The following is a 55684-nucleotide window of genomic DNA, read 5'->3' on the forward strand; positions in this document are numbered from 1 at the left end:
CGCCGTCGACCTGGACGTTCACGCCACCCTGCACCGGGTCATCGTCGAGTGGCGTGCCACCGCCCGCATCCTGGCCGACCCGGCGCTGACCGCACAACTCACCACCCCGCTGCCAGAGGAGGACCACGGCGAGGTGACTGCGCCATGAGCCCCAAGCGCGGCGACGCCGTAGCCCCGCCACCCTAAGGACACCGATACCTGAGCGCGATCTCCGCGCCGCCGGCGAGCCGTTCCCACAGCCAGCCGAGTGCCTCCTCGGGCTTCCCCTGGCGCTCCATCAGCCGCGTCGCCTCCCGGAGCGCGGTGGCGCTGGGCTCCCAGTTCGAGGTATCCGCCCCCGGTGAGGTCGGCTGCTTCTCGGTGAGGCGTCCCGGCTCGTTCAGGAGGCCGTGACCTGGGGAACGGCTTCGCAGAGCGCCCAGTCGGCGCTGATCGCCCCGGCGGCCTTGAGCAGCAGCGGGAGATACTCGTCCGTCAGCTTCTCCATGGACGTCTCGGCGGCGTGGGCGTTGACGTTGAGCGCCGCGACGACGTTGCCGAGCCCGTCGCGCAGCGGAGCGGCGACGGACCGGATGCCAAGGGCGAGTTGCTCGTCCGTCAGCGCCCAGCCCTTGGCCCGCACCCCGCGCAGCACCGCGTCGCGCTCCTCGGTGGCGGGCCGCCAGCGGGGCTCGATGCCCGACCGGCTCGGCTCGGCCAGCACCCGCTCGACCTCGGCGGGCGGCAGACCGGCCAGCAGCACCTTGCCCAGCGACGTCTGCAGGGCCGGGAAGCGGGTGCCGATCTGCACCGACAGGGTGACGATCTTGGGGACCGCCACCCGGGCGACGTACACGATGTCGGATCCGTCGAGCTGCGCGATCGACGAGGACTCGTGCGTCTGGGCGACGAGCCGCTCCATGTGCGGCCTGGCCACGTCCCACAGCCCCATCGAGCGCACGTAGGAGACGCCCAGCTCAAGCACGCGCGGGGTGAGCGCGAACCCGCCCTGCTCGGCCCTGGCGTAGCCGAGCTCCTGCAGGGTCAGCAAGATGCGGCGGGCCGTCGGCCGGGCCAGCCCCGCGGCGGTGGCCACCTCGGTCAGCGACATCACCGGGCGCCTCGGCTGGAACACCCTGATCACGTCGAGACCGCGGGCTAGCGCCTCGATGAAGTCAGGCCCCGTGTCAGCACGTGCCATGAACGCCTCGTCTGGTGCACATCACGGATCCGACTCTAGACCGACCGCGCTCACTGACTGTGCGTCGCTTCGCTGCGATAGTCGGTGTACGTGTAGGGGTTGTCGAGAATCTTCGTTGCAGGGATGTCAGGGTTCATCCCCTTCGCCCAGGCTTCCTCGCCCATCGTCGACCGCAGGTGGTCGACGGTCCGCTCGACCTCGCGGCGGGCCGCGGCGAGGTCGATTCCGATCAGTCGGTGCCGGTGCTTGACCACCCGGCCGTTGACGATCACCGTGTGCACGTCGCCGCGCTGGGCCTGGAACGCGACGTGACCGAAGGGGTGGAGCAGCGGGAACGACACGGGCGAGTGGTCGTTCTTGATCAGGACGAGGTCGGCCTTCTTCCCGGCCTCGATGCCGCCCAGGTCGTGGTCGCGGCCGAGGGCCCGCGCTCCGCCCCGCGTGGCCCAGTCGACGACCTGGTCGGAACGCAGGCTGCAGTGCGTGACGGTGTCGCCCTCGGCCTGCGCCCGCAGGTGCTCACGGGAGCGGTCGGCACCGAGCGTGGTGCGCATCGCGGAGAACAGATCGCCGCTCCACCAGACGCTGGTGTCCATGGAGAGGGAGACCGGGATGCCGTGCTCGCGGATGGCCCAGGTGGGCGGGTAGCCCTGGCCGGCGCTCTGCTCGCTCTCGGTCGAGACGGAGATGGAGCCGCCGGTCGCGGCGATGCGGTGGTAGGAGTCGGCCGACAGCGACGCGGCGTGCACGTACACCGTCTCGGGGGTCATGAAGCCGTGGTCGTGCATGAGCTTGATGCCGTCGTCGCTGGTGGCACCCCAGACGCCGGCGTGGGTGGTGACCGCGACGCCCAGCTCACGGGCCACCTCGAACGCGGGCTTCTCGGGGAAGGCCGGGTCGCCGAGGACGTCGAAGGCGAGTTGGAACCCGAGCATGTCGTCACCGGTGATCCGCCGGCGGACGAAGTCGCGGAACTCGGGCGCGGCGGTCCACTCGGCGGGCGGCTGCTGGATGTTGCCGTAGGCGAGGACGAACCGGCCGGGCACCGACTGCAGCGCGTCGGCGGCCGCGTCGGCGTGGTCGACGGTCCGCAGGCCGTGCGACCAGTCGACGACGGTGGTGGCTCCGGCGTCGATGGCCTCGATCGCGGCCAGTACGTTGCCCGCGTGCACGTCCTCGGGGCGGAACAGTTTGCCGTGTTCCAGGTAGTACCAGACGAAGTACTGCGTCAGCGTCCAGTCGGCCCCGTAGCCGCGCATGGCCGTCTGCCACATGTGCCGGTGGGTGTCGATCATGCCGGGCATCACGATGCCGTCGGTCGCGTCGATCTCGGCGGTGCCCTCCGGCACCTCCAGATCGGGCCCCACGGCGGCGATCCGGTCGTCTATGACGAGGACGTCGGTGCGGGTGAGCACCTGGCGCCCGTCGTCCATCGGCAGCACCGTGCCGCCACGCAGCACCACGGGCCGTCCCGGCTGGAACTCGCTCGGCTCGCTCATCGATGGGGCTCCTAACCCTGTGTGCCGACCGATGACACGACCCTGAACCGATCTTGCGAACGATTGTCCGTCATGCGGTCATCTCTGTTCGCCGTAACTCTGATGACCGCTGGTCCAGCTGTCAAGCACTTGACGTTGGGCCGGTGGGTGCCCAGAATCGCTTCAGCGGACAGATGTCCGTTGAGCGGAGCAGAGGACTGGAGCTGGATGACTGACAACGCCGTCCCCGGGGGGCCGCTGTCCGGCGTGCTGGTGGCCGACTTCTCCCGCGTCCTGGCGGGCCCGTACGCCACGATGCTGCTGGCGGACATGGGCGCCCAGGTCGTCAAAGTGGAGGGGCCGAAGGGCGACGACACCCGCTCCTGGACACCGCCGGTGCGCGGCGACGTGTCGACCTACTATCTCGGGATCAACCGTGGGAAGCGGTCCATCGCGCTCGACCTGCGCGACGAGGCGGACGCCCGGGTGGCCCGGGAGCTGGCCCGCCGCGCCGACGTGCTGATCGAGAACTTCAAACCCGGCGGGCTGGCCAAGTACGGGCTGGACTTCGAGACCGTACGGGCCGGCAACTCCGGCGTCGTGTACGCCTCGATCAGCGGGTTCGGCTCGGGAGCGGGCCGGCACGTCCCCGGCTACGACCTGATGGTGCAGGCCATGTCCGGCCTGATGAGCCTCACCGGCGAGCCGGACGGGCCGCCGTACCGGGCCGGCATCTCGGTGTTCGACGTGATGGCGGGCAACCACGCCGTCATCGGCATCCTGGCCGCGCTGCGGCACCGCGACGCGACCGGGCGAGGGCAGCACGTCGAGGTCAACCTGCTGTCGTCGGCCCTCACCGGGCTGGTCAACCACAGCTCCGCGTACGTGTCCGGCGGTGTCGTCCCCTACCGGATGGGCAACGCGCACCCGAGCGTCTTCCCGTACGAGCCGCTGCCCACCGCCGACAACGACATCATCGTCGCCGCGGCCAACGACGGCCAGTTCCGTAAGCTCTGCGAGGTGCTCGGCATCCCGGAGATCGCGGACGACCCGCGCTTCGCCCGCAATGCCGGCCGTACCGCGCGCCGCGACGAGCTGCGCCCGATCCTGGTCGAGCAGCTCACCAAGCGGGGCGCGGTCGAGTGGTTCGAGCTGCTGGTCGAGGCGGGGGTGCCGAGCGGGCCGATCAACACCATCGACGGCGGCTTCGCGATGGCCGAACGGTTCGGGCTGGACCCGATCGTCGAGGTCGGCGAGGGTGAGCGGGCGATACCGACGACCCGGCATCCGATCCGGTTCTCCGAGACGCCGGTCGGCTACGCGTTGCCGCCGCCCGAGCTCGACGAGCACGGCGCCGAGCTGCGCGCCTGGCTGACCGCCCCTCGGGAGGACGACGATGGCTGACCAGACGGGACAGGCGGACCAGACGGCCCGGGGCGACCAGGCGAGCCGACCTGAACCGGGAGGACGGGCAGGGCGGCCCGATTACCCCACCGCGCTCGGCGCGTCGTCGCTGGAGACGATCACGCTGCTCGGCCACGACCTGGCCGAGGACGTCATGGGCGAGGTCGGGTTCGGCGAGCTGGCCTTCTGGCTGGCGACCCAGCGGCGGCCCACGCCGGGAGAGACCCGGGTGTTCGAGGCCGTGCTGGCCGCGCTCGCCGATCACGGCTTCACGCCCACCGCGATCGTGACCCGGCTGACCTACCTGTCGGCGCCCGACTCGATCCAGGGCGCGCTCGCCGCCGGGCTGCTCGGCGGCGGGTCGCGCTTCCTGGGCGTCACCGAGGACTGCGGCCGGTTCCTGCACGACGTGCTGGCCTCGTGCGACCCGCTGCCGGCCGACGACGACGGCTGGGACGCCCTGGCCCTGCGCACCGTACGCGCCCAGCGGGAGGCGAAAAGGTTCGTGCCGGGGCTCGGCCACCACGTGCACAAGCAGGGCGATCCACGCACCGCGCGGCTGTTCCGGATCGCCGCCGAGGAGGGCCTGTACGGGCCGCACCTGTCGCTGTTCGCCGCGATCGGCCGGGTCCACCCCGAGGTGCTGGGCAAGAAGCTGCCGCTGAACGGGGCCGGTGTCTGCGGCGCGGCCCTCGCCGATCTCGGCCTGCCGCTGGAGCTGCTGCGCGGCTTCGCCCTGCTGGCCAGGACCGCCGGACTGATCGGGCAGCTCGCCGAGGAGCTGCGCCGCCCGGTGGCCAACGAAATCTTCCTGTCGGTGGACCTGAACAACCGGTCCGTCGCCCCCGAGCCGTACCCCCCTGGAGGTTCGCATGGCTGAACTGGTCGCGGTGATCGCGTCCACTCACCACCCCTTCTACTACCGCGCCAGCACCGCCACCGGGGAGGACCGCCCTCCGTTCGCGGACGAGTGGGTGCGCAAGGTGGAGGCGTTCCGGGAGACCCTGACCAGGGCCCGCCCCGACGTGCTGGTCATGGTCGGCTCCGACCACTTCCACCAGCTGTGGCTGGACAACATGCCGCAGTTCCTGGTCGGCAAGGCCCCCTTCTACGACGCGAACTTCTACAACGAGGAACGCGAGTTCGGCCTGCCCAAAATGCTGTTCACGGGTCAGGAGGACCTGTCCTCGCACGTGCTGCGCGAGGGGCTCGACGCGGGCTTCGACCTGGCGTTCTCCAACGAGCTGCGGATCGACCACTCGATCACCTGCCCGATCATCACCCTGCGCCCGCAGAACGACCTGCCGATCGTGCCCGTCTACACCAACATCTTCGCCCCGCCCCTGCCGCGGCCGAAACGGTTCGTGCAGCTCGGGCAGACCATCCGGGAGCTCGTCGAGTCGTGGCCGGAGGACAAGCGGGTCGCGGTCATCGGCACCGGGCACCTGTCGCTGGAGCTCGGCGGGCCGCGCCAGTTCGGCCCGCACGGGCCCGACCCCGAGTTCGACCGCAAGGCCGTCGAGTGGATCTCGACCGGCGACATCGAGGGCTGCCTGGCCGAGGTCACCCTCGACAGCCTCCACCTGCCGGGCAACGCCACGCACGGCTTCATGGACTTCATGCTGATGATGGGCGTCGCGGGCGAGGGCCGTAAGGCCGACTACGTCGACACCTACGATCTGTTCCACACCATGGAGGCCTACTTCACCTGGTATCCGAACGGAGGGCAGGCATGAGCAAGTACCTGCTGAACAAGTTCCTGTTCACCGTCGACCGCGATCCGGAGCTGGTGGAGCGCTACCGGGAGGAGCCGCGGGCCACGGTGGAGATGTGGGAGGCCGACTACGCCAACCGCATCCTCGGCTGCCACGAGGGCGAGTCGTCCACCTGGCTGCGCTTCGACGACGTGGAGCGCGAGGCGCTGGCCGCGCACGACTATCCGCGGCTGTTCGAGCTCGGCGCGCATCCGTTCCTCACGCTGACGCTGTTCATCGCCATGTTCGAGCGCGACCACGAGCCGCTGGGGTTCCAGACCGAGTACGCCCGGCGGCTCTCCCACATGAGCCTGCCCTATCCCGACATCGCGACCTGAGTCGTGCGCGCACTGGAGATCCGGCGTCCCGGCCGGCCGCCCGTGGTGACCGAGCGGCCCGCCCCGGCGCCCGGCGCGGGCGAGGCCCTGGTCGAGGTCCTCGCCGCCCCCATCACCCCGCTGGACGTGCTCTGCGCGAGCGGCACGTCCTACTTCGGCACGCCGTCGACTCCGTACGTGCCCGGGGTGCAGGGGGTCGGCGCGGCCGGCGGTCGCCTGGTGTGGTTCCCCACCTCGGCCGGGATGGCTCCGGGTGACGGGAGCATGGCGGAGGTCGTCCGGGTGCCCGAGGCCGACCTCGTCGAGCTGCCCGAAGGCGCCGACCCGGTCGCCGTCGCCGCGCTCGGCCTGTCGGCGGTCGCCGCGCACCTGGCGCTCACCTGGCGTGGCGAGCTGGCGGCCGGCGAGCAGGTGATCGTGCTGGGCGCGGGAGGCGTGGTGGGGCAGGCGGCCGTCCAACTGGCCCGCATCGCCGGGGCGCGCCGGGTCGTCGCGGCCGCGCGCTCGGCGTCGGGGCGGGAACGGGCGAAGCAGGCCGGGGCCGACGCCGTCGTCGCGCTCGACACCGACGACGTGGCCGAGCTCGCGGCCCGGTTCGAGGCGGTCACCGATGGACCGGCCGACCTGGTCCTCGACCCGCTGTTCGGCCCGCCGGCGGCGGCCGCCGCGCGCACGCTGCGGACGGGCGGCCGGTTGGTCAACCTCGGCGGCTCGGCCTCGGAGACGTGCCCGATCGACTCGGCCACGCTGCGCAGCCGGTCGCTGCGGCTGCTCGGCTACACCAACAACGAGCTGACCTCCGGGCAGCGCGCCGCGGCGGTGGCGACGGTGGCCGGGCACGCCGCCCGGGGGCGGCTGACCGTCGCCCACGAGGTGGTGCCGCTCGACGCCGCCGGGCCGGCGTGGACGCGCCAGGCCGACGGCACCGCGAGCGGCCGGATCGTCCTCACCCTGCGCTGACTCGTGACACCTGGCCGGAGATCGGAGATCTCTTCAGAACAACGCGACGGCCCGAGTGCCGATCTTGAAGGATGCACGGGGACGCGGTCCGTCGTCCACCGGAACCTTGCGGCCCCGCACCGTGACCGCGATCACGCGGCCGCGCGGGAGCACCGCCGTCAGAACCTCGACCATGCCGGAGATACCGGCCGACGCCCGCGGCCCGAGCCAAGAGGTCTGCTCGCCGTAGGGGACGTCGGTGATCACGATGTCGGGTGCCCGCTGGTCCAGTGTCCGCTGGAGCAGGTCGGGGCCGAACACATCGGCCTGCCACAGTGCGTGCGGCACATCGCCTCCCGACGCGTCCAGCTCGGTGGCGAGCCGGCGAGCGGCGTGCGCCGCGGAGGCGTACGACGGCTTGTCGAAGCGTGCGGCGCGCACGTCGAGTTCGGCGGCGCGGGCCGCCAGACCGGCCCCGCTCAGCAGGCCGAGATTGCGTCCGGCCAGGCGCAGCGCGTGGGGGTCGAGCTCGGAGGCCAGCACTGAGGCGATCTGGCGTCGGTGCAGCAACGCCAGCACGGTCAGTAGGTATCCGCCGCCACAGCACGGGTCCCAGACCACGGCGGGCCGGTCGCCGCCGCGCAGGGCCAGCGCGCGCTGGAAGATCTCGCTGGCCAGCCGGACCGGGAACGCGGGGAACCCTGGGGCCGAGTGCAGCACCGCGCCGCTGGCCAGGTGCTCATAGTTGTCCCGGACGACCGCGTGACGATAGCTCATCGAGCCCCGCTCGTCCCGCGACCGCGTTGGCGGGCGGCCTCGTACAACACCACGGTCGCCGCGTTGGCGGCGTTCAGTGAGCTGGCCGAGCCGACGATCGGGATGCGCGCCATCATGTCGCAGCTTTCCCGCCATCCCGCGCTCAACCCGGTGGTCTCGTTCCCGATGACCAGCAGGGTGGGACCGGTGAGATCCAGGTCGGCGATGTCGGTGGCGCCGTTCTCGTCGGTGCCCACCACCGTCAGCGCCAAGCCCCGGCCGCGTAGCTCCGAGACCCAGGCCAGCACCTCCCGGTGGGAGGGAGCCCGGACCACCGGCAGCGCCAGCAACGATCCGGTGGAGGCCCGCACCGATCGGGGATCGTACGGGTCGGCGGCGTGCCCGGTGACGATCAGACCGGCGCCGCCGAACGCGTCCAGCGACCGCGCCATCGTCCCGATGTTGCCGGGGCTGTTCGGCCGGTCGAACACCGCGCCCAGAAACGACGGCCCCACCGCGATCCGGGCCGGCTCATCGTCCGGCAGTTCGAGGACCGCCACCAGCTCGGGCACGTCCTCGTCCTTGCCGCCCAGCTCTCGCAGCAGGTCGGTGGCCATGGCCACCCGCTCGCCACCAGCAGCCTTCAGCATCTGAGCCGCCCACTGGGACAGCGGCCGATCGGCGTCGTAGATCAGCGCACGCACCGGCCAGCCGAGCTCGACGGCCAGGCTGATCGGGCGCACCCCCTGAACGAGGAACTCCCCGGCCCGCTGCCGCTTGGTGCGGTTCCCCAGCAGCGCCTGCCACTGCTGAAACCGTGCGTTGGCACGTAAGATACGCAGCTCCCGCGCCACAGACCGCCCCCGGCTTACCGTTTCCATAGAGTAGTTCTACAAGAATGACATGCCTGGCGAGCGTGGCCGGCGGAAGGCTAGATCAGGCCCAGCGCCAGCATCGCGTCGCCGACCCGGCGGAAGCCGTCGATGTTGGCGCCCGCCACGTAGTTGCCGGGCATGCCGTACTCGTCGGCGGTCTCCAGGCAGCGGCCGTGGATGTCGCGCATGATCTCCTGGAGCCGGAGCTCGGAGAACTCGAAGGTCCAGGAGTCGCGGCTGGCGTTCTGCTGCATCTCCAGGGCGCTGGTCGCGACGCCGCCGGCGTTGGCGGCCTTGCCCGGCCCGAAGGCGACCCCTGCCTCCAGGAACACCTTGATGCCCTCGGGCGTGGTCGGCATGTTGGCGCCCTCGCCGACCGCCAGGCAGCCGCCCTCGACCAGCGCGGCGGCGTCGCGGCCAGTGATCTCGTTCTGCGTGGCGGACGGCATGGCCACCTCGCAGGGCACCTCCCACACGCTGCGGCCCGGCACGAACACGACGTGGTCGCCGCGGCGGGCGGCGTAGGCGTCGAGCCGGCCGCGCTCGACCTGCTTGATCTGCTTGAGCAGCGGCAGGTCGATGCCCTTCTCGTCGATCACGTAGCCGGAGGAGTCGGAGCAGGCGACCACCAGGCCGCCGAGCTGCTCGACCTTCTCGATGCTGTAGACGGCGACGTTGCCGGAGCCGGAGACCACGACCCGCTTGCCCTCGAAGGACGTGCCGCGTGCCTTCAGCATCTCCTCGACGAAGAAGGCGCAGCCGTAGCCGGTGGCCTCGGTGCGGACCTGGGCGCCGCCGTAGACGAGGCCCTTGCCGGTGATCACGCCGGACTCGTAGCGGTTGGTGATGCGTTTGTACTGGCCGAACAGGAAGCCGACCTCGCGCCCGCCGACGCCGATGTCACCCGCGGGCACGTCGGTGTGTTCGCCGATGTGGCGGTAGAGCTCGGTCATGAAGCTCTGGCAGAAGCGCATGACCTCGCGCTCGGACCGGCCCTTCGGGTCGAAGTCGGAGCCGCCCTTGCCGCCGCCGATGGGCAGGCCGGTCAGGCTGTTCTTGAAGATCTGCTCGAAGCCGAGGAACTTCACGATGCCCAGGTAGACGGACGGGTGGAAGCGCAGCCCGCCCTTGAACGGCCCGAGCGCGCTGTTGAACTCGACGCGGAAGCCACGGTTGATGTGGACCTCGCCCCGGTCGTCCTCCCACGGCACCCGGAAGATGATCTGGCGCTCGGGCTCGCAGATGCGCTCGATGATCTTGGATTCCGCGTATTCGGGGTGCTTGCCCAGGACCGGGCCGATGCTCTCCAGCACCTCGCGCACCGCCTGATGGAACTCGATCTCACCGGGGTTGCGGCGCAGGACGTTGTCATAGATCGATGACAGTTTCTCGTGCAGCACAGGTTCTCCCAGCTCATTCCCGGATTCATCTCACTGTAGGGGGTGCTCGGAACCGCTCCGATCCGGGGCCACCCTCATGATCGGCTCGGGACGTCCCGAGGCTCAGAAGCGGCAGGCGTGTCCCGCCTCGGCCGCGGCCGCCGGACTGCCCGGCCAGTACTCGATGGCCCCGCCCGCGTGGTCCAGGCGGATCGTCAGCATCGTGCGCCGGCGGGCGGGTTCGGGCAGGCGAGGGTCCTCGCGCATGCAGATGGGGGCCTCGGCACCGGCCTCGCCGCAGAGCCGCCCGGCCAGCTCCGGCAGGCCACCGTCCGGGACGCCACCGGCGAGCGCCTTGTCCAGGTGCTCGTAGCGGGGCAGCGAGGTGCTGGTCGGCTGCCTGACGTCGGCGTCGCGGAACTCGGCGCCGAGCAGGTGGTTGGTCCGGATCAGCCAGCCGTCCGCCCGCACCGGGATCACGACCGCGCCGGCCGGGGTGAGCTCGATCGAGACCGCCTCGGCGGCCGGGGCGACGGCGGTCACGGTGATCGCGGTCGAGGCGCTGACCCTGGCCGAGCGGGCGATGTCGACGGCTTCGCGCACGGTGCCGGCCTCGTCGAGGACGCGGCGGGCGATCGCGTGCACGGGCACGCCGTCCCCGGAGCCGTCGGCGCGGTGGTGCAGGAAGTTGAAGTTCGCGCCCAGCCCGGCGCTGTTGAGGCCGATCTTCGCCAGCATGCCCGGCTCGGTGAACGTCTTGACCCAGCGTCCGGGTGTGGGCGAGTAGCGCCACAGCACGGCGTCGGGCACCAGGCGGGGGTGCCAGTCCCAGGTCTGGAAGGCGACCGGACCGCCTTCGGCCCCGGCCCGCACCACCGTGGAGCACTCACCACTGCCCTGGGGCGGCGCGACGGCGAGGATCTCGGTGCGCGAGTTGAGCAGCCCCAGCTCGACGACCGTGATCCCGGCTCCGGCGGCGATCGACTCCAGCTCGTCGCCCAGCGCCGGATGCCAGGCGAAGAGGGCCTGACAGGACTTCTCGGCGACGACGGCGCAGGTCTCGGGGGCGATGCCGAGCTGGAGGTAGTGGCGCCGGTAGGCGGTGATCGCCGCGTGGATCCGCGACGCCCACACCCGCCCGAACTCCCGGCCGCGCTCCGGCGAGCCACGCCCCCCGCTGTCGTGCTCGTGCAGCCTCACAGCCGTCCTCTCTCGACGCGTTCAGTCCGCCGGGGGGGCCGTGGGCGGCCCACGACGTGCTCTCGTCGTGGCCACGGGCCCAATATCTCACGGGCCCTAACCGAGGGCGTGGTCGAGGTTGAAGGCCGCGCTGATCAGCGCGAGGTGGGTGATGGCCTGCGGGAAGTTGCCGAGCTGCTCGCCGGTGTGGCCGATCTCCTCGGCGTACAGGCCCAGATGGTTGGCGTACGTCAGCATCTTCTCGAAGGCCAGGCGGGCCTCGTCGACGCGGCCGGCGCGGGCCAGGGCCTCGACGTACCAGAACGAGCAGATCGAGAACGTGCCCTCCGGGCCCCGCAGCCCGTCGGGGCTGATCTCCGGGTCGTAGCGGTAGACCAGCGAGTCGGAGACCAGCCCGTCGCCGAGCGCGTCGAGGGTGGACAGCCACTTGGGATCCGTCGGCGAGACGAACTTGGCCAGCGGCATCATCAGGATGGAGGCGTCCAGCACGTCCTCGTCGAACTGCTGGACGAACGCCCCGAGCTCGGCCGACCAGCCGCGCCGCATGATCTGCCGGTAGATCGCGTCGCGGGCCTCGCGCCAGCGCGGGATGTCGGCGGGCAGTCCGCGCTGGATCGCCACCCGCATGGCGCGTTCGATGGCCACCCAGCACATCAGCCGCGAGTAGACGAAGTTCCGGCGCCCGCCGCGGGTCTCCCAGATGCCCTCGTCGGGCTGGTCCCAGTGCAGGCAGACCCATTCGACCAGGGTGCAGAGCTCGTCCCAGCGGTCGCTGGCGATCGGGTCGCCCCACTTGTTGTAGAGGTAGATCGAGTCGATGAGCGCCCCGTAGATGTCGAGCTGGAGCTGGTCGGCCGCGGCGTTGCCGATCCGCACCGGGGCGGAGGCCCGGTAGCCCTCCAGGTGGTGGAGCTCCTCCTCGGGCAGCTCGCTGCGGCCGTCGATGCCGTACATGATCTGCAGCGGGCCGGTGCCGCTGTCGCTGCTGAGCGGCACGTGCGTGGACAGGAAGTTCATGAAGGCCTCGGCCTCGTCGGTGAAGCCCAGCCTGAGCAGCGCGTAGACGCAGAACGCGGCGTCGCGGATCCACACGTAGCGGTAGTCCCAGTTGCGCTCGCCGCCGATCCGCTCGGGCAGGCTGGTCGTCGGCGCGGCGACGATCCCGCCGGTCGGCGCGTAGGTGAGCAGCTTCAGCGTGAGCGCCGAGCGGTGGACCACCTCGCGCCACCGGCCGCGGTAGCGCGAGGCCGACAGCCAGCGCCGCCAGTAGCGGACCGTGGCGGCGAACTCGCGCTCGGCCTCCTCGAGGGGGCAGCCGCGCGACGGGAGGCCGTCGCCGACCCGGTCGAGCGCGAACACCGCCTGCTCTCCCTCGTCGAGCACGAACCGCGCCCGCGCGTCCTGCCCGTCGGTCTCGATCGGCACGCTGGAGCTCAGGGAGAGGGACAGGACCGGCGACTCGAACAGCAGACCGCCGGTCTCCTCCCGCACGGTGTGCGGCTGCCTGGCGTAGTCGAAGCGGGGCGCCACCCGGGCGCGGAACGGGAGCGTGCCGCGGACGCAGGACACCCGGCGGATCATCCGGTGCCGGTCGGCCTCGCGCGAGTCGTCCGCGACGGGCATGAAGTCCTGGATCTCGCCCACCCCGTCGTCCGCGAAGAACCGGGTGATGAGAACGTTGGTGTCGGGGAAGTAGAACTGCTTGGTCCTGGCCGGTGTGTCGGCGGCCAGCTCGAACGAGCCGCCCCGGTCGGCGTCGAGGATCGAGGCGAACACGCTGGGGGCGTCGAAGCGCGGGCAGCAGTACCAGTCGATGGTGCCGTTCGTCCCCACGAGCGCGACGGTCCGCAGGTCGCCGATGAGGCCGTGGTCGCCGATCGGCAGGTAGCGGGAGTCGCCGGAGTGACCGGGCTCACCAGGAGTCATGACCGCCCTTTCTCCCTGTCTGTCCCTCAAGGTAGGCGTGTCTGACCTGTGGCTGTATCTGGCATTCGTCAAAGGCGGGCAGATCTTCCACTTGGGCGTCTTATCCGGATTCGGACCTGAAATCTCTTGTATGAGCGATTCCCTAGGCGTACCGGGGTAGAAAAGGTACGGTGAAGGCGAAAGAATTACAGTTTCGGCCGGGGATGAATACGTGATGCGCCAGGCGGAGGAAGGTTCCAACCCCGCTACGAGCGACCCGGCGTCCACGCTGACCCACCAGGCACTGCTCTATGACAGCGTCGCGACGTTCGCCACCGTCGCCGCCCGCTTCTGCCTGGATGGCCTCGCGCGGGGCGAGCGGGTCATGGCCGTGGTCACGCCGCCGAACATCGAGGCGCTGGAGAACGTCCTCGGCGCCGACGCCGCGCGGGTCGAGCTCGTCGACGCGCGCGAGTGGTACGACGCCCCGGGCCGCACGCTCGACGCCTACAGCCGCTACCTGAACACCCATCGGCTCGGCCACTCCCGCGTCCGGGTGCTCGGAGAGCCGGTCTGGCAGGGGCTCGACCGGGCGCAGGAGGCGGAGTGGACCCGGTACGAGTCCGTGCTCAACGCGGCCTTCGCCGACAGCCCGGCGTGGATCATGTGCCCCTACGACACGCGGGCGCTGCCCCGCCACATCGTCGACGACGCCCGGCGCACCCATCCCGACCTGGTCACGGAACACGGCACGATGGTCAGCCCGGCTTACCTCAAGCCGTCGGAGTTCGGCCACGCCAGAGACCTGCTGCCGCTGCCGCCACCGGGCAAGGACCACGGCACCGGGTTCGTGTTCGACGCCGACCTCGGCTTCCTGCGGCAGCACGTGTCCGCGTGGGCGGCGGTCGGCGAGCTGCCCGCCGAAACGGCCGACCGGCTGGTGATCGTGGTCAACGAGGTGGCCACCAACGCGGTCGAGCACGGCGGCGGGCACGGCGAGATCCTGCTGTGGGCCGAGGGCGACTCGATCTGCTGCGACATCCTCGACGCGGGACAGCCGGGCGGCGAGGGCCTGGAGCTCTTCGCCGGTTATCTGCCACCCGCCTCGGCGACCGCCCGGGGCTACGGCCTGTGGGTGGCGCGCCAGCTGTGCGACCTGGTGGAGGTCCGCACCGGCCGGACGGGCACCCAGGTGCGACTGCGCCTTAGCCGCACCTGACCCCCGGGACCCACGAAGCAGGAGTGAGCGCATGCGAGTAGTGCTGATCGGCGCCAGCGGTCACATCGGCACCTACCTGGTGCCCCGGCTGGTCGACGCGGGCCACGACGTGGTCACGGTGAGCAGGGGCAAGCGCGAGCCGTACAGTCCGCACGGCGCCTGGCAGCGGGTCACGGCGGTGACCGCCGACCGCGAGGCGGAGGAGGCCGACGGCACGTTCGGCCGGCGCGTCGCCGACCTGGAGGGCGACGCCGTCATCGACCTGATCTGCTTCCGTGAGTCGAGCGCGCGCCAGCTCGTGACGGCGCTGACCGGCAGGGTCCGCCACTTCCTCCACTGCGGCACGATCTGGGTGCACGGCCCCAGCACGCGGGTGCCCACCACCGAGGACCGGCCGAAGCGGCCGATCGGCGAGTACGGCCGCCAGAAGGCCGCCATCGAGTCCTACCTGCTCGACCGGGCCCAACGCGACGGCTTCCCGGCCACGGTCATCCACCCCGGCCACATCACCGGCCCCGGCTGGGTGCCGGTCAACCCGGCGGGCAACCTCAATCCCGCCGTGTTCCAGGCCCTGGCCGACGGGGCCGAGGTCGTCCTGCCCAACCTGGGCATGGAGACCGTGCAGCACGTACACGCCGACGACGTGGCCCGGCTGTTCATGGCGGCGCTCGACCATCCGTCGGTCGCCGTGGGCGCCGGCTTCCACTCCGTGGCCACCACCGCCCTGACGCTGCGCGGCTACGCCGAGGCGGTGGCGGGCTGGTTCGGGCGGGAGGCACGGCTCGCCTACCTGCCGTGGGAGCAGTGGCGCGAGACGGTGCCGGAGGAGGACGCCCGCGTCACCTACGACCACATCGCGCACAGCCCCCACTGCAGCATGGAGAAGGCCGAGCGGCTGCTCGGGCACCGGCCGCGCCACACCTCGCTCGACGCCATCGCCGAGGCCGTCGACTGGCTCGTCGCCGCGGGCACCATCGCGCGCTGACCGGCCGGCGCGCCGTCAGCGGCTGTCCAGGGGGTCGAGCCGTTCGGTCCGGGGCTCCACCGCCGCCGCGAGAATCGGCAGCATGACCTCGACCCGGGTCCCGGCGTCCGGCAGCCCGCTGACGACGCAGATGCCGCCGAGTTCGGCGGCGCGTTCGCGCATCGAGCTGAGGCCGACGCCGGCCCGGCGTTCCTCGGGCAGGCCGCGGCCGTCGTCGCTGATCAGCACCCGCAGCACCGACCGCTCCCGCTGGAGGACGATGTCGGCCCGGGTCGCGCCCGCGTGCCGCCGGATGTTGGTGAGGGCCTCCTGGACGATCCGGTAGACCGCCACCTCGACGGCGGCCGGCAGGTCGGACAGGTCGCCCTCGACCTCCACCTCGATCTCGGTGTCCGGCGACGACTGCCCGGCGAGCGCCCGGACGGCCCGCGCCAGGCCGAGATCGTCGAGGGCGGGCGGGCGCAGGCCGTAGACCAGCTCGCGGATGTCGCCGGCGACCGCGTCCATGCCGGAGCGCAGGTCCCGCAGCAGCGCGTCGGCCGACTCGGGCGACTTCTTCAGCCTGCTCCGGGCGATGTTGATGGTCATGGCCATGGCCGACAAGGTCTGGCCGAGCCCGTCGTGCAGGTCGCGCCGCAGCCGGCGGCGTTCCTCCTCACGGGTGGACAGGATGCGTTCCCTGGAACGTTGCAAGTCGGCCGCCATGCGGACCGCGTGAGCCACGTCGGCGGCGTACGGGGTGAGTGTGGACAGCACCCGCTCGTTGTGGGCGGCCGGGAAGCGGCGCGGACCCGGCGGCCCGACGAGCAGCCGGCCCACCATCTCTCCGTGCCAGACCAGCGGCACCTCCCGAGGGTCCTTGCCCACCCGGCCGTTCTCGACGTAGCGGGGCTCGCCGTCGGTCACCTCCACGGCGACGCCCTCGACCGCCAGACCGTCGCGCAGCACGCTCACCACCGAGGTCAGCGCCTCGGCGGGGTCGCCGCGCCGCACCGCCTGCGTCAGCCGCTCGGCCAGCACGCGGGGATCGCCGACCCTGCCGTACAGGAGCTGGTCGACCAGCCGTTGCAGCAGCCGCCGCAGCGGCTGGAAGAACGCGCCCGCGAACAGGGCGGAGGCGAGCCCGGCGATCTGGTCGTAGCCGGAGAGCACGAGACTGGACAGCGCGCCGACGCCGAAGTAGACCGCGCTGATCACGATCAGCAGCCCGGCCGCCACGAACGCCCGGCTGACCACGGTGTCGATGCCGTAGAGCCGGTAGCGCGTCACCGAGAAGGCGATGGCGACCGGGATGAGCCCCGCCCAGATGATCGCGGGCCACACCAGCACCGGCAGGAACTGCCCCGGGATCAGGAACACGATGTAGCCGGTGAACGCGAGCAGCGGCCAGCCGATCTGCCGCCTGCCGATCGGGTCGGCGCGCTTCAGGCGCAGCGCCAGGGACAGGGCCGACAGCACCATCGCGGTGTAGATGAACGTCCAGGCGAGCGTGAAGATGAGGCGGTCGTACGGTCCGATCGCGGGGAGCTGGAACACGTTGGGGATGACCGCGGGGAACGGGTAGAGCTCCAGCGGCGGATCCGGGCGCAGGAGCGCGCGCAGCGACGCGGCGGTGAGGGCGGCCCCGCCCAGCACCAGGACGAGCCGCCAGCGCGGCGAGGGCAACCGCCCGACGGGCGACCACAACGGCAGCAGCATGGTGAGCGTGAAGCCGCACACCGCCCAGCCGGCCTGGCCCGGAAACTTCAGCCACGAGGCCAGGACCAGCTCCCCGTCGGCGGCGGCCCGCAGCATGAGCGCCTGCGAGACGTCGCTGACGGACCCGCCGAGCCCGCCCACGGACATCAGCCACGCCATGTTCAGCCGGGGCCGGTGGTAGATGAGGAACGCGCCGACCGCGGGGAACGTCAGGGAGACGGCCGACTGCGGGGTCACGGTGGCACCGGCCGGTGTCCACGCCTCGGGCAGCCGGGCCCAGATCACCAGCGCGGTCACGGCGAGCGCCGGGGACACGACGGCCATGATGACGGCCACGACCCGCGCCGGGGTCACTCCGACATCGTCGGAGGTCGGGGACATCGCCATCAGCACGCCGTTCTGGTGGGTGCGGCGATGCCTGCTAATGTGGCACACCCGGCGATCATGGCGAATCTGGCCATCCTGGTCCTGTCTCTTCAGTGTGCGGCGTGCCCACTGGACAGGATTATGACGCTTTTATCGTAATAATTCCCCCCAGTTGGCCAGACGAGGCCTGGACCGGTTCCCCGAGGGCGCCCTCACCCCGGCCGGCCGGCCGCTCCGAGGTCAGGTCCGTTTGCGGATGACGCGGTCGTGGACGACCGTGTACGTGTTGCGCAGCGCGGCCATCGACTCGTCGTAGGAAGCCTGGGCCACGCCCGTGAAAAGGCAGTCGACGACCATGAGCTGGGCGATGCGGCTGCCGAGCGCCCCCGAGCGGAACTTGGTCTCCCGCGCCGCCGTCGTGAGGGTGACGTCGGCCGTGGCGGCGATTGGCGACTCGCGGAAGTTGGTGATGGCGATCGTGGCGGCGCCGGACGCGCGGGCGATCGCCAGGAACTCGACCGTGTCGACGGTGGCGCCGGTGTGGGAGACGGCGATGGCGACGCAGCTGTCGTCGAGCGTGGCAGCCGAGGTCCAGGCGGAGTGCGAGTCGTGCCAGTTGATCGCGGTACGGCCGATGCGTGACAGCTTCTGCTGGAGGTCGAGCCCGACCAGGGCGCTCGCGCCGACCCCGAACGTGTCGATCCGGCGGGCCGCCAGCACCAGCGACACGGCCCCGGCCAGCGCGTCCATGTCCAGGGTGCGGGCCGTGTCGGCGATGGACAGCGTCTCGTTGGCGGCCACCTTGGACACGATGCCTTCCAGGCTGTCGTGGCGGTCGATGTCGCCCGACACCTCGGGGAGGCTGGTGCGGGCGAGCTGCTCGCGGGCCACCTCCGTGGCCAGGTCCATCCGCAGATTCTTGTAGTGGGCGTAGCCCATCCGCTGGTAGAAGCGCACGACCGTGGTGGTCGACGTGTCGCAGCGGGCCGCGACCTCGGCGATCGACAGGCCGGCGGCGACCTCCGGGTCTCCGACGAACAGCTCGGCGATGCGCCTCTCCGACGGTCGCAGCGCCGGTATGGCGGCCCGGATGCGGATCAGCACCGGCCTGGAGCCTTCAGCCATGGTCACCCACAAGGTCAGGGGGGGTTGGAAGGAAACTTTTGTACGCTGCTGGTATGGTCTGCGTAATTTTATGACCTACTTGTTCTGAGGAAACCACATGTCCCGTGGCGCGCTCTCCACGTTCGGCATCGCCGCAGCGTTGTCCATCGCTCTCACCAGCTGCTCCTCATCCTCCGGCTCCGAGTCCGGCACCGGCGCCTCGGGTGCGGCAGACGGCAACCTGGTCGTGGGTGTGACCACCGACCCGGACACGCTCTTCCCCTGGAAGGCCACGCAGTTCCAGGCGGTCAACGTGCTGCAGAACATCTACGGCACGCTCACCGAGTTCGACAAGGACCTTAACGTGGTGCCCGGGCTGGCCGAATCCTGGAAGGCCGCCGAGGACGGCAAGACCCTCACCCTCACCCTGCGCCAGGGGGTGACCTTCGGCGACGGCAGCGCGTTCGACTCCGCGGACGTCAAGTTCTCGCTTGAGAAGATCATGGACGAGGCGACCGCCGCCGTGTCCCGGTCCTCGCTCGCGTCGGTCAAGTCGGTGGAGGCGCCCGACGCGACCACCGTGGTGCTGAACCTGACCGCGCCCGACGCCGCGCTGCCCGCCAACCTCGCCACGGTCAACATGGCGATGCTCTCCTCCGACGACACCGAGGAGAAGCTCAACACCACCCCCAACGGCACCGGGCCGTTCACCCTGAGCAAGCGCGTCGCCAGCCAGTCGATCACCCTGGCCAGGAACGACGCCTACTGGGGCACCGAGAAGGCCAAGCTGGACGCGATCGAGTTCCGGGTGATCCCCGACGAGTCCTCCATCGTCTCCGCGATGCAGTCGGGCAACGTCCACCTCGCCGTCTTCAACGACCCCCTCGTGGCCAGGACCGCCGAGGGCGGCTCGATCGCCGTCGCCAAGACCCCGCAGCTCAGCTACCACGCGCTGCAGCTCAACGCCCGCCGCGGCGACCTCGGCGACGTCAACGTGCGGCTGGCGATCCAGTGCGCGATCGACCGCAAGCAGGTGCTGGACACGGCCGCGCTCGGCGAGGGCGAGGTGACCGGGCCGATCACCGCCCCCGCCTACAAGTCCGACCCGCGGCAGCGGCCCTGCCCCGAGCGTGACCTGACCAAGGCGGCCGACTACCTGGCCAAGGCCGGCAAGTCCAGCGGCGTCACCGTCAAGACGATCGTCTCCCAAGGTGAGTACGCGACCTCGGTCAACGAGGCGCAGAACCTCAAGGCGCAGCTCGCCGAGGCGAAGATCAACCTGGACCTGGAGGTGCTGGAGTCGGGCGCGTTCGTGGACCGCTGGGTCGCGGGCGACTTCGACGCGGCCGTGGCGTTGAACGGCGGCCGGCCCGACCCCGACGGCATGTACGGCCGCTACTTCACCAGTGACGGCAACCTCAACAAGGTCGCCGGCTACAGCTCCTCCACGCTCGACAAGCTCTTCGCCGAGGGCAGGGCCATGGCCGACCCGGCCGCGCGCAAGGCGGTCTACGACAAGGTCGCCGCCGAGCTGGAGAACAACGCGGCCTGGGTCTGGCTGTTCACCAGCTACACCTACACGGGCACCGCGGCCCAGGTGCAGGGCTTCGAGCCGATGGCCAACGGTTCGCTGCAGTACCTCCGTACGACCTCGCTCGGCTAGTCATGCTGAGAGCGATCACGCGCAACCGGGCCGTCCGGCGCGTGGCGAGCATGCTCGGCACCCTGTTCGGGGTGGCCGTGTTCGTGTTCGTCATGCTCCGGGCGATCCCCGGCAACCAGATCACGGCCGGGCTCGGCACGGAGGCCGCGGCGCTCACCCCGGCGCAGCGGGAGGCGCTGGAACGCTTCTATGGCCTCGACCAGTCGCTGTTCACCCAGTTCTTCTCCTGGCTCGGCAACATGTTCACCGGCAACTTCGGCTACTCGGCGCGGGCGCAGCAGAGCGTGCTCGACCTGACGCTGAGCTCGCTGCCGGTCACGTTCGAGCTGGCCGTGCTGTCGATCGTGCTGGCGCTGCTGATCGGGGTGCCGCTCGGCATGCTGGCGGCGTCGCGCACCGGCTCGCCCAGGGACCTGCTCGGGCAGGCGGTGAGCCTGGCCGGGCTGTCGGTTCCGGCCTTCCTGCTGGCCACGACGCTGCTCTCGATCTTCGCCGCGTCGTTCGGGTTCAACCCCAACGGGCAGGGCTTCGCGTCCCTGTTCGAGGATCCGTTGCTCAACCTGCAGCAGATGCTCCTGCCGGCCCTGGTGCTCGGGTTCGGCATCGCGGCGCCGATCCTGCGCACCACGCGGACCGCGGTGCTGGAGGTCCGCTCCAACGACTTCGTCCGGACCGCGCGGGCCAAGGGCGTGCCGCCGCGCCGCCTGCAGATCAAGCACGTGCTGGGCAACGCGCTGGTGCCGATCGTGACGATGACCGGCCTGCAGTTCGGCTACCTGCTGGGCGGGGCCGTGGTGGTCGAGCAGATCTTCTCCGTCCCCGGTGTCGGCAGGCAGGTGCTGCTCGGCATCCAGCAGAAGGAGTACGCGGTCGTGCAGAGCACGGTGCTGGTCATCGCGCTGTCGTTCGTCATCGTCAACCTGCTGACCGACCTGCTCTACCGGGTCATCGACCCCCGGGTGCGTGCCTCGTGACGGCCCTGCGCAAAAGCCCGGCAGGGCTCACCGGCGTCGTCATCCTGGCGCTGCTCGCCGTGGTCGCGCTGCTGTCGTTCGCCGGGCTGCTCCCGCACGACCCGATCGCGCAGGACCCGCCGTCGCGCTTCCTGTCGCCGTCGGCCGGCCACCTGTTCGGCACCGACCAGTTCGGCCGGGACGTCTTCTCCAGAGTGGCGGCCGGGGTGGGCAACTCGGCGCTCATCGCGCTCGTCGCGGTCGCCTTCGCCACCGTCGTCGGCACCCTCGGCGGGCTGGTGTCCGGCTTCTACCGGGGCATCGCCGACGGGGCCATCGGCGGCGTCACCAACGTGCTGTTCGCCTTCCCGCCGCTGCTGCTCGCGCTCTCGCTCGCCTCGGTGCTGGACCGCAACTGGTTCACGATCGCCATCGCGATCGCGATCGTCTACGTGCCCATCTTCATCCGGGTGACGCGTGGTCCCGTGCTCTCGCTCAGGGAGATCGAGTACGTCAAGGCGGCGGTCTCCACCGGCCAGAGCCGATGGATGATCATGATGAGGCACGTTCTGCCGAACATCACCTCGATCATCGTCATCCAGGTGGCCCTCTCCCTGTCCTGGGCCGTGCTCACCGAGGCGTCGCTGAGCTTCCTCGGCCTGGGCACTCCCCCGCCCGCTCCCTCGCTCGGCTCGATGATCTTCGAGGCGCGCAGCCTGGTGTTCGTGGCCCCCTGGACGTTGATCGCGCCCGGCGCGGTCGTCGTGCTCCTGGTCGTGGGCCTCAACCTGCTCGGCGACGGACTCCGTGACACTCTCGACCCGCGAAACCGAGGCAAGCGGTGAACCTTTCGGAACTGACGACGGAATCGGCCGACCCGCGCTTCGCCGACATCGACAAGATGACGGTGGCCGAGCTGGCGGCGACCATGAACGGAGCCGACGCGGCCGTCCCCCAGGCGGTGGCCAGGGCGCTGCCACAGATCAGCACCGCGATCGAGGCCGCGTCCGAGCGCATGCAGGCGGGCGGCCGGCTGATCTACGTCGGCGCCGGCACCCCGGGGCGGATCGGCGTGCTCGACGCCTCCGAGTGCCCGCCCACCTTCAGCACCCCGCCCGACCAGGTCTTCGCGATCATCGCGGGCGGCGAGGGCGCCATCGTGCACCCCCGCGAGGGCGCCGAGGACGACCGGCAGGCCGCCGCCGAGGCGATCGACGCCGCCGGCGTCGGCCCGCTCGACACCGTCCTGGGCATCGCGTCGAGCGGACGCACCCCGTTCGTGCTCGCCGCCGTACGCCGGGCGCGCGAGCGCGGGGCGCTGACGGTGGGGCTGGCCTGCAACCCGGGCACCCCGCTCAGCGACGAGGCCGAGCACCCCATCGAGGTGCTCGTGGGCCCGGAGGTGGTGAGCGGATCCACCCGGCTCAAGGCGGGCACCGCCCAGAAGCTGGTGCTCAACATGTTCTCGACGATCGTGATGGTCCAACTCGGCAAGACGTACGGAAACCTGATGGTCGACGTCAAGGCCACCAACGGCAAGCTGCGCGAGCGGGCCGTCCGCATCGTCCGGTCGATCACCGGCACCGGGCGGGACGAGGCGCTGTCCCTGCTCGGCCAGAACGACTTCAACGTGAAGCAGGCCGTGGTGGCCTCCCACTTCGATCTCACCCCTCAGGACGCCGCCGCTCGACTCGCCCGCAGTGGCGGCCGGCTGCGCGTCGCACTTGGAGAACGCACATGAGAATCCTCGGCATGATCTCCGGCACCTCCCACGACGCCATCGACGTCGCCGTGGTCGACTTCGACCTGGCCGGCGAGACGCTCACCGGCAAGGTGGAGTTCACCGCGAGCACGCCGTACCCGCCGGAGCTGCGCGCCAGACTGGTCGCGGCGCTGCCTCCGGCGCCGACGACGCTCGCGGAGGTGTGCGTCCTCGACACCCTCATCGGGCAGAGCTTCGCCGAGGTCGCGGCCGCGGCGATCGACGAGGCCGGGCCCGTCGACCTCGTCGTGTCACACGGGCAGACGGTGTTCCACTGGGTGGACGAGGCGCACGCGCTCGGCACGCTGCAGATCGGCCAGCCCGCCTGGATCGCCGAGCGGACGGGCGCCCCGGTGCTGTCGGACGTGCGGATCCGCGACATCACGGCGGGCGGCCACGGCGCCCCGCTGGTCTCCGTGCTCGACGCCCTGCTGCTCGCCGGGCACCAAGGGGTCGCGGCGGCGCTCAACCTGGGCGGCATCTCCAACATGACCGTGGTGCGCGGCCCTGACGACCTCGTCGCCTACGACATCGGGCCGGCCAACGCGCTGATCGACGCCGTGGTGTCGAGCAGGGGACTGAGCGAGCGGGGCTTCGACGAGGACGGCCGGATCGCCGCCTCGGGCCAGGTGGACGAGCTGCTGCTCGACGTGCTGCTCGACGAGCCCTACTACCGGCTGCCGACGCCGAAGAGCACCGGCAAGGAGCTGTTCCACCTCGCCTACGTCGAGGAGGCGATCGCCAGATCGGGCCGCCGCCCCGGTGACGCCGACCTGGTCGCGACCCTGACCGAGCTGACCGTCCGCACGGTCGCCCGCGAGGTGCTGGCCTCCGGCGCGGACCTGCTCGTCGTCTCCGGCGGCGGCGCCCGCAACTCCGTGATGACGAACGGCCTGCGCGAGGCGCTTCCCGGCGTGCGCGTCACGTTCACCGACGAGTACGGCGCTCCGGCGGACGAGAAGGAGGCGATCGCCTTCGCCCTGATCGGCTGGTGCACCGCCCACGGCCTGCCGGGCACCGTGCCCGCCGGGACCGGCGCCCGCGCCGCCCGCGTCCTCGGCACGCTCACGCCCGGAGCGGAGCCGCTCGTCCTGCCCGCGCCGATCGCCGACCGGCCGCGGTCGCTCACGCTGCGCCGATGAGTCCGCGCGTGGCGACGGGCGACGACCTGGACGGCATCGTCGAGGTCTTCCTCGCCTGCTGGACCGGGAGCTACGCGTCGGTGCTGCCCGAGCGGCTGGTGTCCGCGATGACACCCGACCGGGCCCGCGAGCTCTGGACGGCCGCCCTGGCATCCGGCCGGGTCGTCGTGAGCGGCGAGGACGGGCGGGTGCGCGGGGTGACACGTTTCGGCGGCGACACCGTGCACTCGCTGTACGTACATCCGCATGCCCAGGGCGGGGGCCTTGGCATGCGGCTGCTTGGCGCGGCGGAGTCGGCGCTGGCGGCGGACGGGGTGAGCCGGGGCTTCCTGTGGGTGTTCCGCGACAACCTGCCGTCGATCGGGTTCTACCGCCGTCAGGGCTGGACCCCGGACGGCACCAGCCGCGTCACGCCGGAGTTCGGCGAGCCTGAGCTGCGCCTGTCCAAGGAGCTGGCATGACCGCACCTGACGGCGGAGCCGGCGATACCGCGCCGGACCACGGAGCCGGCGAGAGCGCGCCCGGCCTGCTCGCCGGTGGCCAGTCCGCCGGGGAGGGGCCCGCGGGGCTGGTCAGGGCGGTGCGTACGCCGTGGTTCGGGTGGACCGAGTGCGCCGGGCACCGGACCGTGCGCTGGGAGGACGGGGTGCGCGTCGGCGAGGAGCCGATGACGGCCGGCACCCACCACGACCTCGCCTCGGTGACGAAGGTCGTGGCCACCACGACGGCGCTCATCCGGCTCGTCTCCGACGGCCTGGTCTCGCTGGACGCGCCGGTGCGGACGTACCTGCCGGACTGCCACGACGGCATCTCCGTCCGCGACCTGTTGCTGCACCGGGGCGGGCTGTGGGAGTGGTGGCCGCTCTACATCCGGCCGGAGCAGCCGCCGCCGCGTTACCGGCCGGGCCACGAACGGCACTACTCCGACCTGGGCTTCGTCCTGCTCGGGCAGGTGGTCGAGGTCGCCACCGGACTCCCCCTGGACCGCGCGGTGGCGGAGCTGGTGACCGGGCCACTGGGCCTGCGCTCCACCCGGTACGCCCGTCCCGCCGGGCCGGACGTGGCCATGAGCGCGCGGGACGACCGGATCGAGATGGACATGCTCGACTCCGGGCGGCCCTACCCCGTCCCCTTCCGCAGCGCCGACTTCACCGGCTGGCGCCGCGAGCCGGTGTCCGGGCAGGTCGCCGACGGCAACGCCCACCACGCGTCGGGCGGCGTCTCAGGACACGCCGGGCTCTTCTCCACGGTGCCCGACCTGCTGCGCTACTGCGCCGCGCTGTCCGCCTACCGCGAGCACGACCGGCTGTGGCGGCCCGAGGTCGCGCGCGAGTTCTTCGCGCCCGGCCCCGACGCCCAGCAGGCGCTCGGCTTCCGCAGGTACGCGCTCCCGCTCCGGGACGAGACCGTCACCGTGCTCGGCCACCCCGGCTTCGTGGGCTGCGTCATCGGCTTCGTCCCCGACCGCGACATCGCGCTCGTCCTGGCCGGAAACCGGCTGCTGACCGACGGGCCGCCCGTGCCCACCGACACCCTCTGGCACGACCTGCTGCACGACATCACCGAACGATCGAGGACCGTATGACCCCGCTTCTCGCCATCCGCGACCTGTCCGTCGCCTTCCGCACCGGCAAGCAGGACGTCACCGTCGTGAAGGGCGTCTCCATGGAGATCATGCCCGGCCAGACCGTCGCGGTCGTCGGCGAGTCGGGCTCGGGCAAGTCCACCACGGCGGCGGCGGTCAACCGGCTGCTGCCGGACAACGGCCGCATCACCGGCGGCCAGGTGCTCTTCGACGGGCGCGACCTGGCCGGGGCGAGCGAGCGCGAGATGACCATGATCCGCGGCGCCGGCATCGGGCTGGTCCCGCAGGACCCGATGTCCAACCTCAACCCGCTGATGCGCATCGGCGAGCAGATCGGCGAGGCGCTGGAGGTGCACGGCCTCGCCTCGGGCCGGGCGGCCCGCGCCCGGGTGACCGAGCTGCTGGACATGGTCGGCATCCCCGACCCCGCCCAGCGCGTCGACCAGTATCCGCACGAGTTCTCCGGCGGCATGCGCCAGCGCGCGCTCATCGCCATGGGGCTGGCCTGCCGGCCGAAGCTGCTCATCGCCGACGAGCCGACCTCCGCGCTCGACGTGACCGTCCAGCGGCGCATCCTCGACCAGCTCGAACAGCTCACCGCCGAGATGGGCACCGCCGTCTTCCTCATCACGCACGACCTCGCGCTGGCGGCCGAGCGCGCCGACGTGGTGGCCGTCATGTACCAGGGGGAGGTCGTGGAGACGGGCCCGGCCGCAGAGATCCTGGCCGCCCCGTCCCACGACTACACCCGCCGCCTGCTGCGCGCCGTCCCGAGCCTGTCGTCCGTACGCACGGCCGCCGTCTCGGAGGACACGGGGAACCTGGTCGAGGTCGAGAACCTGCGCAAGGTCTTCCCGATGCGGGGCAGCGCCACGGAGTTCACCGCGGTCGACGAGGTCAGCTTCACCATCCCGCGCGGCCGTACCGTGTCGATCGTCGGCGAGTCCGGGTCGGGCAAGTCGACGACCGCCAACCTGCTGCTCGGCCTCGACGACATCACCTCGGGCCGGATCAGCTTCGACGGCACCGACGTGACCTCGCTCGGCCGGCGCGAGCTGTTCGCGTTCCGCCGCCGGGTGCAGCCCGTCTTCCAGAACCCGTACGCCTCGCTCGACCCCCGCTACACCGTGGAGAAGTCGATCGCCGAGCCGCTGCGAGTGCACCGGGTCGGCACCAAGGCGAGCCGCGCGAAGGCCGTGACCGAGCTGCTCGACCAGGTCTCCCTGCCCGCCTCGCTGGCTCAGCGGCTGCCGCACGAGCTGTCCGGCGGGCAGCGCCAGCGGGTCGCCATCGCCAGGGCGCTCGCGCTCTCGCCCGACCTCGTGGTGCTCGACGAGGCCGTCTCCGCCCTCGACGTGCTGGTGCAGGCGCAGATCCTGGAGCTGCTGGCCGAGCTGCAGCGCGAGCTCGGGCTCAGCTACCTGTTCATCAGCCACGACCTGGCGGTGGTCCGGATGATCTCGCACACCGTCCACGTGATGCGGCAGGGGCGGATCGTGGAGAGCGGGACCGCGAACGACATCTTCGACAGTCCCGAGGCCGACTACACCCGCGAGCTGCTGGCCGCCATCCCGGGCGTCTGAAACCGCCGTCGTCGTCCATCCCGCCGACGTTTCCTCCCGCCGACGTTTCCATCCCCTGACGGTCCTTCCCCTGACGGTCCTTCCCCTGACGGTCCTTCCCCTGACAGTCCATCCCCTGACAGTCCATCCCCTGACAGTCCATCCCCTGACGGTCCTTCCGCCGACGGCTCCTCTGCCGACGGCACGCCGCTGGCCGCGACTCCGCCCGTGGCCGAACGACTTCGAGCGCGTGGCCGCCGAGCGGAACCCCTGGCCTGGAATTTCCGAAAGAATCCCATGGTGGAGTCAGGAGCGAACGGCGCCGGCGACGCGGGACCCGGCTACGGCATCGGAGCGGTCGCGCGGCGGCTCGGCGTGCCCGCGCCAACGTTGCGCACCTGGAACCAGCGCTACGGCCTGGGGCCGAGCCGCCGCAGCCCCGGCGGTCACCGGCGCTACGACGAGGGTGACCTGCTGCGGCTGGAGGAGATGAACCGGCTGATCAAGTCCGGCATCGCGCCCGCCGACGCGGCCGCCCAGGCGCTGCGCCTCTCCCTGCCCACCGAAGCCCCGCCCTCGGAAGGGCCGCCGCCGGAAGCCACCCCCTCCGAAGCGTTGCCCTCGGAAGCCACGCCGGAAGCCACGCCGGAAGCCACGGCGGAAGCCACGGCGGAAGCCACGTCGAAGGCCGCGCCCAAGGCCGCGCCGGAACGAGCCCCGGCGAAGGCTCCTGTCGGGCCGCGCCGGGTGGCGGTGCCGTCGATGGCGCGGCTGGCGCGGGCGGCCGACGCGCTGGACGGTCCGACGGTGGCCGCCGCCGTGGCCGCCGCGCTCGACAGCCGCGGCGTGCGCTGGACCTGGCAGGAGCTGGTGCTGCCGGTGTTCGAGCGGATCTGCCGTACGCAGGCGCGGACGGGCTCGGGCATCGACGTGGAGCACCTGTTCTCCGACCGGCTGCTGGCCGAGCTGCACCGCCACGCCGAGCGGCACCCCGTGCCGGTGACCGGCAGGGCCGTCCTGCTGGCCTGCGCCGAGGACGAGCAGCACAGTCTGCCGGTGCACGCGCTGGCCGCCGGGCTGGCCGAGCGGGGCGTCGACGCGCGGACGCTGGGCGCGCGGGTGCCCTACTCGGCGCTGGCGGCCGCGATGCGCAGGCTCGGGCCGGCCGTGGTGTTCGTCTGGTCGCAGCAGGAGACGACCGGCGATCCGGCCCCGCTCGCGGCGCTGCCCGCACTGCGGCCTCCGGCGAAGCTCGTGGTGGGCGGAAACGGCTGGTGGGAGCCGCTGCCGCGCCGGGTCGTCCGGGTTCGCAGCTTCGACGAGGCCGTCTCGGCCGTCCTGGACGCGCTGCACTGAGCTTTCCGTGACCGGGTTGCGCGGATTCGCTTGCCTCTGTTTGAATAAGTTTTGAGTAACTTATTTAGGGGGTGCAGTCATGGGGACTGACCAGGTTTCCGAGATCTACCGCACCCATGCGTCATCAGTGCGGACGTACCTGCGCAGGTTCGTGCCCTCGCAGGAGGTCGACGACATGCTGCAGGTGGTCTTCACCGAGGCGTGGCGCTCGCGCGACCGCTACGACCCCGGCCGCAGCCCGCGCGCCTGGCTTTTGGGCATCGCGCACAAGCGCGCGGTCGACCACCTGCGCCGCAGGAGGCCGCTCACGGTCCCGCTCGACGACGCCGCCGAGCCCGCTGGGGACGACGGGCGAACCGGCGCCACCACGCTGGCCGAGCGCGACCGGCTGCACCGCGCGCTCGCCGAGCTGCCCGTGGCCCAGCGGGAGGCGATCGTGCTGGCCTACTACGCCGGCCTGAGCCAGCGGGAGATCGCCGAACGGCTCAGCGTCCCGCTCGGCACGGTCAAGGCCAGGACCTCCCGCGGCCTGCACCGGCTGGCGACGCTCCTGACCTGACCCGAGAGGAAACCGTTGATCATCAGTTCTTTACATGTCCCCGGACGCCTCAATACCGGCGATCGGGCACGGGTGTGAAACAGATGCGAAGCGTCCGCGATGGAGGAGTGGCATCCATGACCACGGTGACTTCCCGGGCCGACACCGTCCGCGAGCTGATCGACGACCGCTTGGAGAAGTTCCTCGACCAGCAGGGCGACGGGCTCGCCTTCCTGGGACAGGACGCCGGGCCGCTGCGCGACTTCCTGACCGGCTTCGTGCGCGACGGCGGCAAGCGGCTGCGGCCGTCGTTCGTCTACTGGGGCCACCGGGCGGCCGGCGGCACGGACGACCGGCTCGACGCGGTCCTGGCGGCGGGATGCGCCATCGAGATCATGCACGCGGCGGCGCTGCTGCTGGACGACGTCATGGACCAGGCGGACGCCCGGCGGGGCGGGGTCAGCGCCCACCTCGCCCTGGCCGAGCTGCACCGGGAGTCGCGCTGGCGGGGCGATCCCGGCCGGTTCGGCGAGTCGGCCGCGATCCTGCTCGGCCTGCTGGCCTTCACCTGGGCCGACGCCGCCCTGCTCGACACCGGCGACGAGCTCGGCCCGGCGCTGGAGGTCTTCACCCTGCTGCGCCAGGAGGCGATCGGCGGCCAGTACCTGGACCTGGCCTGGACCGCGCGCGGCGCGGTGGGCGTGCGGCAGGCGGCGCACATCTCGGTCTACAAGACGGCCAAGTACACCATCGAGCGGCCGCTGCACCTCGGCCACGCCATCGCGCGTGGCACACCGGAGATCCGGCGGCGGCTGAGCGCGTACGCGATCCCGCTGGGCGAGGCGTTCCAGCTGAGGGACGACGTGCTGGGCGTGTTCGGCGACCCGGCAGGCACCGGCAAGCCCGCCGGGGACGACCTTCGGCAGGGCAAGGCCACCTACCTCCTCGCGCAGGCCCGCGCTCGGGCCGGGCGCGACGCCGCGCTCCTCGACCACCCGCGCGACGAGGACGACCTCACCGCCGCGCGCGAGCTGATCGTGTCCTGCGGCGCCCTGGCGGCGGTCGAGGAACGCATCGCCGAGCTGGTCGGCGAGTCCACGGCCGCGCTGGCGGTCGCCCGCGAGCTGCCGGCCGACGCGGTGGTCGCCCTCGTCGACCTCGCCGGCCTGGCCACCGAGAGGACGTTCTGATGAGCCGGCACGCGCCCGTGGTGGTGGTCGGCGCCGGTCTGGGCGGCCTGTCCGCCGCCGTCCGGCTGGCCGCGGCCGGCCGCGAGGTGACCGTGGTCGAGGCGGGCGACGGGCCCGGCGGGTGCTGCGGCACCGCGAACGCCGGCCCGTACCGGTTCGACACCGGCCCGTCGGTCCTGACCATGCCGGACGTGCTGGCCGACACGTTCGCCGCCGCCGGCGAGGACCTCGCGGCCTGGCTGCCGCTGCGCCGCCTCGACCCGGCCTACCGGCTGGCCTTCCACGACGGCTCCCACCTGGACATCGTGTCCGAGCGGGAGGAGATGGCCGAGCAGGTGCGGCGGCTCTGCGGCCCGGCCGAGGCCGGCCGGTACCTCGCCTACCGGAGGCGGCTCGGCGAGCTGTTCGAGGCGGAGTGGCCCGCGTTCATCGACGCCGACATGACCCGGGCGCGCGCCCTGGTCCGGCCCCTGGCCCTGCTCAGGCTGGCCGCCCTCGGCGGCTTCCGGCGGCTCGACCGGCTCGCCGCCGCCCACCTCACCGACGAGCGGCTGATCAGGGCCCACACCTTCCAGGCCCTGTACGTGGGCCTGTCACCCCAGCGGGCACTCGGCGTCTACGCGGTGATCGCGCACATGGACACCGTCGGCGGCGTCTACTTCCCCGAGCGGGGCGGCATGCACGCCGTCCCGCGCGCCCTGGCCGCCCTGGCCGAGAAGAAGGGCGCCTGCCTGCGCTACGGGGTGCGCGCGAGCCGGGTCGAGGCGGACGGCGACGGCGTCACGGGCGTGCGGCTCGACGGGGGCGAGTGGCTGCCCGCGAGCCACGTGGTGATCGCCTGCGACCTGCCCGCCGCCCGCGCCGCCCGGCTGCTGCCCGAACGGGCCGTCGACTGGCGCTGGCGCCGCCCCCGCTTCTCGCCGTCCTGCCTGGTGCTGCACGCCGGGCTCGACCGCGAACTGCCCGGCCAGGCCCACCACACCCTGCACTTCGGGCGTACCTGGAAGGAGACCTTCAGCGCCCTGGAGAACGGGCAGCCGCAGCCGGACCCGAGCCTGCTGATCACCTATCCGCGGGACGCCGACGCGGCGCCCGCCGGGCACGCCACGCTCAGCGTGCTGGAACCCGCCCCCAACCTGACGGGTGCCGACTGGCGGCGGCTGCGTCCCGAGCTGGAGCACCGCCTGCGTGAGCGGCTGGCCGGCCTCGGCTACGGCGACCTGTCCGACGCCCCCGGCCTGGTCCTGGACCCGCCTGCCTGGCAGCGGCTCGGCCACAGCGCGGGCACCCCGTTCGCGCTGGACCACCGCTTCACCCAGACCGCCTGGTTCCGCCCATCCGGCGTGGCCAGGCGGATTCCCGGCCTGCACTTCGCCGGCATGTACACCGCTCCCGGAGTGGGTGTGCCGCCGGTGCTGATCTCCGGACGGCTGGCCGCCGCCCGCATCCTGGAGGCCGCGCGATGACCCTCACCGCCAGCTACGAACGCTGCCGCCGGCTGCACGCCGGCTATGGCCGCTCCTACTACCTGGCCACCCGCCTGCTGCCCGCGTGGAAGCGGCGGCACGTGCACGCCCTGTACGGCTTCGCCCGCCACGCCGACGAGATCGTCGACTCCTTCCTCGTGACCGGCGACCGCGCGGGCGCGCTCAACACGCTGGCCGCCGAGGTGGCCGCCGGGCTGGCGGGCGAGCGCGTGCACGACCCGGTGCTGCCCGCCTTCCTGCACACGGTCCGCTCCTTCGGCGTCGAACGCGGCGACATCGACGCCTTCCTGCGCGCGATGCGCGCCGACCTGTCGGTGACCCGCTACCAGAGCTACGACGACCTGCTCGGCTACATGGAGGGCTCGGCGGCCGTCATCGGCACCATGATGCTGCCGATCCTGGAGCCCGTGCCCGGCGCGGAGGCGCGGGCCCGCGAGCCCGCCCGGCAACTCGGCCTGGCCTTCCAGCTCACCAACTTCCTCCGCGACGTGTCCGAGGACCTCGCCAGGGAGCGCGTCTACCTGCCGCAGGAGGACCTGGCCAAGTTCGGGGTCGAGGAGTCGGACCTGCGCCTCGCGCACGCCGGGCCCGCCGTGCGCGAGCTGCTCGCGTTCGAGGCGGACCGCGCGCGCGAGCACTACCGCGCCGCCGCCGAGGGCATCGAGCTGCTCGTACCGTCCTCGCGGCCGTGCGTGCGCGCCGCCGTGGAGCTGTACGGCGGCATCCTCACCGAGATCGAGCGCAGCGGCTACGACGTCCTGGTCAGGCGGGCACGGGTGCCGCGCCGCCGCCGGGTCGTCACGTTCGCCCGCCACCTGATCGCCTCGGCCTCGACCGGCCGGGCCGAACGCCTGCTGCGGCTGGAGCCGTCGTGACGGGGACCGCCGGAACCGGGACCGTCGGGACGGGCACCGCCCCGACTGGGACCGTCGGGCCAGGCATCGTCGGCACGCCGACCGTCGTGGTGGATGCGATGGGCGGCGACCACGGCCCGGCCGAGACCGTGGACGGCGCCGTGCGCGCCTGGCGCGAACACGGCGTGCCCGTGCTCCTCGTCGGCCGCGAACCGCTGCTGCGCGACCGGCTGGACCGGCTCGGCGCGACCCGCGACGTCGGCGTGGTGCACGCGCCGGACGCCGTGCCCATGGCTGAGCCCGGCGCGCGCGCCGCCGCCAGCGCTACCTCCAGTCTCGTGATGGGCTGCGAACTGGTACGTCAGGGCGCGGGAGGCGCCTTCGTGTCGGCCGGGTCCACCGGAGCGGTCGTCGCCTGCGCCGTGCGCGGGATCGGCCGGGCCGAGGGCGTCCTGCGGCCCGCGCTGGCCGTGGCGCTGCCGTCCTTGGAAGGCGGGGCCAGCGTGCTGGTCGACGCCGGGGCGACCGCCGACCCCACGCCGGAGATGATCGGCCAGTTCGCGCTGCTCGGCGCGGCGTACGCACGGGTCGTGCTGGGCGTCGCCGACCCGGTGGCGGGGCTGCTGTCCATCGGCTCCGAGCCCGGCAAGGGCAACCGGCTGGCCCGCCGCGCCGCCGAGATCCTGCCCGGCCTGCCGCTGCGCTTCCACGGCAACATCGAGGGCCACGACGTGCTCGCCGGCACCGTGGACGTGATCGCCACCGACGGCTTCACCGGCAACGTCGTGCTGAAGAACGTCGAGGGCACCGTACGCACCGCGCTCGCCATGGTCGCGGCCTCCGGGATCGCCTCGCCCGCCCAGCTCGCCGGGGTGGCGGCCCGCTACGATCCGCGCACCCACGGCGGCGCCGCCCTGCTCGGCCTCAGGGGCACCGCGGTCGTGGCCCACGGTTCGGCCACGGCCGCCACCATCGCCCGCGCCTGCGTGGTGGCCCACGACCTGGCCCGCGCCGGCGTCGCGTCCCGGATCACGTCCGAGGTCGCGGCGCCCCGCACCCTCGCGAGGGAGCAGGTGCCGTGACCGAGTCACCCGATCCCGACCTCGGCGCCGGTGCCGGTGCGGTGACGGTCTCACGCGCGCAGGGGGTCGGCGCCGTTCCAGGCGCCCTGGCTTCCGTACGGGGTGAAGCGGGCGAACAGCTCCTCGCCGTACCAGTCGTGAGCTCGTACGCGGGTGATGACGGTCCGGTGGTGGGCGGTGCCGTAGGCGAAGTCGCGGACGGCGCGCGCGTCGCGCCACAGGGAGAAGGTGGCCTGGCGGGCCAGCGGCCACTCGCCGATGCCGACCGAGGCCAGCAGCCCGTCCTGCTCGCGCAGCGCCCGGTCCACCGCCGGGACCGAGCGGTAGAACGCCGCCAGCCGACCGGCCCGGATCGACGCCCGCGTCAGCACCGCCACGGGCCCGGCTGCGCCCTGTCCGGCGGCCACGGGGGCGAACGGGTCGACACCGCCCCAGGCGCCGCGTGCGGCCAGCGGGCGCAACCGGACGTGCCAGGACTCCCGCGCCTCGTCCCGCCAGCGGGCCGCGATCGGCGAGCTCCGCAGGAAGTCGTCCAGGTCCGGCTCGCCGCGCCAGACCGCGAACAGGGCCCAGCGGCGCAGGTCGGCTCCCAGCGACATGCTCGGGCCCCGGCCGGTGCCCAGCAGCCGCCAGAACCGCAGCCCGCCGGTGCTCCGCAGCACCGGCCGGTCGAAGGCCATGTGGCGCATCGCGCCAACGGTGTCGTATCGGATGAGGTGGAACGAGGCGATGGTCGTAGTGCTGGTGTCGCTCATCGGCGGCTACCTGGCCGGCTCGGTGCCGGTGGCCCTGCTGGTCGCGCGCGCCCACGGGTTCGACCCGCGGGAGGTCGGCGACCGCAACCCGGGCTTCTGGAACATGAAGGAGCAACTGGGCTGGCGGGCCGCGGTGCCGGTGTTCGCCGGCGACACGCTGAAGGGCACCGTGGCGGGGCTGCTCGGCCTGTTCGCCGGGGGCGGGCACGTCGGTGAATGGGCGGTCGTGGCACCGCCCAGCGTGCTGCCGGTGTACGTGGCCGTGGCGGGCGCCATGATCGGCCACGCCTGGCCGGTGTTCGCCGGGTTCCGGGGCGGTCGCTCGATTCTCGCCTTCGCCGGGGGCGTCGCCGTCATCTGCCTGCCCGCCTTCCTGCTGGCCGTTCTGGCGCTCGTGCTCGTCTCCCTGGCGGCCCGGTCGTTCGCGGTGGGCGCGAGGGTCGCCGTGTTCGGTGTGCCGGTGCTGCAACTGCTGTTCGTCCCCGCCCCGCAGGTGGCCGCGACAGGTGCGCTGCTCTGCCTCATCGGCCTGCGCTTCGGCCAGGCCGCCCTGGCCGCCCAGCGCCCCTGACCGCCGGCGGGTAGGTGCGGCCCCGCCAGGTGCGGACCGGGCGCAGGGTGGCCTGCGTCAGGCGGACCGCCGTGGCGGGGTCGAGCAGTGGTGAGAGCCAAAGGCCGGCACCCGGCCGGCTGTAGCTGCCGCGCAACGCCCCGGCCAGCAGCCACCGTACGGCCAGCAGCGCCAGATCGAGCCGGGACGGGCGGCCGATCGCCAGCCGCAGCACGGGCAGCGCGGCGGTCAGCCAGACGACCGCCAGATCGGCCGCCTGCCAGCCGGGGCCGGTCACGTCCCGCAGCGGCAGCGACCGGCCCCACTCGCGCCAGAGCTCCGCCGTCGAGTCGTGCATGTCGACCTCCAGCAGCGCCCCAGCGTCGAGGAACGCGACCACCCAGCCCTCACCCGCCAGGTGGCGGGCCAGCGCGACGTCGTCGGTCATCCGGTCGCGCACCCGGGCGAACCCGTCGGCCGCGAGCATCCGCTCACGCCGGAACGCCATGCACTGGCCGTTCGCGACCGCGCGGTGCGGCGCGGGCGGGGTGGCCGGGCCGATGGGGCCGAACCGGTAGACCAGCGTCGCCAGCATCGACGCGTGCAACGCCTGCTCCAGGTCGCCGTCGCAGCTGAACCGAGGTCCCACGGTGACCAGGTCGCGGCCGTCGAGCGCGGCGGCCACCGCCCCGAACAGGCCCGGGTCCGGCCGGGCGTCGGCGTCCAGCGTGATGACGACGTCCCTCTGCGCCGCCGCCACGCCCTGGCGCAACGCCCACTGCTTGCCGACCCACCCGGCGGGCAGCGGGGCGCCGGTGACCACCTTGGCGCCCAGTGACGCGGCCAGCGCCGCCGTCCCGTCGGTCGAGCCGTCGTCCACGACGATCACCTCGTCGACGTACGGGTCCGCGAGGGCGGCCCGCAGGCACGCCCCGATCCGCCGCTCCTCGTCCCGCGCCGGCACCACCACGGAGATCCCCCGGTCGGCCCACCCGCCCCGGCCCCCCTCGTCACGTGCCGGCACTCCCACAGAGATCCCCCGGTCGGGCCACCCGCCCCGGGCCGCCTCGTCAGGCGCCTTCATGGCCCGCGCCCGAGCCTCCCCGGACAGCCGGTCGTCAGCGGGCGGCGTGGCGGGACGCAGGGGCGGCAGGCGGTCGCGACCTCGGGCGAGACGAGTGGCGACGACGACGGCCGCGACGGTCTGGGCCACGGCAAGCGGCCGAATCCTCACCGGCACTCCCTTCCCCCGGGAGCCCGAACGCCTGGTCGGCCCTCCCGTTCACCGGGAGCACGAACACCTGATCGCTCCTCCCGTTCGCCGCGAGCACGAACACCCGGTCGGCCCTCCCCGGCCACGTGAATCCGGGAGTCCGGTCGGCCGTCCCGCCTCGCGGCCGTGGGGAAGTCCTGCGCGACGAGGCCGGCCACGATGCGGGCGCCCAGGGTGACCATGGGGAGGCCGCCGCCGGGGTGGGCGGAGCCGCCCACGAGGTAGAGGCCGCGCCGGGGGCCGCGGTTACCGGGCCGCAGAAACGGCGAGAGCGTCCCGTGCGTGGCGGCGCCGTAGATGGCTCCGCCCCAGGCACCGTAACGGTCGCGCAGGTCGGCCGGGGTGAAGGTGTCGACGAAGCGCAGCCGCCCGGCCAGGTCGTGGCCGCGCTCGGCGAGCCGTTCCAGCACGAGGTCCCGGTACGACTCCACGGACATCGGCCACCGGCCCGGATCGCGGGCGGGCACGTTGACCAGCAGGACCTGGTTCTCGGCGCCGGCCGGCGCCTGGGACGGGTCGTCGACGGCCGAGCAGCCGACGTAGACGGTCGGGTCGCGCGGCGGCACGCGGCGTTCGAAGATGTCGGCGAACTCCTGCCGGTAGTCGGCGGAGAAGACGATCGAGTGGTGCGCCAGCCCGGGCGTGCGGCCTTCGACGCCGGCCAGCAGCAGCAACACCGACGAGGACCGGCCCAGCCGGGCGATCCGGCGCAGCCGCCGCCGGTGCGGCAGCAGGTCGCCGTACAGGCTCGCGGCGTCGGTGTTGGCGACCACGATGTCGGCGGGCACCCGTTCGCCATCCGCGAGCCGTACCCCGGTGACCCGGTCGCCGCTGGCGGTGATGGCGGCCACCGGGGCCGACAGGCGCACCTGGACGCCCGCCTTGTCCAGCAGCGCCGCCAGGTCGTCGGCGAGCCGGGGCAGGCCGCCGGGCACGTACCAGCCGCCCTGACCGTGCTCCAGCGCGGGGATGCAGCCGAGCGCGGCGGGGGCCCGGTGCGGGTCGGAGCCGGCGTAGGTGGCGTAGCGGTCGACGTACTGGATGAGGCGCGGGTCTCGGAAGTGGCGGCGCGCCAGGCCGTGCAGGGTGCGGCCGGGCGCGACGGCGAGAAGGTCGGCCGGGCGTGCCTGCTCCGGAGGGCGGGTGAGGGGTCCGGCGAAGAAGGTACGGCCGGCGGCGGCGAGGCAGCGGCCGGCCCACGCGTGGAAGGCCCGCCAGGCGGCGCCCTCTCCGGGGGCGAGGCGGTCGACCTCGGCGGCCATCTCGGCGGGGTCGCGCCGGGCGGTCAGCTGGGAGCCGTCGGCGAACCGGTAGCGGCACAGCTCGGCCGGTTCGATCAGCTCCCGCTCCAGCCCAAGCTCGCGGAACACGTCCGGCATGGTGAGCAGCGAAGGGCCGAGGGAGAAGGTGAACCCGTCGCGACGGTGCTCGGCGAGCTTGCCCCCGAGCCGGGGCAGCCGTTCGTACAGCCGGACCTCGTGGCCCTGCCGGGCCAGCAGGAGCGCGGCGGCCATGCCGCCGAAGCCGCCGCCCACCACGGTCACCGAAGCCACAGCCGCCTCCACCCCAGCGCCGCGAACGTGCCCATCGCCACCCCTCCCACTGCCGCGACGAGCGGGTCGGGCGGCTGGAACACCGCCGCGAACCCGAGCGTCTCCATCGCGGCCATCGTCGTGTACAGGGCCGGCAGCCCGGCGCCGACCGGGCGGTCGCGTCCGGCGATCCGCCGGACGACCACCATGACCAGCAGAGACACCAGGAGCCAGCCGGCCAGGTTGCTCATTGGCACGCCTCGGTAGGGGCCCGGTTCGGCCCACACCCACAGCCCGAGCCTGAGCATCTGCGGGTCCAGGAACAGGTCCCACGCGGTCAGCGCCAGAGCGCCCACCACCACGCCGGCTCTCCCGCCGACGGCCGCGCCGATCCCGTACGCGGCCAGCCCCATGCCTCCCCACGCGAGCGCCACCACCAGCGGCACCCCGCCGACCTGCGGCCACAGCGCGCCGGTGTAGTGGTAGGCGCCGAACGGGAACCCGGTGTGGACGCCGACCAGCTCGGCCAGGTAGCCGACCGCCACCGCCGCGCCGAAGGCGGCCACGGCCCGCGGCCAGCCCAGCGGCGCCGCCGCGAAGCCCACGGCGCTCACCGCCAGCAGCGCCACGACGACGCCGGTGAACGGCAGCGGGTCGTCGCTCAGCCCGGACATCACCTGGGCGACGACCATGGCGCACAGGAACATCGAGCCCAGCGCCTGTCCCAGCGCGGGCCGGGTGACGGGTGCACCGCGGAGAGCGTCCATGTCCTGATCCTTCGGATCCGGGCGGCGCTCGGTTGCGTCGCATCCGGGTCGCTTCCATGCTCTCCGGGCGTTGTGCGGGGGTTACTACCGAACCGCCGACATGGGGGAATCTTTCCGCTCCGGTCTGTCACGCGCCGGAACCGGAGGTGTCGGGTGAGAACGGGAGGCGTCGGGCTGAACCGGTCGGTGCGCGGGCGCGTACCTCCACACGTCCGGACTCGCGTCCATGGAGGTTTCGTGGAGCTCAGCCTCTTGCGTACACAGGCGCACAGCCCTTCGTACTTCTCACTGCTGCGCGGATCCTCCGGGCAACGGGCCCCGGTCGACTTCTGCATCCCGTGCAACCCGTACTTCCCGACGCCGGAGATATTCGAGCATCTCGGGAGGAACCTGGAGACGATCCTCAAGTTCTATCCAAGTGGCGCGGACACGATCACCGCGGAGCTCTGCTCCACTTTCGGTCTCCACCCCCAGACGGTCGCCATGGGCAACGGGTCCACCGAGCTGATCACCTGGATCGACCATCTGCTGGTGCGCGGCAGCCTGGCGGTGCCGATCCCCACCTTCGGCCGGTGGACCGACCAGCCGCTGGAGACGGGCAAGCGGGTCGACATGTATCCGCTGCTGGAGAGCCGCAACTTCACCCTCGACGTGAACGACTACGTGTCCTTCATCCGCATGCGCGGCTCGCGCGTGGCGGTGATCTGCAACCCCAACAACCCCGACGGTGGCTACCTGCCGAAGCACGAGGTGCTGCGGCTGCTCGACCAGCTCATCGACCTGGACCTGGTGATCGTGGACGAGTCGTTCGGCGACTTCGTGGACGCCGAGCCGTATCCGGGGGTGGCCGCCGAGGCGGCGGTGCGGCCGAACGTGATCGTGCTGCGCAGCCTGGGCAAGAACTTCGGGCTGCACGGGATCAGGTTCGGCTACCTGGTCGCCAACCCGGCGCTGGCCGGCAAGGTGAGGGACGCGCTGCCGAAGTGGAACCTCAACTCGTTCGCCGAGGTCGTGGTGTTCCTGATGAGGCAGTGCATGGGCGAGTACCAGGAGAGCCTGAGGCGCCTCAGCCAGGACCGGCGGGTGATGTTCCAGCAGCTCAGCACCATGCCGGAGCTGTCGGTCTACGCCTCGCAGGGCAACTTCCTGCTGGTGAAGCTGCCCCCGGGGTACGACGGGGTGCCGCTGCGCGACCACCTGCTGACCGAGCACGGCGTGTACGTCCGCGAGTGCGGCAACAAGCTGGGCACCACCAGCCAGTTTCTCCGGCTGGTGGTGCGTCCTCAGGAGGACGTGCGGCGGCTGCTGGTCGGCATGACGCAGTTCCTGTATTCGGGCAGCCTGCACGAGATGCCCGTCGTCGGCCTGCACCACCGGGCGGTCAATCCGCTGTCCGCCTGACCCGCCACCTCACGAACTCACGAACTCTGGAGCTGGCGCTCCCTGTCGAGCCTCCGTGAGGCGCTCAGCGACAACGGGCGGCTCGGCCACCAGAAGCGCTCGCCCATCAGCGTGACCAGGGCGGGCACCAGCACGCTGCGCACCAGCAGGGTGTCGAGCAGCACGCCGAAGCCGACGATGATGCCGAGCTGGGTGAGCGTGATCAGCGGCAGCACACCGAGCACCGCGAAGACCGCGGCGAGCACGATGCCCGCGCTGGTGATGACGCCGCCGGTGACCGCGAGGGCGGTGACGATGCCGGCGTGCGTGCCCTGACGGGCGGCCTCCTCGCGGGCCCGGTGGGTGAGGAAGATGTTGTAGTCGACACCCAGGGCGACCAGGAACAGGAAGCTCAGCAACGGCACCGAGAGGTCCATGGCGGGGAAGCCGAAGAACCGGTCGAAGGCGAACCACCCGGCCCCGAAGCTGGCCACGAAGCTGATGATCACGGTCGTCACCAGCGTGACGGCGGCGACGACCGACCTGAGCAGGAGTAGCAGCACGAGCAAGACCACGCCGAGCACCAGGGGGATGACGACGAGCTGGTCACGGGTGGCGGCCTGCCGCTCGTCCAGGTCGGTGGCCTCGGGGCCGCCCACCAGCGCCTGCCCGTCCGGCACGGCCTTGACCGCCTCGCGCAGCTTCTCGACGGCGGTGAGACTGGCGTCGCTGCCGGGCTCGGCCTCCAGCACGACGTTGATCTTGGTGAGCTCGGATCCGCTCTCGGCCACGGCGGCCGTGGAGACGCCGGGGGCGCCCTTGGCCGCCTGGAGCACGGCCTCGGCCGCCGGCTCGCGGGCGATCACGACCACCGGCTGCGCGCTGCCCGCCGGGAAGGCCCTGCTCAGGGTCTCCTGCCCGGCGATGGCCTCGACCTTCTCGCGGAACTGCTCGGTCTGCGACAGCCCACTCTGTACGCCCACCGCGCCCACCGCGAGGACGGCCAGGATGCCGACGCTCACCAGCGACATGAGGACCGGGCGGCGGGCGACCCCGGTGCCGATGCGCCGCCAGACCCCGTCGCGCGCCGGGTCGGCCTGGCCCACCTTGGGGGCGAAGGGCCAGAACAGCCCGCGGCCGAACAGCACCATCGCGGCCGGCAGCACGACCAGCGCGTAGGCCACGGCGACCACGATGCCGATGGCGCCCGCCATGCCGATGGCCCGGTTGAACGGCGACAGCGCGAACAGCAGCGTGCACAGCGCCAGGGCGACGGTGGCCGAGCTGGCCAGGATGGCGGGCGCGGCGGACCGCACCGCGGCGGACATCGCCCGGTGGCGGTCCTCGTGGATGCGGAGCTGCTCGCGGTAGCGGGCGATGAGCAGCAGCGCGTAGTTGGTGCCGGCTCCGAACACCAGGACCGAGGTGATGCCGAGGGTGGAGTCGTCGACGGTCAGCCCGGTGAGGTTGGTGAGCAGGGCGACGACCTTGGCGGCGACCTGGTCGGCCACCCCGACGACGGCGAGCGGCACCAGCCACAGCCATGGGCTGCGGTAGGTGAGCAGCAGCAGCAGCGCCACGACGCTCGCGGTGACGGCCAGCAGCGTGATGTTGGCCCCGCTGAAGACCGAGGACAGGTCGACCTTGAACCCGGCGCCGCCGGTGACCTCGACCTTCGCGCCGGCCGGGAGGCCGTCGCGGGCCTCGGCCCTGACCTGCGCCACGGCCTCGGACAGCTCGCTGTTGGACAGCGTGCCCGCCAGGGGCACGGTCAGCAGAGCCACGTCACCGTCGGGGGCCATGACCGGCGGCGGCACCTTGCCGCCCACGGCCCGCGCGGCCATCCGCTGGGCGTCGGCGTCGATGGCGGCGCGGTCGTCGGCGGTCAGCGTGCCCGACCGGCTGTAGACGACGAGCGCGGGCAGGACCTGGCCGCTGGGGAACTCCTGCTGCAGCCGCGCCACCGCCGCGGACTCCGCGCCCTTGGGCAGGGAGTCTGCCGGGTCGGTGCTCACCTTGGCGGCGCCGCCGAACGCCAGGGCCAGACCGGAGATCACGATCGCGAGAACGATCGTGAGCCACTTACCCGATCGGCCCCACAAGGCGTCCCACCTACTAGGCTCTGCTCGCCACATGTAAAACTCTTTCCATGATGGAATATTTCTACGATGGAACGTTAGCATGCCCCTAGAGGCGTAGTTGAGTGAGGGGGGACCGTGACGGCGCGCATTCCCGACGCCACCGAGCTGATGTTCGCGATCCGGCGCCTCAACGTGGAGAACGACCGGTTCGCCGAGCGCTTCGCCGATCTGCACGGCCTGCACCGCACCGACCTCAACGCGCTCGTGGTCATCCTCGACGCGTACGCCGCCGGCCACCCGCTCACCCCCGGGCACCTGGGCGCCGCGCTCAACCTCAGCCCGCCCGCCACGACGGCCCTGATCAACCGGCTCGAAGGCGTCGGCCACGTCGAACGCCGCCGCAGCGCCACCGACCGGCGCAAGGTCGAGGTGGTGCTCAACGAGCAGGCCGCCCGGCTGGCGGGGCAGTTCTTCACGCCCCTGGCCCGCCACCTCGCCACCGCGATCGACGAGTTCACCCCGGAGGAGCGCGAGGTGATCGGCAGGTTTCTCGACCGCGCCGTCGAGGCCACGGCGAAGGCCAGGCGGCAGTCGACCGCCTGACCCTCAGCTCTCGACCTCATGCCCTGTCCTTCGTCAGGGCCCCCCGTCCGGTTGCATCCGGTCACGCCAAGATGTAGCACTCCACTTCGGCCCGGCGGTATGGCAGTCCCTCGTCGACCGAGTGGCGTATGCACTTGTTCTCGGCGTCGCTCAGCAAGAGCTCGCCGCACACGGTGACGCCTGAGTAGGTGCGGCAGTCGAGCGTCGGATCGGCCTTGCCGACGCGGTATCCCTCCTTGACGGCGGCCCGGCATTCGGCCCGCCGGCTTGAGGTGTCGACGTAGCGGCACTGCTCCATCAGGACGTGATACTGGTCCTCGCTCACCTCTCGTGGTTCAGTGCCATCCCAGGCGAACCCCACGACCATCCCGAGGATGGCCAGCAACCCGACCCCAGAGACAACGATTCCCTTCATGCTTCCCCCCTGCATACGAGCTACCGCCAGGCGCGCATGCCAAACCTGTCAGCCCCACACCTCCCGTGCCGTCTCGACGATCAGGGCCAGTTTGGCGAACTGCTGGTCGGCGGTGAGGGTGTTGCCCTCGACCGTGGAGGAGAAACCGCACTGCGGCGACAGGCAGAGCTGGCCGAGGTCGACGAACTTGGCCGCCTCGTCGATGCGGCGCTTGAGCGCGTCCTTGGACTCGAGCTCGCCGGTCTTGGTGGTGACCAGGCCGAGCACCACCGTCTTGCCCGGCGGCACGAACCTCAGCGGCTCGAAGCCGCCCGACCGCTCGTCGTCGTACTCCAGGAAGAAGCCGTCCACGGCCAGCTCGCCGAACAGCGCCTCGGCGACGAAGTCGTACGTGCCCGAAGCGGCCCAGGAGGAGCGGAAGTTGCCCCGGCACATGTGGGTGGTGACCGTCATGCCCTCGGGTTTGGCCGCGAGCGCGGCGTTGATCTGCTTGATGTAGCGCAGGTGCATGTGCTCGGCGTCGTCGCCGCGTTCGGCCAGCTCGGCGCGCTGGGCCGGGTCGTTCAGGTAGGCCAGGCTGGTGTCGTCGAGCTGCAGGTAGGTGCAGCCGAGTTCGCCGATCCGGCGCACCTGCTCGGCGTAGGCGGCGCTGAGGTCGCTCCAGAACTCCTCGACGTCGGGGTAGACGGCCGGATCGATGGCGGCCGGCCCGCCGCGGTAGTGGACCATGCTGGGCGAGGGGATGGTCAGCTTGGGCACCGCGGTGCGGGCCGTGTCGCGCAGGAACGTGAAGGCGTCGGCGAAGACCGGCCGGGGCAGGCTGATCCGGTCGTGCACCCGCAGGGCCGCGGGGGTGAACTCGATGTCGCCCTGCTGATTGTGGAAGCGGACCGTGATGTGCTCGTCGGCGGCCTGGCCGATGCCGCCGAGCTGGTAGATGAAGTCCATGTGCCAGGAGGCCCGCCTGAACTCACCGTCGGTCGCCGCCCGCAGCCCGATCTCCTCCTGGCGGCGCACCACTTCGCGGATCGCCTCGTCCTCCACCTCGCGCAGCGCCTCCCCGGCGAGGCTGTCGCGGGCGCGGAGCAGGGCGGGCGGGCGCAGCAGGCTGCCGACGTGGTCGGCGCGGAAGGGCGGTGAGGTACGCATGGGGATGTTCTCCTCCGTGGTCGGTCGCGACTAGAGGTCAGGGATCAGCCGTCGACGCCGCCGGGTCACCGTAGCGGACGCGAAGCGGGGCCTTGAGCAGCTTGCCCGCGGCGTTCCTGGGCAGTTCGGCGACGAACTCCAGGTACTTGGGGATCTTGTAGCGGGCCAGCCGGCCGTCCAGGTGCGCGAGCAGGTCGGCGGACCGCGCCCTCGCGCCTGGCCGCAGCACGACCAGCGCCTTGCCCACCTCCCCCCAGGTGTCGTCGGGCACGCCGATCACCGCGCACTCGGCCACCGCGGCGTGGCCGTACAGGGCGCTCTCCACCTCGGCGGGGTAGACGTTCTCACCGCCAGAGATGATCATGTCTTTGATCCGATCGGAGATGCGGACGTACCCGTCCTCGTCCGCCACCCCGACGTCTCCCGAGCGGAACCAGCCGTCGGGCGACAGCACCTTCGCGGTCTCCTCGGGGCGCCGCCAGTAGCCGGGCATCACGTTGGGGCCCCGTACGTACACCTCGCCGGGCTCGCCCGGGGCGGCGTCGGAGCCGTCGGGCGCGACCAGCCGGACGTCGGTGAAGAAGCACGGCACGCCGGCCGAGCCTGCCTTGTCCGCCGCGTGCTCGGCGGCGAGGAACAACGCGCCGGGCGCGGTCTCGGTCATGCCGTAGCCCTGCAGGAGGGTCAGCCCACGCTCCTGGTACGTCCTGATCAGCGGCATGGGCACCGGGGCGCCGCCGCAGAGCAGGTGGCGCAGGCTGGACAGGTCGGCCGCCGGCCAGCGCGGCGACTGGGCGAGAAAGCCGAACATCGACGGCACGCCGAACATCACGGTGACCCGCTCCGACTCGATCAGGTCGAAGGCGCGCGCCACCTCGAAGGACGGTTCGAGGATCGCCCGGCCGCCCTTGAGCACGCTCGGCAGCAGCGTCTGGGCCAGGGCGGCGATGTGGAACAACGGGGCGCTGATCAGCGTCACCTCGTCGTGCGCGAACGGCACGTCGACCAGCAGGTTGACCACGTTCCAGGTCAGGTTGGCATGGGTGAGCACGGCCCCCTTGGGGTGCCCGGTGGTGCCCGAGGTGTACATGATCAGGCACGGGTCGTCGCGGTCCACCGGCTCGTCGATCGGGCCGGGGGCGCCCGAGGCCACCAGCTCCTCGTAGTCAACGGCCGGGACGTGGCGGCCGGGGAGCCCGGAGCCGTCCTGGCCGTCGCCGAGCAGGACGATCCCGGCACCGGCGTCCTCGACGACGAAGCTCAGCTCGGGCGCGGTCAGCCGGGTGTTGAGCGGGACGAACACCGCCCCCAGCAGCCCCGCGGCGAAGAAGGTCTCGACCAGGGCCGGATGGTTGGCTCCCAGGTACGCGACCCGGTCGCCGCGCCCCACGCCGAGACCGCGCAGCGCGTGGGCGAGCCGGTCGGCCCTGGTCCGCAGGTCGCGGTAGGTCCGGTGGTCTCCCCGGTGACTCAGCGCCACCCGGTCCGGCGTCATCCGCGCCCGGCGCGCCGGCCACGAACCGAGCCCCTGGTTGCGCATCGGCACTCCTTGACGGTCAGGTCGACGGTCAGATCGGTCCCGCCCTCAAGTTAGGCCAGCCTGCAACGGCTGTCACTCATCTGCCCAACTTTGCGGGTCCGGGACCGTGTCGAGGATCGCGCCCGCGACCGCCTCCGCCTCCGGCCGGAACCTCTCGTGCAGCGCATGGCAGACGCGCTGGGCCTTCTGGGCCGGCCAGTCGCTCGGCAGGTGACGCAGCGGAAGCCGCGGATCGGCCCGGATGATCTGCAGCCACTCGGTCAGCAGCACCAGCGAGCGGGCCAGGTCGTCGGGCGCCTCCGGCATCGGGTCCGCCCGGTCCCACCGGTGGAGGAACGCCTGGTAGCGCCGCCCCAGCCCGGCCAGATCGTAGGCGTCGGCGACCAGCGCCTGCATGTCGGTGGGCGACCGGGGCTCGGCCGCGAAGACGCGCACGTTGGCGCCCAGGTCGTCGATCACCCGTGTGACGTCGACCTCGCCTGGAGCGATCCACAACCCGTTCTGCAAAGGGCCGAACCCGGCCCAGGTCAGCCGGGAGCGCAGCTCGTGCCGCTGGCGCTGCCAGGACTCGGGCAGGGAGAAGCCGATCAGCGTCCACCGGTCGTCGCCGTCGTCGTTGACCACCCCGCTGTCCCAGATGCGCCGCCCGCCGTCCCTGAGCACCTCCGCGCTCACCGGGGTCAGGCCGAAGTACATGCGGCGACCGGCCCGCTGACGGCGCAACAGCCCGCGGCGGGCCATCCGCGTCAGCGTGGAGCGGGTCGCCTCCTGCGAGATCCCCACTCTGGCGAACGCGTCGATGAAGCTGCCCGAGAACACGCAGATGCCGTTGCCGTGGACGTGGTCGCCGAGGAAGGTGAGCATCACCGACTGGGGCCGCATCCCGCCGTCCCGGGCCCGTCCGGTCACGTCCGTCTCCTGACCTCTCAAAGTTGGGCATTCTCTTGACAGCTGTAATGTACCTGCCTACATTCAGGGCCACATCGCGGTCCCGGAGGTGCGGATGCGCCGGCTTCTCCCGTCCCTGGCCTGTCTCCTTCTCGCCGTCACCGCGTGCGGCGGCACCGGCGAGAGCGGCGGATCCGGCGCCGCCGATCCGATCAGAGTGGGCCTCATCGTCTCCCTGACCGGCAACTACACGCCGCTCGGCAGCGAGGACAAGAAGGCAGTCGAGCTGGCCGTCGAGCAGGTCAACGCCCAGGGCGGGCTGAACGGCCGCAAGGTCGAGCTGGTCACCCGCGACGACAAGACCGCGCCCGACCAGGGCATCGTGGCCTACAACCAGATCAAGGGCGAGATCGACGCGCTCATCGGCCCCGTCTTCTCCAACGCGGCGCTGGCCATCGAGCCGCTGGCGCAGCGCGACAAGATGCCCTACCTGTCGCTCGCGCCGGCCCAGGAGCAGGTCGAGCCGATCAAGTCGTACGTCTTCGTCACGCCGGCCCTGTCCAGCATGTACGCCGAGCGCTACCTGCAGTACATCCAGGCCATCGGCGTCAAGACGGTCGCCGTGGCCTGGGACTCCAAAAGCGCCTACTCGGTGTCCGGGCACAAGGCGATGGTCGCGCTCGCCCCGAAGTACAACGTGAAGATCGCCGTGGACGAGCCGTACGAGACCACGACCTCCGACTTCAGCGCGATCTTCACGCACGTCCGCGAGTCGAGCGCCGAGGCGCTGGTCTTCTGGGGCTCCGGCGCGCCCGGCGTCACCGCCGCCAAGCAGTACGCGGCCGCCGGGCTGGAGGTGCCGTTGTTCCTGACCGCGTCCCAGGCCAGCAAGCTCTGGCTGGAGCCGATGGGCGCCGCCGCCGAGGGCATGACCGTGCAGAGCGCGATCGGCGTGGTGGGCGAGCACCTGCCCGACGGGCGGCAGAAGCAGATCATCGACCAGATGGCCAAGCCCTACCAGGACAAGCACGGCTACCCGCCGCCGCAGTTCGCGCAGGACGGCTACAGCGCCTGCCTGCTGCTGTTCGAGGCGATCAGGAAGTCCGGCGGCACCGACGAGACCAAGATCCAGCAGGCGCTGGAAAGCATGGACCTGGTCACCCCGAACGGCCGGTTCCGCTACTCCCCCACCGACCACTCCGGGCTGTCCCCCGAGTACATCTCCGTCAACACGGTCAAGAACGGCCAGTTCGTCCCCACGGAGTGGGCCAGGACGCAGCTCGCCAAGACCGTCGGCGCGGGGTAGCCCGTGCTGGCGGTCACCGGGATCTCGCGCTCCTTCGGCGGGGTCTACGCCGTGCGCGACGTCACGCTCGCCGTCGGCGAGGGCGAGGTGTGCGGTGTCATCGGGCCCAACGGAGCCGGCAAGTCCACCCTGTTCAACCTGATCACCGGCCATCTGGCGGCCGACCGGGGCGGCGTCTCCTTTCTCGGCCGCCCGGTCGAGCGGCTCGCACCGCACCGGCGGGCCCGGCTCGGCATGTCCATCGTCTTCCAGGGCGCCCGCGTCTTCCGCGGCATGACGGTCCGGGAGAACGTCATGGTGGGGATGCACGGCCGCACCCGGGCCGGCTTCGTCTCCGCGGCGCTGCGGCTGCCCCGGCACCGCCACGACGAGCGGGAGATCGCCCACGAGGCCGGCCTCGCGCTGGACCGCGTGGGCCTGGCCGAGTGGGCCGACCGGCCCGCGGACCGGCTGCCGATGGGCCAGCAGCGCGCCCTGCAGCTCGCCCGCGCCCTGTGCGCGCGACCCCGGCTGCTGCTGCTCGACGAGCCCGCCTCCGGCCTGCGCGCCGGCGAGCGCGAGCGGCTCGCGACCCTGGTCGAGGAGCTGCGCGCGAGCGGGCTGACGATCCTGCTCATCGAGCACGACGTCGGCTTCGTGACCCGGCTCGCCGACCGCGTCGTCGTCCTCGACCTCGGGCAGGTCATCGCCGACGGGCCGCCCGCCGAGGTGCGCGCGGACCCGCTCGTGCTCGCCGCCTACCTCGGGCAGGCGTCATGATCGACGTCACCGGCCTGGTCGTCGCGTACGGCTCCGCCACCGCCCTCGACCACGTCACCCTCTCGATCCGGCCGGGCGAGATGGTCGCCCTGCTCGGCCCCAACGGAGCGGGCAAGTCGACGCTGGCCAACACCCTGGCCGGCCTGCTCACCCCGGCCTCGGGCACCGTGACCGTACGGGGCCGGCTGGCGCTCATCCCGGAGGGCCGCCAGCTGTTTCCCGACCTGTCGGTCGCCGACAACCTGGCCCTGGGCGGCTGGCGCTCCGGGCAGCGCGACCCGGCCCCGGTCTACACGCTGCTGCCGCGCCTGGCCGAGCTGGCCCCGAGGCGCGCGGGCGTGCTGTCGGGCGGCGAGCAGCAGATGGTGGCCTTCGGCCGGGCCCTCATGTCGCGTCCCGAGGTGCTCGTCGTCGACGAGCTGTCCCTCGGGCTCGCCCCCAACGTCACCTCCGGCCTGGCCCGGCACCTGGTCGAGCTGAACCAGGAGCGGGGCCTGACCGTGCTGCTCATCGAGCAGAACGCGCGCCTCGCCTTCGAGCTGTGCGAGCGGGCGTACGTGCTGGAGTCGGGGCGGCTGGTGGCCGAGGGCGACTGCGCCGACCTGGCCGGCGACCCTCGGGTGGCGGGCGCCTACCTCGGCGGTGCCATCACATGAGCGTCTACCTCGGCGGTGCCATCACGTGAGCGCCTTCCTCGGCTACCTGCTGAACGGCCTGGCCGTCGGGTGCGCCATCGCGCTCATCGCCAGCGGGCTGGTCGCCATCCACCGGGTCACCGGCGTGGTCAACTTCGCCCAGGGCACCTTCGCCGTGGTCGCCGGGCTCTGCGCCTCCTCGCTGCTCGGGCTCGGGCTGCCGCACGGGCTCAGCGAGGTCGCCGCCGTGCTGGTCGCGGCGCTGGCCGGCCTGCTGACCGGTCTCGCGGCCATCGGCCGGCCGGGCACCACGCCGCTGTCGTCGCTCATCGTCACGCTCGGCGTGGGCGTCCTCGCGTACGCCGTCGAGATCGTGCTGTGGGGCGACCAGCCGCGCTCGGCCCCCGGCCTGGCCGGCTCGGTGACCGTCGCCGGCGCCCGGATCCAGACCCAGCACCTGCTCGTCATCGCCGTCACCGCGGTGACGTTCGTCCTGCTCGCCCTCTTCTTCGGCCGCACCTACCTGGGCAAGGCGCTGACCGCGTGCGCCTCCAACCCGTACGCCGCCCGGGTGGTCGGTCTCGACGTGCGGCGGCTGGGGCTGCTGGCCTTCGCGCTGGGCGGGCTGCTCGGCGGCCTCGCCGGGGTGCTGGTCACCCCGCTGCGGCCGATCTCGTTCGACACCGACGTCACGCTCATCGTCAACGGCTTCGCCGCCGCCGTCTTCGGCGGGCTCACCCGGCCGGTCGTCGCGCTCGCCGGCGCGCTGCTGCTCGGCGTCGCCGAGACCATGGCCGCCGGCTACGGCTACGGGTCACACCAGCTGGAGGTGGCGCTGGGCCTGATGCTGGTCGTCATGATCGTGCAGGCCGGCCGCCGTTCGACCATCCACCAGGAGGCCGTGTGAGTCGTCCGCCGGTGGGGCTGCTGATCGGGCTGCCGGTCGCGGCGGTGACGCTCGCCCTGCCCGCGGTGCTCGACGACAGCGCGCTGGCCGTCTACATCCTGCTCGGCCTCTCCGCGATGGTCACGGTCGGGGTGTCGCTGCTGATGGGCTACGCCGGGCAGGTCTCGCTCGGCCAGGGCGCCTTCTACGCCATCGGCGCCTACACCGCCGCCCTGCTCAGCCTGGGCGGCGTCCCGCCGACGGCCGGTCTGGTCGCCGCCCCGGTCGTCGCCGCGGTGTTCGCCGTCGTGATCGGCACGCCGCTGCTCCGGCTGCGCGGCCACCACCTCGCCTTCGCGACGCTGGCCATGCAGCTGATCCTGCTCTCCCTCGCCGGGCAGCTCGACTTCACCGGCGGCGACATCGGGCTGCAGGCCATCCCGCAGTTCGGCGTCGGCTCGTTCGAGATGGGCGGCGCGGCCGCGTACGCTTATCTGACCTGGGGCGGGCTCGCGCTGGTGATGCTGGTGACGCACAACGTGATCACCTCGCGGCCCGGCCGCGCGCTGCGGGCCCTGGCCACCAGCGAGACGGCCGCCGCGTCCTCCGGCATCCCGGTCGGCCGCTACAAGCTGACCGTGTTCGCCCTGTCGGCCGCCTTCGCCGGGCTGGCCGGCGGCATCTACTGCTTCTACACCGGGTACGTCGCGCCGGGCTCCTTCCCGGTGCTCATCTCGATCCAGTACATCGTCATGGCCGTCGTCGGCGGGCTCGGCACGATCTGGGGCGCCGTCGTCGGGGCGACCGCGATCACCCTGCTGCTCCAGGGCCTCAGCACCCTCGCCACCGTGCCGGGAATGCCGACGTACGCGCCGAGCGTGCTGTCGTACGCGGTCTACGCCCTGGTCCTCATCGTCGTCGTCCTCTTCCTGCCCCAGGGGCTGCTGCCCGCCATCACCGGCCGCCTGGCCGCCCGTCGCGACCGGACCCGGCCGCCGCTGGAGGGGGAACGGGACGGCTCTCCCGCCGAGTCCCGCTGACGGGCCGCCGCAATCTTTGCCGGATCTTTCGAAAGCCGCCTCCCAGGCCACCCGGCCGTCGGCCCGCGCCGGAGGCACGCGCGTCAGGCACGCGCGTCAGGCACGCGTGCGGTGTCGCCGTTACCCCACCGGGTCGGGGCCTACCTCTCAAGACGGTGAAAACCTGACCAGAAGGGAACGCCCGCCCCTGCGGCGACGCGCCCACGCACAGGCATAGCGCCTGGTGGAGGGGGTAATCCCCGGCGTACGGCAGGTCGCCGGTCAAGGGTGCCGAGACAGCCGCTCAGGACGGCACACGGCCGCTGATCGCGACACCCGCCACCGCGGCGGAAGGAGTTTCCCGGTGACCATCTACGAGCCGCTGGCCGACGAACCGCCGACCTCACCAACGGCCCCGCCCAGGACGCGCAGGGGCAGGGTGATCGCCGCCTGGCTGTCGACCACCGACCACAAGGTCATCGGATACCTCTACCTGATCACCTCCTACGTCTTCTTCCTCGTCGGCGGCATCATGGCGATGGTCATCAGGGCCGAGCTGGCCCGGCCGGAGCTGCAACTGGTCAGCCAGCAGGTCTACAACCAGATGTTCACCATGCACGGCGCGATCATGCTGCTGTTGTTCGCCACCCCGCTGTTCGCCGGGTTCGCCAACGTGCTGATGCCGTTGCAGATCGGCGCCCCGGACGTGGCCTTCCCACGACTGAACGCGGTCAGCTACTGGCTGTTCCTGTTCGGCGGACTGATCGCGTTGTCCGGCTTCTTCACCAACGGCGGCGCGGCCGACTTCGGCTGGACCGCGTACACACCGCTGTCGCACAAGGTGTTCACCCCCGGCATGGGCGGCGACCTGTGGATCATGGGACTGGTGCTGGCCGGCGTGGGCACGATCCTCGGCTCGGTCAACTTCATCACCACGATCCTCGGGATGCGCGCGCCCGGCATGACGATGTTCCGGATGCCGCTCTTCACCTGGAACGTGCTGCTGACCGGCATGCTCGTGCTGATGGCATTCCCCGTGCTGTCCGCCGCGCTGCTGGTGCTCGAAGCCGACCGCAAGCTCGGCACCCACGTCTACGACGCGGCCAACGGCGGATCGATGATCTGGCAGCACCTGTTCTGGTTCTTCGGCCATCCCGAGGTCTACATCATCGCGCTGCCGTTCTTCGGCATCATCTCCGAGATCGTCCCGGTGTTCTCCCGCAAACCGCTGTTCGGCTACGTCGGTCTCGTCGGCGCCACCATCGCCATCGCGGGGCTGTCGATGACCGTCTGGGCGCACCACATGTTCGGCACCGGGCAGGTGCTGCTGCCGTTCTTCTCGTTCATGACGTTCCTCATCGCGGTGCCGACGGGCGTGAAGTTCTTCAACTGGATCGGCACCATGTGGCGCGGCTATCTGTCCTTCGAGTCGCCGATGCTGTTCGTGATCGGCTTCCTGGTGACGTTCCTGCTCGGCGGCCTCACGGGGGTGATCCTGGCCTCGCCGCCGCTCGACTTCCAGGTCACCGACACCTACTTCGTGGTGGCCCACTTCCACTACGTGGTCTTCGGCACCGTGGTGTTCGCGATGTACGCCGGGTTCTACTTCTGGTGGCCCAAGATGACCGGCAAGATGCTCAACGACACGCTGGGCAAGATCCATTTCTGGCTGCTGTTCATCGGCTTCCACACGACCTTCCTGGTCCAGCACTGGCTCGGCGTGATCGGCATGCCGCGCCGCTACGCCGACTACAGCGCGATCGACGGGTTCACCACGCTCAACGAGATCTCGTCGCTGGGCGCGTTCCTGCTCGGGCTTTCCACGCTGCCGTTCCTCTACAACGTCTGGCACACCGCGCGCCACGCGCCCAGAGTGGAGGTGGACGACCCGTGGGGGTTCGCCAACTCGCTGGAGTGGGCCACCTCCTGCCCCCCGCCCCGGCACAACTTCACCTCGATGCCGCCCATCCGCTCCGAACGACCCGCCTTCGACCTGCGCCATCCGCACGGCGACCCCAGCACGCAGCTCACCGTGGCACCCGGGAGGAGGTACCGGCCATGAGAACCCGGCCGCTGCCCGCGATCGGCCGGCGCGTGCGCCCGGGTCACTGGAAGGGGCCTGGACCATGAGCCTGTCACACCGGGAGCAGCGGATCCTGGCCGAGATCGAGCTGGGCCTGCGTGAGTGCGACCAGGCCTTCGCCCGCCGCATCGACGCGCTCAACGCGGCCGCCGAGGAGGGCCCGAGCCGGTACTCCTCGCACGTGAGCGGGATGGAGCTGGTCTGCGTGCTCATCGCCGCGCTCCTGCTGGCCGTACTCCCGGTGATCGTGGTGCTGCACGCCGGCCGCGCCTGCCCGGCACCCGCGCGTACGGGCAGCTCCACCAGCAGCGGAGCCCCGTACGTGGCGCCCTACCCGCCACCGGCCCGCTCGAACGGATGCCGGTGACGCCCCGGCCTCCAGCCTCAGAGCAGCCCGGCGTTCCGGCCTTTCGCGGGTCCGTCCGTCCCGCGCCCGTGAGCACCTCCAGCAAGCGCGGGACGGGATCGGCGCACTCGGCGACGACGAGTATGGACAGCTCATTTGGCCTGGAGCGGGTGGCCGAAACAGTTGGGTGAGACCGTCTGACTGCGAGTCCAGGCAAGTAAGCTGCCCGCGACCGTCGCGTCGGTGGAGCCATCGAGAGGTTCAAAGCCGCGCGAAAAGCCTCCGCTGGACGCGCGACAGGGGCCGGGACTTTAGCGCAAGACGGTCGACTCTGACGGCGAAGTACCGCGAATGTCGATGACTTACGTACGCGGACGGTGCCGGCATGCGCCGGAAAGCGTATGCGGTTCTCGATCTGAGGCTGACGACACGCGCGCACCGACCGCCTACGCTCTGAAAGCGATCTTGGTGCCTGGTGCGCGGGCCGTTGGGAGCCGGCCGACCGGCGGCCACGAGACGGGATAAGAAAGGACCGATGTTGGCATCGTTGAACGGGACGCGTGGTTTCGATCTGGACGTCGAGCTCGCCCGCGCCGCGCGGGAGACGGAACGGCTGCGGGAGCGTATCGCGGAGTTCGAGGGCAGCGCCGAGACCGCCGGAGGGCTGGTGGCCGCCCGGGTCGGTCCGACCGGCCGGCTGGCCGAGCTGCGCCTCCGGCCGCAGACGATGCGGCTGGGCTCCGAGGAACTGGCCGAGGCGATCGTCGAGGCGGTCGGCGCCGCGCAGGATGACCTGGCCCGGCAGCAGCGGGAGATCACCGCCGATGCCGTCGGCGACGGCCAGACCGGTGGGCCGGGCGGCGCTCATGGCCCCGGTCGCGAGTCCACCCTGCGCCTGCTGGACGACCTGGACCGGCTGTTCGGCCGGTTGTGAGTGGCTGTGCACGGCTTGGCTTGGGGCGCGGGGCTTGGGATCGGAAGAGATGACGAGTAACGGGGAGGAGAGCGGTGACCGATCAGGCGGGGATGTCCATGGCCTTTGACGCGGCACAGCGTGGTTGCGGGGAGATGACGCGCAGCGTCCAAGGCTATGCCGGGGCTGCGACGGGTCTGCGGACCGGTCTGGAGGCATGTGGCGGCGGCACTCAGCAGGATCCGGAGCTGGTCGTGTTGCTGGCAGAGTTCACCGGCCTGCTGTCGCAGGCGGCCGACCGTAGCGCGCAGGTCTACGCGGCCACCGCCGACGGCATGGCCGACACGGTGACGGCCGTGCGCCAGGCCGAGGCGGCGTCCGCGGCGCAGGTCGACGCGGCGCAGGTCCACGCGAAGGGCGCCACATGAGTTTGACGATTCCCGCCGAGTACGCGACGGTGGCCGGACTGATCGGCGGCGGCGTCGCCGCCCTCTTCACCCTGGACGAGGATCATCTGCGCGAGGTGGGGCACACCCTCGGCGTGTTCGCCCGGCAGGCCACGCCCAGCCTGGCCGGCGCCGAGCAGGCCGCCACCGTGTTCACCAGCGCGACCAGCGGCGCGACCAGAGACGAGTTCGCCGGCCACTGGAACACGCTCGCCTCCGAAGGCCATACCGGCAGACTGGTCAGGATCGCCAACTGGGGGTCCACCGCGCTGGGGGCCATCGCTCAAGCCATCGAGCTGGCCAAGATGGGCGTGCTCGCATGGCTGGGCTGGTCCACCGCGCAACTGGCCATCGCCGCCTTCACCGGCGTCGGCGTGATCGCCGCCGCCACCAGCGCCCTCCTGCGCGCTCGCACGTCCATCGGCTCCATCACCACGAAACTCTTCACCCACCTGCGCGGCACCGTCGCCCAGACCATCCGCCGCGCCAGCGACCAGTTGAAAGACATCCTCAACAAACTCCCCAACCTCGGGCCAAAGCCCCGCCTGGCCCTCGCCGGACACGGCCCCACGCCCAGCGCGACCCCGAAAGGCGGCACCCGCCT

At 72.0% G+C, this 55684-nt stretch carries 53 protein-coding genes (2 of these 53 only partly in view); 35 read left to right on the forward strand and 18 right to left on the reverse strand.

Features of this window, described 5'->3' with window-relative positions; translation table 11 throughout:
• Positions 1 to 148 carry the end of a hypothetical protein gene (locus AB0I38_RS01310; RefSeq protein WP_358459972.1) on the forward strand. 314 nt of this gene lie to the left of the window's left edge, so 148 of the gene's 462 nt are visible here — the last part of the coding sequence; the start codon falls outside the window, past its left edge; it ends in the stop codon at positions 146 to 148.
• Positions 149 to 379: 231 nt separating this feature from the next.
• On the opposite strand, the gene AB0I38_RS01315 is transcribed toward AB0I38_RS01310, so the two are convergent.
• A complete protein-coding gene (locus tag AB0I38_RS01315; RefSeq protein ID WP_358459975.1) occupies positions 380 to 1180 on the reverse strand; it encodes an IclR family transcriptional regulator domain-containing protein in 801 nt (266 codons plus the stop codon).
• 50 nt (positions 1181 to 1230) lie between these two features.
• The gene (locus AB0I38_RS01320) at positions 1231 to 2679 is read right to left on the reverse strand and encodes an amidohydrolase family protein (protein WP_358459977.1); all 1449 of its coding nucleotides are present in this window, start codon (positions 2677 to 2679) and stop codon (positions 1231 to 1233) included.
• A 207-nt stretch (positions 2680 to 2886) separates the two neighbouring features.
• Here AB0I38_RS01320 and AB0I38_RS01325 point away from each other — a divergent pair, with 207 nt between their 5' ends.
• From AB0I38_RS01325 to AB0I38_RS01345, 5 genes are read left to right on the forward strand one after another with little or no spacing between them, the layout of a single operon-like run.
• A complete protein-coding gene (locus tag AB0I38_RS01325) occupies positions 2887 to 4062 on the forward strand; it encodes a CaiB/BaiF CoA transferase family protein (protein WP_358459979.1) in 1176 nt (391 codons plus the stop codon).
• Positions 4055 to 4942 (forward strand): citryl-CoA lyase, encoded by an 888-nt coding sequence (locus tag AB0I38_RS01330; protein ID WP_358459982.1) that lies wholly within the window; start codon positions 4055 to 4057, stop codon positions 4940 to 4942. Before AB0I38_RS01325 ends, AB0I38_RS01330 begins: the two co-directional genes overlap by 8 nt.
• Positions 4935 to 5798: an extradiol ring-cleavage dioxygenase gene (locus AB0I38_RS01335; RefSeq protein WP_358459985.1), complete on the forward strand. Its 864-nt coding sequence runs from the start codon at positions 4935 to 4937 to the stop codon at positions 5796 to 5798. Before AB0I38_RS01330 ends, AB0I38_RS01335 begins: the two co-directional genes overlap by 8 nt.
• On the forward strand, positions 5795 to 6154 hold the full coding sequence (locus AB0I38_RS01340) for a hypothetical protein (protein WP_358459988.1): 360 nt from the start codon (positions 5795 to 5797) through the stop codon (positions 6152 to 6154). Before AB0I38_RS01335 ends, AB0I38_RS01340 begins: the two co-directional genes overlap by 4 nt.
• Before the next feature lie 3 nt (positions 6155 to 6157).
• Positions 6158 to 7114 (forward strand): quinone oxidoreductase family protein, encoded by a 957-nt coding sequence (locus tag AB0I38_RS01345; protein ID WP_358459991.1) that lies wholly within the window; start codon positions 6158 to 6160, stop codon positions 7112 to 7114.
• Positions 7115 to 7147: 33 nt separating this feature from the next.
• Here the strand turns inward: AB0I38_RS01345 and AB0I38_RS01350 are convergent, their stop codons facing one another.
• The 5 genes from AB0I38_RS01350 to AB0I38_RS01370 form a co-directional block, all read right to left on the reverse strand.
• The gene (locus AB0I38_RS01350) at positions 7148 to 7870 is read right to left on the reverse strand and encodes an rRNA methyltransferase (protein ID WP_358459993.1); all 723 of its coding nucleotides are present in this window, start codon (positions 7868 to 7870) and stop codon (positions 7148 to 7150) included.
• Positions 7867 to 8703, reverse strand: a complete 837-nt coding sequence (locus AB0I38_RS01355) for a TrmH family RNA methyltransferase (protein WP_358459996.1) — start codon at positions 8701 to 8703, stop codon at positions 7867 to 7869. The genes AB0I38_RS01350 and AB0I38_RS01355 overlap by 4 nt, the downstream gene beginning before the upstream one ends.
• A gap of 77 nt (positions 8704 to 8780) precedes the next feature.
• Complete coding sequence (gene gdhA / locus AB0I38_RS01360) at positions 8781 to 10124, reverse strand: NADP-specific glutamate dehydrogenase (protein ID WP_358459999.1); 1344 nt, start codon at positions 10122 to 10124, stop codon at positions 8781 to 8783.
• A 102-nt stretch (positions 10125 to 10226) separates the two neighbouring features.
• Entirely contained in the window at positions 10227 to 11303 is a 1077-nt protein-coding gene (locus tag AB0I38_RS01365; protein ID WP_358460001.1) for a C45 family peptidase, read from the reverse strand.
• A 96-nt stretch (positions 11304 to 11399) separates the two neighbouring features.
• Entirely contained in the window at positions 11400 to 13229 is a 1830-nt protein-coding gene (locus AB0I38_RS01370) for a glycoside hydrolase family 15 protein (RefSeq protein ID WP_358460004.1), read from the reverse strand.
• A 214-nt stretch (positions 13230 to 13443) separates the two neighbouring features.
• Between AB0I38_RS01370 and AB0I38_RS01375 the strand changes: the two genes are divergently transcribed.
• Complete coding sequence (locus tag AB0I38_RS01375) at positions 13444 to 14427, forward strand: sensor histidine kinase (RefSeq protein ID WP_358460770.1); 984 nt, start codon at positions 13444 to 13446, stop codon at positions 14425 to 14427.
• Between the two features lie 31 nt (positions 14428 to 14458).
• Positions 14459 to 15412: an NAD-dependent epimerase/dehydratase family protein gene (locus tag AB0I38_RS01380; protein ID WP_358460007.1), complete on the forward strand. Its 954-nt coding sequence runs from the start codon at positions 14459 to 14461 to the stop codon at positions 15410 to 15412.
• Positions 15413 to 15427: 15 nt separating this feature from the next.
• Here AB0I38_RS01380 and AB0I38_RS01385 read toward each other — a convergent pair whose 3' ends face one another.
• Both AB0I38_RS01385 and AB0I38_RS01390 read right to left on the reverse strand, forming a co-directional pair.
• A complete protein-coding gene (locus tag AB0I38_RS01385) occupies positions 15428 to 17545 on the reverse strand; it encodes a sensor histidine kinase (RefSeq protein WP_358460010.1) in 2118 nt (705 codons plus the stop codon).
• A 171-nt stretch (positions 17546 to 17716) separates the two neighbouring features.
• On the reverse strand, positions 17717 to 18601 hold the full coding sequence (locus AB0I38_RS01390) for a MurR/RpiR family transcriptional regulator (protein WP_358460013.1): 885 nt from the start codon (positions 18599 to 18601) through the stop codon (positions 17717 to 17719).
• Positions 18602 to 18698: 97 nt separating this feature from the next.
• Between AB0I38_RS01390 and AB0I38_RS01395 the strand changes: the two genes are divergently transcribed.
• The 14 genes from AB0I38_RS01395 (at position 18699) to plsX (ending at position 33754) form a co-directional block, all read left to right on the forward strand.
• Positions 18699 to 20243 (forward strand): ABC transporter substrate-binding protein, encoded by a 1545-nt coding sequence (locus AB0I38_RS01395; RefSeq protein WP_358460016.1) that lies wholly within the window; start codon positions 18699 to 18701, stop codon positions 20241 to 20243.
• Between the two features lie 2 nt (positions 20244 to 20245).
• Positions 20246 to 21217 carry an ABC transporter permease gene (locus tag AB0I38_RS01400; RefSeq protein ID WP_358460019.1) on the forward strand — a complete coding sequence of 324 codons (972 nt, stop codon included), beginning with the start codon at positions 20246 to 20248 and terminating at the stop codon, positions 21215 to 21217.
• Positions 21214 to 22041 (forward strand): ABC transporter permease, encoded by an 828-nt coding sequence (locus AB0I38_RS01405; RefSeq protein ID WP_358460022.1) that lies wholly within the window; start codon positions 21214 to 21216, stop codon positions 22039 to 22041. The genes AB0I38_RS01400 and AB0I38_RS01405 overlap by 4 nt, the downstream gene beginning before the upstream one ends.
• Complete coding sequence (murQ, locus tag AB0I38_RS01410) at positions 22038 to 22937, forward strand: N-acetylmuramic acid 6-phosphate etherase (RefSeq protein ID WP_358460025.1); 900 nt, start codon at positions 22038 to 22040, stop codon at positions 22935 to 22937. Before AB0I38_RS01405 ends, murQ begins: the two co-directional genes overlap by 4 nt.
• On the forward strand, positions 22934 to 24100 hold the full coding sequence (locus tag AB0I38_RS01415; RefSeq protein ID WP_358460028.1) for an anhydro-N-acetylmuramic acid kinase: 1167 nt from the start codon (positions 22934 to 22936) through the stop codon (positions 24098 to 24100). Before murQ ends, AB0I38_RS01415 begins: the two co-directional genes overlap by 4 nt.
• A complete protein-coding gene (locus AB0I38_RS01420; protein WP_358460031.1) occupies positions 24097 to 24561 on the forward strand; it encodes a GNAT family N-acetyltransferase in 465 nt (154 codons plus the stop codon). Before AB0I38_RS01415 ends, AB0I38_RS01420 begins: the two co-directional genes overlap by 4 nt.
• The gene (locus AB0I38_RS01425; RefSeq protein ID WP_358460034.1) at positions 24558 to 25685 is read left to right on the forward strand and encodes a serine hydrolase domain-containing protein; all 1128 of its coding nucleotides are present in this window, start codon (positions 24558 to 24560) and stop codon (positions 25683 to 25685) included. Before AB0I38_RS01420 ends, AB0I38_RS01425 begins: the two co-directional genes overlap by 4 nt.
• The gene (locus tag AB0I38_RS01430) at positions 25682 to 27268 is read left to right on the forward strand and encodes an ABC transporter ATP-binding protein (protein WP_358460037.1); all 1587 of its coding nucleotides are present in this window, start codon (positions 25682 to 25684) and stop codon (positions 27266 to 27268) included. The genes AB0I38_RS01425 and AB0I38_RS01430 overlap by 4 nt, the downstream gene beginning before the upstream one ends.
• 276 nt (positions 27269 to 27544) lie before the next feature.
• The gene (locus tag AB0I38_RS01435) at positions 27545 to 28603 is read left to right on the forward strand and encodes a MerR family transcriptional regulator (RefSeq protein WP_358460040.1); all 1059 of its coding nucleotides are present in this window, start codon (positions 27545 to 27547) and stop codon (positions 28601 to 28603) included.
• Positions 28604 to 28682: 79 nt separating this feature from the next.
• Complete coding sequence (locus tag AB0I38_RS01440) at positions 28683 to 29162, forward strand: RNA polymerase sigma factor (RefSeq protein ID WP_358460043.1); 480 nt, start codon at positions 28683 to 28685, stop codon at positions 29160 to 29162.
• A 116-nt stretch (positions 29163 to 29278) separates the two neighbouring features.
• Positions 29279 to 30331: a polyprenyl synthetase family protein gene (locus AB0I38_RS01445; RefSeq protein ID WP_358460046.1), complete on the forward strand. Its 1053-nt coding sequence runs from the start codon at positions 29279 to 29281 to the stop codon at positions 30329 to 30331.
• Complete coding sequence (locus tag AB0I38_RS01450; protein WP_358460049.1) at positions 30331 to 31797, forward strand: phytoene desaturase family protein; 1467 nt, start codon at positions 30331 to 30333, stop codon at positions 31795 to 31797. The genes AB0I38_RS01445 and AB0I38_RS01450 overlap by 1 nt, the downstream gene beginning before the upstream one ends.
• The gene (locus AB0I38_RS01455) at positions 31794 to 32693 is read left to right on the forward strand and encodes a phytoene/squalene synthase family protein (RefSeq protein WP_358460052.1); all 900 of its coding nucleotides are present in this window, start codon (positions 31794 to 31796) and stop codon (positions 32691 to 32693) included. The genes AB0I38_RS01450 and AB0I38_RS01455 overlap by 4 nt, the downstream gene beginning before the upstream one ends.
• Complete coding sequence (gene plsX, locus AB0I38_RS01460) at positions 32690 to 33754, forward strand: phosphate acyltransferase PlsX (RefSeq protein ID WP_358460055.1); 1065 nt, start codon at positions 32690 to 32692, stop codon at positions 33752 to 33754. The genes AB0I38_RS01455 and plsX overlap by 4 nt, the downstream gene beginning before the upstream one ends.
• A gap of 50 nt (positions 33755 to 33804) precedes the next feature.
• Here the strand turns inward: plsX and AB0I38_RS01465 are convergent, their stop codons facing one another.
• Positions 33805 to 34509: a spheroidene monooxygenase gene (locus tag AB0I38_RS01465; protein ID WP_358460058.1), complete on the reverse strand. Its 705-nt coding sequence runs from the start codon at positions 34507 to 34509 to the stop codon at positions 33805 to 33807.
• Between AB0I38_RS01465 and AB0I38_RS01470 the strand changes: the two genes are divergently transcribed.
• Entirely contained in the window at positions 34484 to 35080 is a 597-nt protein-coding gene (locus AB0I38_RS01470; RefSeq protein WP_358460061.1) for a glycerol-3-phosphate acyltransferase, read from the forward strand. The two genes, AB0I38_RS01465 and AB0I38_RS01470, sit on opposite strands and share 26 nt — an antisense overlap.
• Here the strand turns inward: AB0I38_RS01470 and AB0I38_RS01475 are convergent.
• The 3 genes from AB0I38_RS01475 to AB0I38_RS01485 are packed head-to-tail and all read right to left on the reverse strand — an operon-like array spanning position 35031 to position 38631.
• Positions 35031 to 36293: a glycosyltransferase gene (locus AB0I38_RS01475; protein ID WP_358460064.1), complete on the reverse strand. Its 1263-nt coding sequence runs from the start codon at positions 36291 to 36293 to the stop codon at positions 35031 to 35033. The genes AB0I38_RS01470 and AB0I38_RS01475 overlap by 50 nt on opposite strands.
• On the reverse strand, positions 36290 to 37885 hold the full coding sequence (locus tag AB0I38_RS01480) for a phytoene desaturase family protein (RefSeq protein ID WP_358460067.1): 1596 nt from the start codon (positions 37883 to 37885) through the stop codon (positions 36290 to 36292). Before AB0I38_RS01480 ends, AB0I38_RS01475 begins: the two co-directional genes overlap by 4 nt.
• Entirely contained in the window at positions 37873 to 38631 is a 759-nt protein-coding gene (locus AB0I38_RS01485; protein WP_358460070.1) for a carotenoid biosynthesis protein, read from the reverse strand. The genes AB0I38_RS01480 and AB0I38_RS01485 overlap by 13 nt, the downstream gene beginning before the upstream one ends.
• A gap of 237 nt (positions 38632 to 38868) precedes the next feature.
• On the opposite strand from AB0I38_RS01485, the gene AB0I38_RS01490 reads away from it, so the two are divergent.
• On the forward strand, positions 38869 to 40032 hold the full coding sequence (locus tag AB0I38_RS01490; protein ID WP_358460073.1) for a pyridoxal phosphate-dependent aminotransferase: 1164 nt from the start codon (positions 38869 to 38871) through the stop codon (positions 40030 to 40032).
• A 17-nt stretch (positions 40033 to 40049) separates the two neighbouring features.
• Here the strand turns inward: AB0I38_RS01490 and AB0I38_RS01495 are convergent, their stop codons facing one another.
• Positions 40050 to 42146, reverse strand: a complete 2097-nt coding sequence (locus AB0I38_RS01495; protein WP_358460076.1) for an MMPL family transporter — start codon at positions 42144 to 42146, stop codon at positions 40050 to 40052.
• Between the two features lie 81 nt (positions 42147 to 42227).
• On the opposite strand from AB0I38_RS01495, the gene AB0I38_RS01500 reads away from it, so the two are divergent.
• On the forward strand, positions 42228 to 42695 hold the full coding sequence (locus tag AB0I38_RS01500) for a MarR family winged helix-turn-helix transcriptional regulator (protein WP_358460079.1): 468 nt from the start codon (positions 42228 to 42230) through the stop codon (positions 42693 to 42695).
• 61 nt (positions 42696 to 42756) lie between these two features.
• Here AB0I38_RS01500 and AB0I38_RS01505 read toward each other — a convergent pair whose 3' ends face one another.
• The 4 genes from AB0I38_RS01505 to AB0I38_RS01520 form a co-directional block, all read right to left on the reverse strand.
• On the reverse strand, positions 42757 to 43110 hold the full coding sequence (locus AB0I38_RS01505) for a hypothetical protein (protein ID WP_358460082.1): 354 nt from the start codon (positions 43108 to 43110) through the stop codon (positions 42757 to 42759).
• 48 nt (positions 43111 to 43158) lie between these two features.
• Positions 43159 to 44259 carry a 5-methyltetrahydropteroyltriglutamate--homocysteine S-methyltransferase gene (locus tag AB0I38_RS01510; RefSeq protein WP_358460085.1) on the reverse strand — a complete coding sequence of 367 codons (1101 nt, stop codon included), beginning with the start codon at positions 44257 to 44259 and terminating at the stop codon, positions 43159 to 43161.
• Between the two features lie 37 nt (positions 44260 to 44296).
• Positions 44297 to 45799, reverse strand: a complete 1503-nt coding sequence (locus AB0I38_RS01515; protein ID WP_358460088.1) for an acyl-CoA synthetase — start codon at positions 45797 to 45799, stop codon at positions 44297 to 44299.
• 72 nt (positions 45800 to 45871) lie between these two features.
• Positions 45872 to 46708, reverse strand: a complete 837-nt coding sequence (locus AB0I38_RS01520; RefSeq protein WP_358460091.1) for a PaaX family transcriptional regulator — start codon at positions 46706 to 46708, stop codon at positions 45872 to 45874.
• Between the two features lie 94 nt (positions 46709 to 46802).
• Here AB0I38_RS01520 and AB0I38_RS01525 point away from each other — a divergent pair, with 94 nt between their 5' ends.
• The 10 genes from AB0I38_RS01525 to AB0I38_RS01570 form a co-directional block, all read left to right on the forward strand.
• Entirely contained in the window at positions 46803 to 47993 is a 1191-nt protein-coding gene (locus AB0I38_RS01525; protein WP_358460094.1) for an ABC transporter substrate-binding protein, read from the forward strand.
• Between the two features lie 3 nt (positions 47994 to 47996).
• Positions 47997 to 48752: an ABC transporter ATP-binding protein gene (locus AB0I38_RS01530; RefSeq protein WP_358460097.1), complete on the forward strand. Its 756-nt coding sequence runs from the start codon at positions 47997 to 47999 to the stop codon at positions 48750 to 48752.
• Positions 48749 to 49408 carry an ABC transporter ATP-binding protein gene (locus AB0I38_RS01535; protein ID WP_358460100.1) on the forward strand — a complete coding sequence of 220 codons (660 nt, stop codon included), beginning with the start codon at positions 48749 to 48751 and terminating at the stop codon, positions 49406 to 49408. Before AB0I38_RS01530 ends, AB0I38_RS01535 begins: the two co-directional genes overlap by 4 nt.
• 25 nt (positions 49409 to 49433) lie before the next feature.
• On the forward strand, positions 49434 to 50294 hold the full coding sequence (locus AB0I38_RS01540; protein ID WP_358460103.1) for a branched-chain amino acid ABC transporter permease: 861 nt from the start codon (positions 49434 to 49436) through the stop codon (positions 50292 to 50294).
• Entirely contained in the window at positions 50291 to 51313 is a 1023-nt protein-coding gene (locus tag AB0I38_RS01545) for a branched-chain amino acid ABC transporter permease (protein ID WP_358460106.1), read from the forward strand. Before AB0I38_RS01540 ends, AB0I38_RS01545 begins: the two co-directional genes overlap by 4 nt.
• Positions 51314 to 51674: 361 nt before the next feature.
• The gene (gene ctaD, locus AB0I38_RS01550; protein ID WP_358460773.1) at positions 51675 to 53354 is read left to right on the forward strand and encodes an aa3-type cytochrome oxidase subunit I; all 1680 of its coding nucleotides are present in this window, start codon (positions 51675 to 51677) and stop codon (positions 53352 to 53354) included.
• 64 nt (positions 53355 to 53418) lie between these two features.
• On the forward strand, positions 53419 to 53742 hold the full coding sequence (locus AB0I38_RS01555; RefSeq protein ID WP_358460109.1) for a DUF3040 domain-containing protein: 324 nt from the start codon (positions 53419 to 53421) through the stop codon (positions 53740 to 53742).
• A 526-nt stretch (positions 53743 to 54268) separates the two neighbouring features.
• Positions 54269 to 54655 (forward strand): YbaB/EbfC family nucleoid-associated protein, encoded by a 387-nt coding sequence (locus AB0I38_RS01560; RefSeq protein WP_358460112.1) that lies wholly within the window; start codon positions 54269 to 54271, stop codon positions 54653 to 54655.
• Positions 54656 to 54729: 74 nt separating this feature from the next.
• Entirely contained in the window at positions 54730 to 55062 is a 333-nt protein-coding gene (locus AB0I38_RS01565; RefSeq protein ID WP_358460115.1) for a hypothetical protein, read from the forward strand.
• Positions 55059 to 55684 carry the 5' portion of a bZIP transcription factor gene (locus AB0I38_RS01570; RefSeq protein ID WP_358460118.1) on the forward strand. Its footprint extends 388 nt past the window's final position, so 626 of the gene's 1014 nt are visible here — the first part of the coding sequence; it begins with the start codon at positions 55059 to 55061; its stop codon lies beyond the right edge, outside the window. The genes AB0I38_RS01565 and AB0I38_RS01570 overlap by 4 nt, the downstream gene beginning before the upstream one ends.

It is taken from the genome of Nonomuraea cavernae, assembly GCF_040655715.1.
Lineage (GTDB): Bacteria > Actinomycetota > Actinomycetes > Streptosporangiales > Streptosporangiaceae > Nonomuraea > Nonomuraea cavernae_A.

Excerpts from the sequence above, each read along its gene's own strand:
- AB0I38_RS01485 (WP_358460070.1), bottom strand. The coding sequence starts at position 38,631 with ATGGACGCTCTCCGCGGTGCACCCGTCACCCGGCCCGCGCTGGGACAG.
- AB0I38_RS01315 (WP_358459975.1), bottom strand. The coding sequence starts at position 1,180 with ATGGCACGTGCTGACACGGGGCCTGACTTCATCGAGGCGCTAGCCCGC.
- AB0I38_RS01335 (WP_358459985.1), top strand. The coding sequence starts at position 4,935 with ATGGCTGAACTGGTCGCGGTGATCGCGTCCACTCACCACCCCTTCTAC.
- AB0I38_RS01515 (WP_358460088.1), bottom strand. The coding sequence starts at position 45,799 with ATGCGCAACCAGGGGCTCGGTTCGTGGCCGGCGCGCCGGGCGCGGATG.
- AB0I38_RS01440 (WP_358460043.1), top strand. The coding sequence starts at position 28,683 with ATGGGGACTGACCAGGTTTCCGAGATCTACCGCACCCATGCGTCATCA.
- AB0I38_RS01465 (WP_358460058.1), bottom strand. The coding sequence starts at position 34,509 with ATGAGCGACACCAGCACTACGACCATCGCCTCGTTCCACCTCATCCGA.
- AB0I38_RS01495 (WP_358460076.1), bottom strand. The coding sequence starts at position 42,146 with ATGTGGCGAGCAGAGCCTAGTAGGTGGGACGCCTTGTGGGGCCGATCG.
- AB0I38_RS01400 (WP_358460019.1), top strand. The coding sequence starts at position 20,246 with ATGCTGAGAGCGATCACGCGCAACCGGGCCGTCCGGCGCGTGGCGAGC.
- AB0I38_RS01325 (WP_358459979.1), top strand. The coding sequence starts at position 2,887 with ATGACTGACAACGCCGTCCCCGGGGGGCCGCTGTCCGGCGTGCTGGTG.
- AB0I38_RS01390 (WP_358460013.1), bottom strand. The coding sequence starts at position 18,601 with ATGGCTGAAGGCTCCAGGCCGGTGCTGATCCGCATCCGGGCCGCCATA.
- AB0I38_RS01350 (WP_358459993.1), bottom strand. The coding sequence starts at position 7,870 with ATGAGCTATCGTCACGCGGTCGTCCGGGACAACTATGAGCACCTGGCC.
- AB0I38_RS01510 (WP_358460085.1), bottom strand. The coding sequence starts at position 44,259 with ATGCGTACCTCACCGCCCTTCCGCGCCGACCACGTCGGCAGCCTGCTG.
- AB0I38_RS01395 (WP_358460016.1), top strand. The coding sequence starts at position 18,699 with ATGTCCCGTGGCGCGCTCTCCACGTTCGGCATCGCCGCAGCGTTGTCC.
- AB0I38_RS01340 (WP_358459988.1), top strand. The coding sequence starts at position 5,795 with ATGAGCAAGTACCTGCTGAACAAGTTCCTGTTCACCGTCGACCGCGAT.
- AB0I38_RS01330 (WP_358459982.1), top strand. The coding sequence starts at position 4,055 with ATGGCTGACCAGACGGGACAGGCGGACCAGACGGCCCGGGGCGACCAG.
- AB0I38_RS01555 (WP_358460109.1), top strand. The coding sequence starts at position 53,419 with ATGAGCCTGTCACACCGGGAGCAGCGGATCCTGGCCGAGATCGAGCTG.
- AB0I38_RS01470 (WP_358460061.1), top strand. The coding sequence starts at position 34,484 with ATGGTCGTAGTGCTGGTGTCGCTCATCGGCGGCTACCTGGCCGGCTCG.
- AB0I38_RS01430 (WP_358460037.1), top strand. The coding sequence starts at position 25,682 with ATGACCCCGCTTCTCGCCATCCGCGACCTGTCCGTCGCCTTCCGCACC.
- AB0I38_RS01435 (WP_358460040.1), top strand. The coding sequence starts at position 27,545 with ATGGTGGAGTCAGGAGCGAACGGCGCCGGCGACGCGGGACCCGGCTAC.
- AB0I38_RS01525 (WP_358460094.1), top strand. The coding sequence starts at position 46,803 with ATGCGCCGGCTTCTCCCGTCCCTGGCCTGTCTCCTTCTCGCCGTCACC.
- AB0I38_RS01380 (WP_358460007.1), top strand. The coding sequence starts at position 14,459 with ATGCGAGTAGTGCTGATCGGCGCCAGCGGTCACATCGGCACCTACCTG.
- AB0I38_RS01415 (WP_358460028.1), top strand. The coding sequence starts at position 22,934 with ATGAGAATCCTCGGCATGATCTCCGGCACCTCCCACGACGCCATCGAC.
- AB0I38_RS01450 (WP_358460049.1), top strand. The coding sequence starts at position 30,331 with ATGAGCCGGCACGCGCCCGTGGTGGTGGTCGGCGCCGGTCTGGGCGGC.
- AB0I38_RS01455 (WP_358460052.1), top strand. The coding sequence starts at position 31,794 with ATGACCCTCACCGCCAGCTACGAACGCTGCCGCCGGCTGCACGCCGGC.
- AB0I38_RS01445 (WP_358460046.1), top strand. The coding sequence starts at position 29,279 with ATGACCACGGTGACTTCCCGGGCCGACACCGTCCGCGAGCTGATCGAC.
- AB0I38_RS01505 (WP_358460082.1), bottom strand. The coding sequence starts at position 43,110 with ATGAAGGGAATCGTTGTCTCTGGGGTCGGGTTGCTGGCCATCCTCGGG.
- AB0I38_RS01425 (WP_358460034.1), top strand. The coding sequence starts at position 24,558 with ATGACCGCACCTGACGGCGGAGCCGGCGATACCGCGCCGGACCACGGA.
- AB0I38_RS01370 (WP_358460004.1), bottom strand. The coding sequence starts at position 13,229 with ATGACTCCTGGTGAGCCCGGTCACTCCGGCGACTCCCGCTACCTGCCG.
- AB0I38_RS01375 (WP_358460770.1), top strand. The coding sequence starts at position 13,444 with ATGCGCCAGGCGGAGGAAGGTTCCAACCCCGCTACGAGCGACCCGGCG.
- AB0I38_RS01535 (WP_358460100.1), top strand. The coding sequence starts at position 48,749 with ATGATCGACGTCACCGGCCTGGTCGTCGCGTACGGCTCCGCCACCGCC.
- AB0I38_RS01420 (WP_358460031.1), top strand. The coding sequence starts at position 24,097 with ATGAGTCCGCGCGTGGCGACGGGCGACGACCTGGACGGCATCGTCGAG.
- AB0I38_RS01320 (WP_358459977.1), bottom strand. The coding sequence starts at position 2,679 with ATGAGCGAGCCGAGCGAGTTCCAGCCGGGACGGCCCGTGGTGCTGCGT.